Annotated in this window: 37 protein-coding genes (2 of these 37 only partly in view); 6 read left to right on the top strand and 31 right to left on the bottom strand. The window is 45.5% G+C overall.

All coding sequences use genetic code 11. From position 1 onward, the window contains the following. Positions 1–112 carry the 5' portion of an ABC transporter permease gene (locus tag NYE58_RS26875; protein WP_081386549.1) on the bottom strand. Its footprint begins 869 nt before the window's first position, so the window shows 112 of its 981 coding nt (coding positions 1–112); it begins with the start codon at positions 110–112; its stop codon lies beyond the left edge, outside the window. A gap of 263 nt (positions 113–375) precedes the next feature. On the opposite strand from NYE58_RS26875, the gene NYE58_RS26880 reads away from it, so the two are divergent. Continuing rightward, positions 376–2,658 carry a helix-turn-helix domain-containing protein gene (locus tag NYE58_RS26880; RefSeq protein WP_341003466.1) on the top strand — a complete coding sequence of 761 codons (2,283 nt, stop codon included), beginning with the start codon at positions 376–378 and terminating at the stop codon, positions 2,656–2,658. 77 nt (positions 2,659–2,735) lie between these two features. Here the strand turns inward: NYE58_RS26880 and NYE58_RS26885 are convergent, their stop codons facing one another. From NYE58_RS26885 to NYE58_RS26905, 5 genes are all read right to left on the bottom strand, one after another. Continuing rightward, positions 2,736–4,739 (bottom strand): beta-galactosidase, encoded by a 2,004-nt coding sequence (locus NYE58_RS26885; protein ID WP_341003467.1) that lies wholly within the window; start codon positions 4,737–4,739, stop codon positions 2,736–2,738. Between the two features lie 26 nt (positions 4,740–4,765). Continuing rightward, complete coding sequence (locus NYE58_RS26890; protein ID WP_341003469.1) at positions 4,766–6,190, bottom strand: family 43 glycosylhydrolase; 1,425 nt, start codon at positions 6,188–6,190, stop codon at positions 4,766–4,768. Positions 6,191–6,276: 86 nt separating this feature from the next. Continuing rightward, the gene (locus tag NYE58_RS26895) at positions 6,277–7,950 is read right to left on the bottom strand and encodes a hypothetical protein (RefSeq protein ID WP_341003470.1); all 1,674 of its coding nucleotides are present in this window, start codon (positions 7,948–7,950) and stop codon (positions 6,277–6,279) included. Between the two features lie 41 nt (positions 7,951–7,991). Then, on the bottom strand, positions 7,992–8,861 hold the full coding sequence (locus NYE58_RS26900) for a carbohydrate ABC transporter permease (RefSeq protein WP_081383383.1): 870 nt from the start codon (positions 8,859–8,861) through the stop codon (positions 7,992–7,994). Between the two features lie 42 nt (positions 8,862–8,903). Further along, positions 8,904–9,860, bottom strand: coding sequence for an ABC transporter permease (locus NYE58_RS26905; RefSeq protein WP_081382600.1), 957 nt, complete (start codon positions 9,858–9,860; stop codon positions 8,904–8,906). A gap of 228 nt (positions 9,861–10,088) precedes the next feature. Here NYE58_RS26905 and NYE58_RS26910 point away from each other — a divergent pair, with 228 nt between their 5' ends. From NYE58_RS26910 to NYE58_RS26920, 3 genes are all read left to right on the top strand, one after another. Continuing rightward, positions 10,089–11,819: a sensor histidine kinase gene (locus NYE58_RS26910; RefSeq protein WP_076302658.1), complete on the top strand. Its 1,731-nt coding sequence runs from the start codon at positions 10,089–10,091 to the stop codon at positions 11,817–11,819. Continuing rightward, the gene (locus NYE58_RS26915) at positions 11,800–13,155 is read left to right on the top strand and encodes a response regulator transcription factor (protein WP_341003471.1); all 1,356 of its coding nucleotides are present in this window, start codon (positions 11,800–11,802) and stop codon (positions 13,153–13,155) included. Before NYE58_RS26910 ends, NYE58_RS26915 begins: the two co-directional genes overlap by 20 nt. Positions 13,156–13,230: 75 nt before the next feature. Beyond that, on the top strand, positions 13,231–14,109 hold the full coding sequence (locus NYE58_RS26920; protein WP_076130289.1) for a helix-turn-helix transcriptional regulator: 879 nt from the start codon (positions 13,231–13,233) through the stop codon (positions 14,107–14,109). A gap of 1,280 nt (positions 14,110–15,389) precedes the next feature. Here NYE58_RS26920 and NYE58_RS26925 read toward each other — a convergent pair. Both NYE58_RS26925 and NYE58_RS26930 read right to left on the bottom strand, forming a co-directional pair. Further along, positions 15,390–17,579: an alpha-galactosidase gene (locus tag NYE58_RS26925; RefSeq protein WP_076194794.1), complete on the bottom strand. Its 2,190-nt coding sequence runs from the start codon at positions 17,577–17,579 to the stop codon at positions 15,390–15,392. A 235-nt stretch (positions 17,580–17,814) separates the two neighbouring features. Further along, positions 17,815–18,069, bottom strand: coding sequence for a glycoside hydrolase family 2 protein (locus NYE58_RS26930; RefSeq protein ID WP_256719114.1), 255 nt, complete (start codon positions 18,067–18,069; stop codon positions 17,815–17,817). An 89-nt stretch (positions 18,070–18,158) separates the two neighbouring features. On the opposite strand from NYE58_RS26930, the gene NYE58_RS26935 reads away from it, so the two are divergent. Next, positions 18,159–19,001 carry a hypothetical protein gene (locus NYE58_RS26935; protein ID WP_076278197.1) on the top strand — a complete coding sequence of 281 codons (843 nt, stop codon included), beginning with the start codon at positions 18,159–18,161 and terminating at the stop codon, positions 18,999–19,001. A gap of 105 nt (positions 19,002–19,106) precedes the next feature. Here NYE58_RS26935 and NYE58_RS26940 read toward each other — a convergent pair whose 3' ends face one another. The 16 genes from NYE58_RS26940 to uxuA all read right to left on the bottom strand — a co-directional run bounded on the left by NYE58_RS26940 (position 19,107) and on the right by uxuA (position 48,867). Continuing rightward, positions 19,107–19,334, bottom strand: a complete 228-nt coding sequence (locus NYE58_RS26940; protein WP_341003472.1) for a hypothetical protein — start codon at positions 19,332–19,334, stop codon at positions 19,107–19,109. A 457-nt stretch (positions 19,335–19,791) separates the two neighbouring features. Next, complete coding sequence (locus tag NYE58_RS26945; protein ID WP_341003473.1) at positions 19,792–20,154, bottom strand: hypothetical protein; 363 nt, start codon at positions 20,152–20,154, stop codon at positions 19,792–19,794. After that, positions 20,151–20,369, bottom strand: coding sequence for a hypothetical protein (locus NYE58_RS26950; protein ID WP_341003474.1), 219 nt, complete (start codon positions 20,367–20,369; stop codon positions 20,151–20,153). Before NYE58_RS26950 ends, NYE58_RS26945 begins: the two co-directional genes overlap by 4 nt. 334 nt (positions 20,370–20,703) lie before the next feature. Beyond that, on the bottom strand, positions 20,704–22,749 hold the full coding sequence (locus tag NYE58_RS26955) for a carbohydrate-binding protein (protein WP_341003475.1): 2,046 nt from the start codon (positions 22,747–22,749) through the stop codon (positions 20,704–20,706). A 200-nt stretch (positions 22,750–22,949) separates the two neighbouring features. After that, a complete protein-coding gene (locus NYE58_RS26960; RefSeq protein WP_076276793.1) occupies positions 22,950–23,933 on the bottom strand; it encodes a glycoside hydrolase family 43 protein in 984 nt (327 codons plus the stop codon). A 46-nt stretch (positions 23,934–23,979) separates the two neighbouring features. Then, complete coding sequence (locus NYE58_RS26965) at positions 23,980–25,539, bottom strand: glycoside hydrolase family 43 protein (RefSeq protein ID WP_076219247.1); 1,560 nt, start codon at positions 25,537–25,539, stop codon at positions 23,980–23,982. A 30-nt stretch (positions 25,540–25,569) separates the two neighbouring features. Then, on the bottom strand, positions 25,570–26,409 hold the full coding sequence (locus tag NYE58_RS26970) for a carbohydrate ABC transporter permease (RefSeq protein ID WP_076128910.1): 840 nt from the start codon (positions 26,407–26,409) through the stop codon (positions 25,570–25,572). Then, a complete protein-coding gene (locus NYE58_RS26975) occupies positions 26,402–27,346 on the bottom strand; it encodes a carbohydrate ABC transporter permease (RefSeq protein WP_076128908.1) in 945 nt (314 codons plus the stop codon). The genes NYE58_RS26970 and NYE58_RS26975 overlap by 8 nt, the downstream gene beginning before the upstream one ends. Positions 27,347–27,510: 164 nt before the next feature. After that, positions 27,511–28,782, bottom strand: a complete 1,272-nt coding sequence (locus tag NYE58_RS26980) for a response regulator (protein WP_076219246.1) — start codon at positions 28,780–28,782, stop codon at positions 27,511–27,513. Further along, positions 28,775–30,577, bottom strand: coding sequence for a cache domain-containing sensor histidine kinase (locus NYE58_RS26985; RefSeq protein WP_076219245.1), 1,803 nt, complete (start codon positions 30,575–30,577; stop codon positions 28,775–28,777). The genes NYE58_RS26980 and NYE58_RS26985 overlap by 8 nt, the downstream gene beginning before the upstream one ends. 154 nt (positions 30,578–30,731) lie before the next feature. Further along, positions 30,732–37,469 (bottom strand): pectinesterase family protein, encoded by a 6,738-nt coding sequence (locus tag NYE58_RS26990; protein ID WP_341003476.1) that lies wholly within the window; start codon positions 37,467–37,469, stop codon positions 30,732–30,734. A 38-nt stretch (positions 37,470–37,507) separates the two neighbouring features. Then, positions 37,508–39,265, bottom strand: a complete 1,758-nt coding sequence (locus NYE58_RS26995) for an S-layer homology domain-containing protein (RefSeq protein ID WP_341003477.1) — start codon at positions 39,263–39,265, stop codon at positions 37,508–37,510. Positions 39,266–39,346: 81 nt separating this feature from the next. Then, a complete protein-coding gene (locus NYE58_RS27000) occupies positions 39,347–44,428 on the bottom strand; it encodes a pectinesterase family protein (protein WP_341003478.1) in 5,082 nt (1,693 codons plus the stop codon). A 150-nt stretch (positions 44,429–44,578) separates the two neighbouring features. Continuing rightward, positions 44,579–45,958: an ABC transporter substrate-binding protein gene (locus NYE58_RS27005; RefSeq protein WP_076128897.1), complete on the bottom strand. Its 1,380-nt coding sequence runs from the start codon at positions 45,956–45,958 to the stop codon at positions 44,579–44,581. A 221-nt stretch (positions 45,959–46,179) separates the two neighbouring features. Further along, positions 46,180–47,790: a mannitol dehydrogenase family protein gene (locus NYE58_RS27010; protein WP_076276788.1), complete on the bottom strand. Its 1,611-nt coding sequence runs from the start codon at positions 47,788–47,790 to the stop codon at positions 46,180–46,182. Then, positions 47,791–48,867, bottom strand: coding sequence for a mannonate dehydratase (gene uxuA / locus NYE58_RS27015; RefSeq protein WP_076128893.1), 1,077 nt, complete (start codon positions 48,865–48,867; stop codon positions 47,791–47,793). It abuts the gene before it with no gap. 219 nt (positions 48,868–49,086) lie between these two features. Between uxuA and NYE58_RS27020 the strand changes: the two genes are divergently transcribed. Next, on the top strand, positions 49,087–49,740 hold the full coding sequence (locus NYE58_RS27020; RefSeq protein ID WP_076128891.1) for a GntR family transcriptional regulator: 654 nt from the start codon (positions 49,087–49,089) through the stop codon (positions 49,738–49,740). 103 nt (positions 49,741–49,843) lie between these two features. Here NYE58_RS27020 and NYE58_RS27025 read toward each other — a convergent pair whose 3' ends face one another. The 7 genes from NYE58_RS27025 to NYE58_RS27055 form a co-directional block, all read right to left on the bottom strand. Then, positions 49,844–50,548, bottom strand: a complete 705-nt coding sequence (locus NYE58_RS27025) for a glycosyltransferase family 2 protein (RefSeq protein WP_076220313.1) — start codon at positions 50,546–50,548, stop codon at positions 49,844–49,846. Between the two features lie 22 nt (positions 50,549–50,570). Continuing rightward, on the bottom strand, positions 50,571–51,623 hold the full coding sequence (locus NYE58_RS27030; protein ID WP_341003481.1) for an MMPL family transporter: 1,053 nt from the start codon (positions 51,621–51,623) through the stop codon (positions 50,571–50,573). After that, on the bottom strand, positions 51,616–52,794 hold the full coding sequence (locus tag NYE58_RS27035; protein ID WP_341003483.1) for an MMPL family transporter: 1,179 nt from the start codon (positions 52,792–52,794) through the stop codon (positions 51,616–51,618). Before NYE58_RS27035 ends, NYE58_RS27030 begins: the two co-directional genes overlap by 8 nt. A 163-nt stretch (positions 52,795–52,957) precedes the next feature. Continuing rightward, a complete protein-coding gene (locus NYE58_RS27040; RefSeq protein ID WP_076218827.1) occupies positions 52,958–53,611 on the bottom strand; it encodes a response regulator in 654 nt (217 codons plus the stop codon). Beyond that, the gene (locus NYE58_RS27045; protein WP_076218828.1) at positions 53,608–54,804 is read right to left on the bottom strand and encodes a sensor histidine kinase; all 1,197 of its coding nucleotides are present in this window, start codon (positions 54,802–54,804) and stop codon (positions 53,608–53,610) included. Before NYE58_RS27045 ends, NYE58_RS27040 begins: the two co-directional genes overlap by 4 nt. Positions 54,805–55,033: 229 nt before the next feature. Continuing rightward, positions 55,034–56,494 carry a glycoside hydrolase family 1 protein gene (locus tag NYE58_RS27050; RefSeq protein WP_076218829.1) on the bottom strand — a complete coding sequence of 487 codons (1,461 nt, stop codon included), beginning with the start codon at positions 56,492–56,494 and terminating at the stop codon, positions 55,034–55,036. An 18-nt stretch (positions 56,495–56,512) separates the two neighbouring features. Continuing rightward, positions 56,513–57,671 carry the 3' portion of a PTS sugar transporter subunit IIC gene (locus NYE58_RS27055; RefSeq protein WP_076128887.1) on the bottom strand. The gene runs 140 nt beyond the window's last position, so the window shows 1,159 of its 1,299 coding nt (coding positions 141–1,299); its start codon lies beyond the right edge, outside the window; it ends in the stop codon at positions 56,513–56,515.

Genomic DNA, 57,671 nt, shown 5'->3' on the forward strand with positions numbered 1-57,671 from the left:
CCTTGTTTTTATTCCAAGTTCGAAGGATTCCCGCTTTGTGGCGTTGAGGTCGTTGGGGTCGCCGGTGCACTTTCTTTCGCATTTTGTCCTGCACTACGCTAGCTTGAGCCATATGCATGTCTCCTCTTCTTAAAATGATCATAAATCATATAGATGTCAGATTACTTCCCCCTTTTTCCTGGGATTTGTCTCCGAATTATAGCTGCATTTCTTTGGAAAGCGCTATCTACATGTTATATAACATTTCGCCTTAACTGCGGATTTCCATAGAATAGCGTACAAATCAGCAAAATTGCATATTGTTGGTGTTAGCTTTTTGCCGCTATGATAGAATTAATCCAATTCATTTACGGGTGCATCCAAAGGGGGATACATATGAAGGGATCCGTTACAGGCAAATTTGCGCTGAATGCCCTGTTCGTTAAGCTGATGCTAAGCTTCCTCAGTGTCATCTTGATTTTGGCATCATTTAATCTGTTCTCCCATCTTTATTTAAGCGGCAAAATCTATAAGGAGATGATCCGGCAAAATGAGCTAGGCCTCGCACAAACGGTCGAAGGCTACGAAAATCATTTCCGGTTGACTCAGAACATGATTCTTGCCCTCACCCAATCCGATTCATGGACTGCCAATCTGGGCATTCTAAGCCACCTCAAAGAGAACCGACGATATGATATCCCGGCAGAAGTGATATCGGATCTCTCAACGCTGTATGCTAATCCTTTTCTGCATATCGAAAATTTCATTCTTTATTTTAAAAAGGAAAATTATGTACTGGAGAGGGAGGGCCTAAGCAGCGCCGCAGATATGTTCGGTAAATACTACTTCAGTGCAGAATACCCTCCGGAGTACTGGAGCCGGCAAACGATGGACAATCAATTTTTAAAAGTCATGCCCGCCGTAACCTTTACCGAGAAAACCATACATTCCACCCGTACGCTCGGAAGGTTAATGCCAGTGCTGGTCAAAGCGATTCCTTATGAGGAAGTGTACGGCATTGTCATGCTGAATCCGCAGCTGATGCAGGCCGCTTACGGAGATGCCGGCAATACCCCGTTCTATATCCTGGATGCGCAGAAGAATCTATTGTTCTCTACATCAGAGGGTAAACTGCAAACAAGCCAGCTTCCGGAAAGTGGCAATGCCCATGAGCGGGTCGGAGACCAATATTACTTCTATGAAAAAGGTAAACAGACTGGATTCACCTATATCCGAGTGACCCAGGTGGCGGCTATTGCTGCGGAAATGCGGGGGATGCAGCTATTGCTGGCTGTATTACTCTCTGCCGCAGTACTGATCAGTGTTCTCTCATCCCTAATCTTCAGCCATCGGCTTAACCAACCGCTCCAGCGCCTGATTGCCGCCTTGGACCGTAAGGCAGGCAGCCGGCCTGAAAAATTGAGCAGTGTGAAGGAATTCGCCATTATCGGCGACCGCCTGAGCTCCATTTTGGAGAGTAACCGCTTCATCCAGACCGATCTTGATCATAAGAACTCACTGGTGCGCCAATATGCCTATACTCATAAAGTGAAAAATATCCCGCTGAGTAAAAGCCTCGCGGAGCTTGAAGATGTAAGGCAATCCGAACAGCCCTATGCCTCCATTCTGTTCAAGGTCAGCTTCAAAACCTTACCGGACGAATTGGAGAAACACACACTGATGTTATGGAAGCTGGTTCAAAACTTGATCACTGGTGGTGAAAGCGAAATCGTCGCACTCCAGCCGGAACATGATCAGCTCATGCTGCTCCTGTTCAATCCCGGACCGCAGAGCAGTTTTCTGCAGGCTCTTGATACCCTTAAGGAGCTGCTGGATTCGGAGACATCCTTATATCTGACTATTGCTGTAAGTCCGGTATATTCAGGCGAAACCTCATTTACCGATGCCTACAATAATCTATCGATGTTGTTAAATGAGCGTAGATTGAACGGGGAAACACAAATTATCGTAGAACCTAGAGCCTCATCCGCCAAATCCTTTCATTTAAAGGTGACACACGGAGAGGAGCTGCACAATCTGCTGCAGTCTGCCAATGAGGAGGCTGTATTCGCTTGGTTGGATCGTCAGCTGGAGCAGCTGCAGCACAAGGACGCGGCGGCGGCGGATTTTCGGGCATTTGCCTTGGGAGCAGCGGAACAGACGAGCAAAACGGTGACGAGGCTGAATCTGCCCCAAGCGGAGCGTCTCTTACCACCCCCACTAGAGCCATTTAACGCTTTCCACTCAATGGATCAATACAAGGAATGGCTGCGTGATCTGGTTCGTCCTGTGCTCGTGGTCATCAGTAGCCGCTCGGAGTCGCGCGACCCCATTATCAGCTTTGTGCTGGATTACTTAGACAAACATTACGGCGAGGACATCAACCTCAACCTAGTAGCAGACAAGTTAAATTTAACTCCAGGTTACCTGTCCAGCATTTTTAAAGAGAAAACAAACATCAACTTCAGTGAATATCTGAACAATCTGCGGATTGAGCGGGCCAAAGAGCTGCTAATGAATCTGGAACTGCGGATTCAGGATATCGCGCTTCAGGTCGGTTATCAGAACGTAAATTCCTTCATCCGTATGTTCAAACGTTGTGCTGGAATAACTCCGGGCGAATACCGCAAGCGCTATTCCCGTGATGATTCACTCCCCTCCTCCGGCCTTGGCTTGTAAAGAGGCTACATTGCAGAGGAGAGGACAAAAAAGGCCCCCCCATTGGCTGGGGGCCTTTTTGTTGTAAAGATTTGCAATCAGAATCCCGTTTTCGGAATCTCCATTGGCACAATATTATAGGGCGCTGTCATACCCGTCCGCACCTGATACATCTGGTCATGGGCCTTTCTCGCTGCTTGCACGAAAGGTTCATATGGACGGTTGCAGACATCCACTACACCGATTTGATAGTTTTCTCCGTCATAACGTCCGAGCACAGGCTGATCATTCCATTGAAAATAATGAACTCCGATGAGCTGCGGGATGGCTGCCCCCTGCTCCACATAATAACGGTAAGCCTCACCGCGCTCCTTCTGGGTTGCCACCGCACGGATCCCATAAGCCAACATGCCGCCTTCAGCCGCACCAAAATGATATTCCCCAATCATGACTGGTTTGTTCAGTCGTCCGCTGATCTGGGCGATCTGTTCCTTGTCAGGACTGAACTGATAGCAGTTCATAGAGAATACATCAAACCATTCGCAGCCCTCCAGCACCTCATCACTGCCAACCCAGGCATAACGCATTCCCAAATTCAGATGATTCGGATCAGTCTGCTTGCAAAGACGGGCTGGCACTTCTACATACCGTCGAATCATGATCCGGTTAAACTGGTTATAATCCACTTCTCGGGCAGAAGTGAGATTATCCCCGGTTACATTCACATTCAATACATCGTATAAATCCTCGAATTCTTCAAAAACGCTATCCCACGCCATGTTTAATCGTTCCACTGTTTTGTACTTTTCTGCAAGCCAGCGAATGAATTCCTTCTTACTGGCATAACGGACCGGAGATTTCAGCATCTGCCCGGTCAAATTCAACCCATCCACGAATGCCCAATGCGGCTCATTACGCATGAAATAACCGACCATTCTCTGCTCTTCCCTTAATGGAAGAAGCTGCTCCGCAAAGCTCCCGGCATTCCGCTCATACTCCGGGCTAAACACATCCGGGAAATCCCGGAAAATAGTCTGCTCCGTCATAGGAAAGTCCACTAGAGGATAAACATACGGAAGCTGGGATTCGTTGATAAATCTATCATTAGACCAGTTACCGATGGTGTTGAATCCCCATTGTTGTAAGCGAAAATCCGTCATAGCCACCCAGTTAGAGCGCCACTCCGCCCCAAAAGCAGTGATCAGATTAGCAATCTCGAAGCTGAATTCCTCGCCATCCTGTGACCAAGCTTCTTGATAGAGTCCTTCCCGCTCCGGCAATGAGGGTATCAAGTGTTCCATGCCAGTTACATGCATAGAACAAGCTGGACCCACACAGTCCATCCCCGTACTGAACAGGGCATAACCCTCTGGATCAACGAACCACCAGCGGCTGCCGTCAAACTCCGTGCGGAAATATCCAGTTGCCGCGAATCTCAGCGCCTTCCAACCTCCGTACCTGCTGAGGTCACCTCCATTGTGATCAGCATGTTCCGCAAGTTTCCGCTCTGTGCGCAGCCGATCCGTCATCGCTTCTGCATCAACCGTTTTCCCTGGCCAATCCCTTCCCTTTAATTGGCCCAGATCATCTATATATGGTTGCTGTTCATACTCAAAGACGGGCTCAGTTAGACTTAGAGCCAAGCCACTAATTTGCACAGCTCTACTTGTTGTTGAAGGGAGAGTAGCGATAGAGAATCGGGTGATATGCTTGCGATCGATGCCTGCATCTCCCCTCAGTACTGTCTGCATCACACCCGGATAACGGGGAAGGAACAGCTTCTCACCATTTAAATGAATCAAGGGTAAACAAATTTCCGTGCGCACACCAGGTAAAATTCCTACATGATAAGTAATGACCTTATGATCCCGATCATAAAAACTGAATAACAGCACCAGAACGTCATGGCTTTCATGGTAAACCTTTGCATTAACGAAACCATAATCGCACCAAGCGGCGGATTCCAGATGCCCTGGCTGAAGCTCAAATCCACCACCTTCTGGTGTAGTGATGAACTGAAACGTCTCAGAGGAAGTCGCAGTAAGTTGTGTATGGGGGTCACTTTTAAACCATTCCATAGGGAAGGAGACAGATAAACTCATCGGTATACCTCTTTTCTCAAAACTGTTTACCTTACTGAAATCAGTTGAAAAAGCTGCGGGTCTGCACCTAGACGGGGATCATGGCAGCGTGTGGATTCAAGGAACACACAACCCCAGCCCCCACGCTGTTCTCCTGCTACGGTAAGAACTCTTCCGTCATTGCTCCCAATAGTCAGTGAACCTGCTTCTGTCTCTGTAAGCAACCATATAAACTGATCTTCGTTGTCACGAATAGGCTCCAGCAGCAAGGAATTCAACGGGCCAATAGATAAGGCCTTTTCACTGTTTCGAATTCTCGCCCTACCCTTCTCCCCGTATTCAACCGTCCATCTCTGCTGCTGATCTTCATACGAAAGCGTCCGGACTTCGACGTTCAGGGTCTCCTCATGTTCAATGGATTGATTTCCCGCCGCCAGATAAAGCCCCATTCCTAAGCTTTTCAATCTGAACAGACCACTACCAGAGCCGCATTCCACAGCTACGATTCCCTTCCTTAGGTCAATCACCGTTCGCTCTGCCCAGTCAAGCTTCATTTCCCGGTCAGATGGAAAGCTGAGCGGCAGAAATACATAGGAAGAGGCATAATAATCCGCAGGGTCCCAGCGATCACCAACATACAGGTAAGAGCACTGGTCATTGTCTGTTCCTACAATAGGAACTATAAAAGCAGGCTGGCTGTCGTATGTAGTGATGTCGCCCAAAGTCAGCAAGGGTGACCAACGACCAAATAATTCCTCAGACCAGGCATAGGTTCCTTGGTTAGGCAACCAGCCCGTACAGGCGGACGAGATGAGGAAGTATACACCCTGACGTTTCATTAATGCAGGTGCTTCACGCGCTTGTCCGGGCCACAAGGTCTTGACCTGTTCTTCTATGCTGAGGTAATCAGGTGACAGACGATACATAATAAGATCAGCATTTTCCCTTGCCGCGGAGATAAAATAAGCCGTTCCATCGTCATCCTGGAACAAGGTGCAGTCCCGAGACATGTTACCTATCGGATTAAAGCTGCCCCGGTAAACATAATCCCCATCTACCGTCCCGCAATCAGCGATCGCGCAGCGCGCATCAGAGTAGTCGCGTCCATTTTCCCAATGCATCCACATAACAAATCTCCCTGTAAGTTTGTTGTAGAGTACTTTTGGGCGCTCAATTATCGCACCCGTTGGGCGACCCTCCCTGTCCAAGGGTTCAAGCTCTAATGTGGTGCGATGATAAATCGGCTGTACCGGTGAATCGAGTGTGAGCACATCATTGCGCCATTCCCAATTCACTAGATCCACAGATCGGTAGCAGCTCACTCTCCGCCGATCCATCCGGTTCTCACCAAACCAGTAATAATATCCATCCGTATAGAGCATATGTCCACCATGTGCATGTACAGGATTTCCGCTCATATCCAGAAGTGGAGCGCTATTTAGTAGGGTGACTATACTCGCATTTTCGTCCATGATTAACCTCCAGAGGATCAGATTTTTAGACAAAAAAGCAGGTCCGGCCAAGGATGACCTTAACTGAACCTGCTGTTCTTGCGAACTTATTTCAATCCCATCTGAGACATCACATCCACCTTGCTAGCATTGTTATACCATTCGTTGATTTCTTCGGAAATTTTCGTACCGCCTTTGTCATGCCATTGCTTCACGAAGTCATCGTACGCAGTTAGCGGCTCTTTACTGTAAATAATTTTGGTGAAGGTTTCCTTTTCCATCGTATTCAGTTGCTCCCAGGTTGTCTGCATGGTCTTGGTAGGTGGACCGTTAAATGCATTTGGAAGCAGTGACTCTCTATTCTCATAGGAAATCACATATCCCTCTTTGGCTGTTTCATCATTTGATGCCGATCTGATCAAGACCCCATTCTCAGCTTGTGCACCTTTGGAAAGATCATAAAAAGATTTACCTGGGCCATCCACACTTGGTGTATTTTTGGTAAAAGCCATTTTCCCTACACCTTGAGCGGCATCCAAAGGCGTATTGAATTTTTTGGAATCGAATACCACTTCATCGCCAACGATGTCATAATCATATCCCTGAGCATAACCATATTTGAAATCTCCGGTACCAAATGCTGCATCGTAAAGCTTGTCATAATACAAGAAGAAAGCTTCCATATTGTTAAAGTCTTTATTAAACATAAAGACACCATCGTTCTGTTGACCGGATTGGTAGGTTCGATCCCCACTTATACCATTAATTGTTGGGTAAGCTTTGATTTTAGCCCCTTTTACGTTAGTTTCCACATCTTTAACACTGCCGTACAGCCAAGGACGGCCAATAATAATCCCTGCTTTACCTTCAGTGAAATCCGCCAGTGCATCCCATGCACCCTGTGTAGCCAGCTCCTTATTTAAATACCCTTTGGAGTACCAATCGCGAAGTTTAGCTAACGCATCCTTTGTCCCATCAGCGACGGAACCGTAAGTAAGTTTACCATTGTCGTTATACCATTGGCCGGGGAGACTCTTCCCTGTATAAGCACTAAAAATCATTACAGAGTCGCTTACCCAGCCCGTGTTGTAAGAATCTTTTCCCGAGAAATCAAATCCATAAGTATCATTTTTTCCGTTACCGTCCGGATCATCATTCGTAAAAGCAGCGATTACCTGTTCAAATTCATCTATATTTGTTGGCGCTTTTAAATTTAATTTATCTAACCAATCTTGACGGATAAGCATGACCTCACCTTCAGTGAGATTGGGCGAGATCGCCATCCCATAAACCTTGCCGTCCTGGATAACCGGGTTGAACGTTGTTGGATATTGTTTATATATTTCTTTCAGACGCTCAGGCATATATTTGTTAATGTCCTCCGCAATATCTTTTACAAGTCCAGATTGAATCAGATCATTTTCTAATGAGGTATCATACACTGGCAAAACATCCGGAAGCTTCTCGGAACCAGTGAGCGCTAAACGAAGTTTCGTATTATATTGGGAGGCATCACCGCCCAAAAGAGTAGTTTGGATGTTAATCCCTAGATTCTCGACACCCCAGCGGGTCAACACATTATCATTTAAGCTCTCCCCGTTGATATATTTACCGGCATTCTCATCTTGTTGCTTGGCGATGTTGATAGTAATAGGAGGATCGTATTTGCCGTCTTTGAGAACCGCTTCTGCCGCAGTAGATTCTTTACCGTTTGAGCCGCAGCCCGATAGCAATCCTGCCATCAATACAGTAGTCGTTATTAAGGCCCCTGTTTTTTTCATCAATAAGCTCCTTTGAATTAAAGTTTTATATGTTGGTCACGTTATTCTTTTACAGCACCCAGAACGATGCCTTTGACAAAATACTTCTGTAGAAAAGGGTACACAAGGATAATGGGCAGTGTGCTAATAAAAATTTGCGCAGCTTTGATACTCTGTTCTGACAACGCGGCTGCTTCTGATTGACTAAGTGCCATACTCTGCGCTGATCCTTGCACCACTACAGTCTGTAAGAATGAAGCTAACGGATAGTCCGTTGTATTCGACATATACAAAATCCCATCAAACCATGCATTCCAGCTCCCCACCATGATAAACAATCCAACGGTTGCAAGACCGGGAAGGGAAAGCGGAAGATAGATTTTCCGGAAAATGACGAAGAACGAAGCCCCATCGATAAATGCCGCCTCTTCAAGCGCCTTAGGGATTGTTTTAAAGAAATTCATAATCAGAATCAAATTATAAGCTCCGAAGGCACCGGGAAGCACGAGCGACCAGATCGTGTCCTTGAGCCCAAGTTTCGTAACCAATATATAAGAAGGAATCAATCCACCGGAAAACAACATCGTGAATATAAAAATCCACATTAAAGCATTACGCCCACGGAAATCTTTGGACAAGGCATACCCCGCCGTTGTAATAATAAACATACTGATTAACGTCCCCAGTACCGTCCGGACCACTGAGATTCTCATGGAGCCTGTAAAATTCGTGTTTTTAAAAGTTTTCACATAGGCTTCGATATTAAAGTCCACCGGCCAAAAGGATACCAAATTCCCATTTACCGCCGTCTTACTACTAAATGATTGTGCTAGTAAATGAAGCATAGGCAATAAACACGATAAGGCTACTAGAATCAGGAGGATATGATTGAAAATCGAAAATATCCTATATCCCTTGGATTTATAATACACTCCCATTCCTCCTAACAGTTTTGTAAGCTTAACAACTTCGGCTTAAAATATTTTATAGTTAGCTACCTTGTAAGCAATTCGATAGGAAATTACGATTAATATGAAGCTGATGCCGGATTTAAACAATCCAACAGCGGTACCAAAACCGTATTGGCCATTCAATAACGATGACCGGTAAACATAAGTATCGATGATATCTCCCGTACTATATACGAGTGGATTGTATAAGTTAAAGATTTGGTCAAATCCTGCATCCAGGATATTTCCAAGGCTTAACGTTGCAATTACGATGATCATCGGCATCATACTCGGTAAGGTAACATGGCGTATTTGTTGGCGGCGTGAAGCGCCGTCGATCTCAGCTGCCTCATAATAAGAAGGGTCGATCCCTGTAATCACCGCTAAGTAGACAATCATGCCAAATCCGAAGTTTTTCCATAAATCACTGATGATGATCGTCGGTCTGAACAGCGTAGGATCGCCCAAAAAGAAAATCGGTTTCAGTCCGAGGAAATTCGTAAGAAAATGATTTATGCCCCCATCCAGACCTAAGATATCAATCATGATTCCGGCAACGGTTACCCAAGAGAGGAAATGCGGTAAATAGACCAAGGTTTGAATACTCTTTTTAATCCCCATGTTTCTAATCTCGCTTAGCAGAATCGCCATAAAGATAGGAACAATAATTCCGACTATAATTTTGATTACAGCAATAATGAGGGTGTTGATAATGGATTGTGTTGCCTCTTTATATTGGAAGATTCTTGCGAAGTTATCCCAACCAATCCAAGTTGAACCTGTAATTCCAAGCCAGGGCTTGTAATCCTGAAAGGCCATCACTAATCCGACCATAGGACCGTAGGCAAAAATTAGAACGAATACCAAAGCTGGGATACATAAAACATACAATGGCCAATTTTTTTTGATTTCCTTTTTCCAAGGATTCTTTCTGCTTTTTTTAACGTTGGCTTTCTCACTCCATTTGAGCTGGGTATTCATTATCTGTGCTATTGTGCTTACCCCCTTTTACATTCTTGGCTGCTAATTTCTTTCTGGTTTAATGTTAACAAAAGCGCTTTCATTCGAAAATGTCTCAAATTAAATATCATAACCACTCGCTAAACATCTTTATAAACGCTTTCATTTTGCGAGAGCTCTTCTCTTTTTCTTTTGGAATATATAGCTTATGATGAATTCACACGAGTCCTAGCGACAGGAGTAATGCTTATGATTAAAAAAGTAAATATGAAACGATTTATATATTTTTTCGTTTTTTTCCTTTTACTTACCTTAAGTTTGTTTTTCGTAATGAACTCCCTAGGTTCCAAAACCATTCAAGAGAGCTTGGTTAACTCCTCCAAAAATCAGCTAGCCTATACGGAAAGCATTCTGGATGGCATCATCTCTGAGGCAAGTTTGTATGGCATCCAATATACAGCCGACACCTCCGTACGTTTCTATCAAAGCAAAATACAAGAGATGAACAATTACGATGCCCAGATGAAAAAAAACGATATCTATGACCGCATATCAGCACCACTTCTCTCCAGTCAGGCGATTGAATCTATCGGTATCTACTGGAAATCGGACGGCACTTTTATTTTTACGGGTCATGATTCGCTTGCCAAACAGCCCTTTCAGAAGGTCACGCAGCGAGGATGGCAGATTGTTAATAACAATTTGTATTATTTTTCAATCTACCCTTATATTCATGAACCTAAGAATCCTGCCAATATTCAGTACATCGTGGGCGTTAAGCTGAAAAAGGAGTATTTAACAAGTCTTTTAGAAAAAGCAGTGAGTGGCGGCGAGAGCTCCAATGCCTTTTTACTTGTGAACAAGAGTTTAATGATTAGCAATAAAGCGGTGGATATTCGAATCGAGGAAAAAGCCAAGGAGACGATAACACCCAATGCACATGAAATTTTAAAGTTTGACTATCATATCAACGATGATGATTATTATGTTTTATCAAAGTATATTGAGCCGATTGATACGTATCTTGTTACCTATACGCGAATGAGTGATTTTTTGAATCCGCTTAACCGGAATAAACAGGTGTTTTTTGTCAGCATCTTAATGATCTTGATCATTGGCCTTATCGTGATTTTTATGTTCTATCGAAACTATTATCGCAATGTATATCTGCTCGACAAGAAATTCTACCAAGTGGAACAAGGGAATTACAGCACCAGAATTAGTGAGAACCCGGACAATCAATTTTATAGTCTATTTAAAAGCTTTAACCACATGGTCGCCAAAATACAGGCCTTATTCGCTTCATTAAAAATAGAAACCGAGCTGCGCAGAAACGCCGAAGTGAAACAGCTACAGGCTCAGATCAATCCACATTTTCTTTACAATAATCTGTTTTTCATTATGGCTGTGGCAAAAACTTCACCGGAAGCCGTAATGCAGATGAGCAAGCATTTAGCAGAGTACTATCGTTATTTAACAAAAATGAATTCAGATAATGTTACGTTGGCTTCTGAATTGCAGCTTGCCGATCATTTTTTATCCATCATGTCACTTTCCAAAAAAATAAATTATGAAATCAACCTGCCTCCTGAACTGGGAGAGCATCTGATTATGCCACTGATTATCCAGCCTATGGTCGAGAACGCAATCCAGCATGGGATTGAAGAACAGCAAGGGGCTTATCGCGTTACTATAGATGTAAAAGAACTTGATACTGGAGCGTTAATTATTGTAGCCGATGACGGTAAGGGGCTATCTAATGAGGAAATACACCAGCTAATGGCCAGACTTGAGAATGAATCCCCCCCTGAAGGATCAAGAGGAATTGGTCTTTGGAACATTCATCATCGCCTCAAAAATGCGTATGGTGAATTAAGCGGACTGCGGTTCTTCATCAATGACTGGGGTGGTTTATCCGTGCTGGCATTCATAGATTTCTCGCTGGATGAAGGAGGACAATATGCGATTATTGATAGTTGATGACGGGCATTACATCGTTGAATATTTAAAACACCTGCTGGATTGGAGCAAATTTGGAATTGAGCATATTGAGACGACAACAAATTCGATTGAAGCCAAGGAGCTATTGAATCAGAATCATATAGATATCCTTATTACAGATATTCGTATGCCCGAGGTATCCGGCATTGATTTACTGCATCATGTTCATGAGAAAAAGCTCAATACCAAGGTAATTTTCCTTTCCGGTTATTCTCAATTTGATTATGCACAGCAAGCCATCCGTCTGGGCGCTTTGGATTATTTACTCAAGCCGGTAGATAAAGAGGATATGGAAAAAGCCATGCGTCAAGTTATTAAGAATATCGCTGAGAAACCCCCAAAAACCCCAGTGGCAGAGAAAAAGATAGATGGGCTAGGTTACTTGCTTTCTGTTATTAGCGGACCTTCCCCACTACGTTATGATCACAGCACACTCGATACTGCTTTACGGAATGAGCACTTTTGCTTTTTTCACGTCTCAGGGGCTAGAGGGAAAGATGAAATGATGTTAAAAGATCATAATGGTGGACGGGACTTTATTTGGATCACTCCATCAGCCATTACTGGAATTATTCCAGAATCCAATACCGAAACTGTGGCAAGCAGCGTCGATTCCATTTCTTTTTCCGAGCCGTTTGAATTTTCTCAAAAGCATGCTGTTCGGCATATTTTTTATCATTTCTTTTTTAATGAAAATATTGGGGCCAGTGACTTTACTATGCTGAGTGCCTCTAGTGCTCTCCCTAAATTAGAGCTTGGAGAATGGGAACAAACCAGAAAAAACATTTTAAAAAACTTTGCCAAGCTCACTGTCAAAAAACAAAAGCTCCTCTACCTGCTCGAATTCATTAATTTGCTGTATTCCACAACCGATAAAATCCAATCAGCTGAGGTCGCAGACTGGATTTTCAATCAATTATCAGAGCCAAATACGGCTCTTCAATCCATCTTGCAGAGCCTCACCCAATTAGATAGAAGCGCTAAATTTTCCAATCAAAACATTGTTCATACCATTCAAGCCTATATCTCCAATCATATTAGTGATTGCTTGAGCCTGGAGGACTTAGGGAAAATTGTTCACCTACATCCTGTTTACCTGTCCAAATTTTATAAGCAGGAGACGGGTGAAAATTTATCGAGCTACATTTCTTCTAAACGCTTGGAAAAGGCCTCCAAGTTATTAATCGATTCCAACTTACATGTGCTCGATATTTCACATCTAGTCGGCTACAAAAAGCCACAATATTTCATTAAGCTATTCAAAGATCAGTATGGAATTACGCCTTATCAATATCGAAGACAGCAGATTAAATGAAACAAAAATTGAACAGATCAACAAAAAAGTTTACACTTTGAATGAAGTAACGAACCACGGAAAGGAAACCTGCTAATGTTGCGCTCCTCCTACACCATTCGCTCGGAAGAACAAGCTTCTATGCTTCTGTTTGATTCTATTGGCTGGGAACAAGCCGAGACTCCGGCATATTCATTCAACGGCCAGAACCGGACGGAGAGAAGTTGTGTTATTTTTCAGTACACCTTATCTGGAGAGGGTAGAATTGAAATAGACGGGGTTGTTCACCCATTAACGAAGGGCAAAGCTTTCCTAGTGACTGTCCCCAGTATACACAGATATTATTATCCGGAGGAAGGTACAGAGCCCTGGGAATTCATTTGGCTGAATGTACGAGGACCTCTAGCTATTTCACTCTGGAACCAGCTGATCGCACATGGCGGTCCCATTATAGAACTCCCTCAGGAATCGGTTCCGATGGATTTATTGTGGAGTATGTTCAAGGACATCCAGGTTGATGAAGAAAGAGATTTGCATTTTCTAACGGGGAAAGCCTTTCAGTGGATATTGTCCATGGAGAAATACCTCAAGAAACCGAGTTTGTTAACCACCTATATAAAAAATGACAAACTCCATGCCGCTATACAATTCATGAAAAATGATCTGCACAACAATAACCTTAGCTTAGACGATGTCGCCGCACATGTTGGAATTTCCAAACATCATCTTTGCAGGCTATTTCAAAAAAACATCAATCTCTCGCCTTTTGAGTATTTAAGAAGGAGACGGATCGAGCTGGCAGCATCTATGCTGAAAACAACAGATCAGACGATCTACCAGATCGCTGTGGACACCGGATTTGACAATGCCAGCTATTTCGGCAAAGTCTTTCGTTCCTACTTTGGAGTTAGCCCCTCCACTTACCGCGAGCAGGACCTAGAGTTCCTGTCCAAACATGTGTTTTTTGAAAATTGATGTTGCTAGGCATATCTATTCGGCTTCGATAGAGCTGAGTGGCAGGCGTGGCAGGCGTGGCAGGCGTGACAGGCGTGGCAGGCGTGACAGGCGTGGCATGCGTGGCAGGCGTGGCATGCGTGGGGTGCTAATTCGGGGCCGGTGGATGCAAGTAGTAACCATTCAGATCTGGTGGTGCCAACTCACAACCACCCTCCCCCGCTTTCGGACCCCAATGGCACTATTTGCCAATTTTTCGCCTTTTGAGCACAGTTTCGGACTCCAGTGCAGCTATTCCTTCGAAAGAGGTGCATATTTGGTACTTTTAGAGTCAATAGCGACTATGCGGTCCGATAAAACTCCAAATGTGTGAAAAGACTGCGGTTAGCGGCATTTGAGTCCGATAGCACTGTGTTGGATGGGTGAGCAACTTGCATGTCGTACTAATTCGCGTCCAGCAGCCCACGGCTAAGGAAGCAACTTGCTAAACACCCTAATTCGCGTACAGCAGCACCGAGTGATAACCATCCCCCGCCGCTTTCGGACCCCAATGACGCTATTTGCCAATTTTCCGTCTTTTGAGTACAGTTTCGGACTCCAGTGCAGCTATTCCTTCGAAAGAGGTGCATATTAGGTACTTTTCGAGCCAATAGCGACTATACAGTCCGATAAAACTCTAAATGTGTGAAAAGACTGCGATTAGCGGCATTTGAGTCCTATAGCACTGTGTTGGATGGGTAAGCAACTTGCAAGGCGTACTAATTCGCGTCCAGCAGCCCCCGCCTAGGTAAACATCCTGCTAAACACCTTAATTCGCATACGAAAGCACCGTGTCACCCCTCTACCGCCGCTTTCGGACCCCAATGACGCTATTTGCCAATTTTCCGCCTTTTGAGCACAGTTTCAGACTCCAGTGCAGCTATTCCTTCGAAAGAGGTGCATATTAGGTACTTTTCGAGCCAATAGCGACTATGCGGTCCGATAAAACTCCAAATGTGTGAAAAGACTGCGGTTAGCGGCATTTGAGTCCGATAGCACCGTGTTGGCTGGGGAAGCAACTTGCATGGTGCCAATTTGAGCCCGCCGACTTCGAGTTATAAACACTCAACTCCAGTGGCGTCAAGCTACTTGCAAGGCGCACTAATTCGCGTACGGCAGCACTTGGCTAGCAAAGCATCTTGCTAAACACCCCATCCAATAACAGCTTCGGGCGCGCAGCTAGTCACAAAAGAACTCAAAAAAGGAGAAAAAAAGGAAGGTGCCCAGCAGCCAATGGCTTTTGGGACCCCCTCCTTTTTTGATTAAACTTCTCTAAGCACGAAAAGTAGGCTTCTGAAATCGCCCTCGAGCTGTGGAAGCGTGAGTCCGAAGTGCATCAGTTCATCCCCTCTGTATACTCCGCCGTTAAACTCAAGCTTATACGATTTCGCAGGGTCGAGTCCTTTCAGACGCAATCTGCGCAACGGTGGATTAGGCCCGGCCAGAACTTGGAAGTAGGTGGCGAAGGCTTCTTTTTTATCAGCGGAAACAAACATCCATGCCGTCTCGTTTCCTTCAAAAGGACTAAGCAGTCGATAGAAATCACCGTACTGAATCAGCATTCTCAGTTCCTTGTACTCCGAAACCTGCTTGCGGATATCCTCGCGCTCAGCTTCAGTAAGCTTGGTCAAATCCAGCTCGTAGCCGAAATTACCCGACATCGCGACATGACCACGTGTCTCCAAAGGTGTAATACGATGTACCTGATGGTTAGGAACAGCCGACACATGGGCACCCATTGAACTCGCAGGATACACCATACTTGTTCCGTATTGGATCTTCAATCTTTCCACTGCATCCGTATCATCGCTAGTCCAGGTCTGTGGCATATAATACAGCATTCCCGGGTCAAATCGTCCGCCACCGCCGGAGCAGCTTTCGAACAAAATATGAGGGAAACGGGAAACGATACGTTCCAGCACATCATAAAGTCCAAGGATATAACGGTGTGCCGTTTCACGTTGACGTTCGGCTGGAAGAAGCGCTGATCCAATCTCCGTCATATTCCGGTTCATATCCCATTTCACATAAGTAATCGGAGCGGATGATAATACCGAGCTAACTGACTCGACGATATAATCACATACATCCTTACGGGATAAATCCAGCACTAGCTGCTGGCGGGCTAATGAACTTTTATGCCCAGGTACATGGAGACACCAGTCTGGATGTTCACGGTAAAGATCACTTTCAGGCGATACCATTTCTGGCTCGAACCATAATCCGAATTCCATGCCCATTGCCGTGATATCTTCGCCTAGCTTTCCAAGACCTTCAGGCAGCTTGCGACGATCCTCTACCCAATCTCCCAGGGAGCTGTCGTCGTTATCACGTTTGCCGAACCAGCCGTCATCCAGCACGAACAGCTCTAGGCCTAGCTCTTTGCCCGCTTTAGCAATTTCTTTGATTTTATCCGCGTTAAAATTAAAATAAGTCGCTTCCCAGTTGTTAATCAGAATAGGACGCTTGCTATCGCGGAATTCACCTCTGCATAACCGGGTCCGATACAGACGGTGATAGGTTCTCGATAATCCGCCAAGCCCTTCACTGGATCTTACCAATACGGCTTCTGGAGCCTGAAAGGATTCGCCCGGTTCAAGCAGCCACTGAAAATTGAAAGGTTGAATACCGATCCCAACTCTGGATATTCCGTATTGATCCACTTCTGCTTGGGCGAGGAAACTCCCGCTATACACAAGGCTGAATCCATAAACTTCGCCATGGTCCTCTGTCGCATCTTTTGCAAGCAAGGCCATAAAAGGATTCTGCTGATGGCTACTGGAGCCGCGTTTGCTGTCAATCCGTTGGATGCCAGGAACGAGGGGTCTTTTGTGAATATGGCGTTCTCTAGTCCAAGTACCGGATAATTGCAGCATGTCATAGTCAGAATCATGGAAGTCAACATTCGCGCTTAATACTCTTTTCAAAACCAGATTGTCCTTACCCAGATTCTCAATCCGCACGGAACGTGTTATAACATCCTGATCGTTAAATACGGTATAGCTCAAGGCAGCGATCAATCCTGTTTTATCATCTTGCAGTATAATTTCCAAGGTCTCTGCTTCTTCATCACTTTCAACATAAGTAGCAGGCAGACCTTTGAGTGCAGGTTTTCCTTTATTAATGGTGTAGCTCTTATAACGGAAATCCGTTACGGTCGTGCCATCTACTAGGTGAACCTCCAGTGCCGGTTCGCGGAAATCCCCGTTTCCATAGGAAGGGAATTCGCTTGGCAAGGTGTCGAGGGAGATATTTTTATCCTCCTGCAAATAAGTTGGACTAAAAGAGCAACGTTCCACCAAATTCAACGGGTGTTGAAATTCTCTCCCTGCCAATTGTGGGCCCCAGTAGACATGCGCTGGAATAACACCTTTGATCATTTCAATAATATAGCTGGATTTCTCTGACTGTAAATGAAACACCTTGCGGTTGTCGTCATAATAAATACCCATAATATGTTTGCACTCTCCTTAAGGTAGCTCAATAGAACGTTTATTGTTTGTAGTTAATGCTTCTTCGAAGTCTATTTTAGAGTGAAATGGAAGGGTATACAATCTTAATATCTATACCTATTATAGTAAAATATTGATCTATCTATACACAGGATCTAAACCACTAGAATATATATCATCAAACTGTCATTTGGAGATTGGTAGCCTAAGATATAGTAGGAAAATAACCTTTTGCTTAAATATCAAAGACGGAACGTACAGTAAGCTGGGCACGCAGTTCCTCAGCCGTAGCTGGTTTGTCGAGATCTTTTTTGGCAACCGTAACGATTCTTGAAATGCCAGCTGACAGGTCGAAATAGTTATCACTGAAGATCGCATCTCTTTCCTTGAAATCAAGTCCAACGAAACGGGCATATGCTTTTGACTTCACAGTATTTTGAAAATTATTAATAAAGACCCTTTTGATCTTATGTAACGTGATGGAAATCACATGATTTAATGTAAAATAAATGAATAATTTAGAAATGAAATACAATTATCTTAATCGATGCATGATATGCTCTAGAAAGGGAGATAGGATTGAAGTTGGATTTGGAAGGGTTGAATGTGGATTCCTTGATTCAGATGCTTAAGGCATCATTTTCATTTGAGAATTGGGATGCCATGATTGAAATTGCAGATAAGCTTCACGAACAAATTTCCATCATATATGAAAACAATAGTAACCTCATAAGAGGTACTAAACTGAAGCGGAGTATCCCCTATTATTTTGGATATAGCTCATGCGCAAAAGGTATAGCACTACAAAAGTCCGGTAAGTATGACGAGGCAAAACTATGTATTCAGAAGTATGCTGACCTGGGCTGGATAATAGGTTTAGATGAAGAGGGTATTTATGAAGTCGAATATTACCGCAATATTGCAAAAGCCAATTCATACGTTATCGATCTGCTGGAAGGCAAAATGGGAGTGCTACATAAATACGTTGAGTTTATTAGAAAAAGTGATGATGAAGAATTATTGCCGGGACTCATTACAATCTTAGAATCTTCGATAATACATGATTATTCCGTTGATTGGATTCTGAAGGAATTCAAAATCAATGTTGATGACATAGGAGAACATGAGACTATTGTAAATATCAGATACCATGAGGATTACATTTATTTGCTGGCGATGTATTACTATAAACAAGAGAATATGTACGATACAATCAACACTATTCTAGAAATCTTGTTATTAAGCATCAAGCTAGACGATGATACAGGCTTCAAAAAATCAGCAGCGCTCTTTGAACTCCTTAGAGACCACGCCGATCAATCACAACTCAAAGTGCATCACAACATCATGAAAACAATAATCGAAAAAGAGTTTACCAGGTCCTTCAGCTCGCGAATCGAGTTCAGTAAAATACACAGTTAAGCATCACGGAGGTCGTCGTTGATTGGAATATAAAGTTGATTATTAAAAAGGAGCGGTTCTCCGGTTAATGGAGGAATCACTCCTTTAGGGTGTATTGGTCCCGGTTCAGTCCGCTCCGCTCGATCCGATGCATTCTGGGGATTTATCCTTATCCCATTCATTTCGCCAAATTCGCCCCATCTGGTGACATCCGCTCCATCCGCAACATTCTAGGGCATTTATGCCTCTTTTTTCGCCACTTCCGCTCGATCCGCCACTTTCTACGGGATTTATCCCGCTCATTTCTCCACATCCGCCCGATCCGCCACATTCTACGGGATTTATACCGTTCATTTCCCCGCATCCGCCCGATCAGCTGCATTCTGCGGGATTTATCCCGCTAATTTCCCCGCATCCGCCCGATCCGCTGCATTCTGCGGGATTTATCCCGCTCATTTCTCCATATTCGCCCGATCAGCTGCATTCTGCGGGATTTATCCCGTTCATTTTGCCACATCCGCCCGATCCGCTACATTCTGCGGGACTTATACCGTTCATTTCCCCCGCATCCGCCCGATCCGCCACATTCTACGGGACTTATACCGTTCATTTCCCCCGCATCCGCCCGATCAGCTGCATTCTGCGGGATTTATACCGTTCATTTCCCCGCATCCGCCCGATCGACTGCATTCTACGGGATTTATACCGTTCATTTTGCCACATCCGCTCGATCCGCTACATTCTGCGGGATTTATACCGTTCATTTCGCCACATTCGCTCGATCAGCTGCATTCTGCGGGATTTATCCCGCTCATTTCTCCGCGTTTTGCTCGATCCGCCACATTCTAAGGCATTTTTGCCTCTCTTTTCGCCACTTCCGCCCGATCAGCTGCATTCTGCGGGATTTATACCGTTCATTTCCCCGCATCCGCCCGATCGACTGCATTCTACGGGATTTATACCGTTCATTTTGCCACATCCGCCCGATCCGCTGCATTCTGCGGGATTTATCCCGCTCATTTCCCCGCATCCGCCCGATCAGCTGCATTCTGCGGGATTTATACCGCTCATTTCTCCGTATTCGCCCGATCAGCTGCATTCTGCGGGATTTATACCGTTCATTTCCCCCGCATCCGCCCGATCGACTGCATTCTACGGGATTTATACCGCTCATTTCTCCGCGTTTTGCTCGATCCGCCACATTCTACGGGATTTATACCGTTCATTTCCCCGCATCCGCCCGATCAGCTGCATTCTGCGGGATTTATACCGTTCATTTCCCCGCATCCGCCCGATCCGCTGCATTCTGCGGGATTTATACCGTTCATTTCCCCGCATCCGCTCGATCCGCAACATTCTGCGGGATTTATCCTGTTCATTTCGCCACATTCGCTCGATCCGCTACATTCTACGGGATTTATCCCGCTCATTTCTCCGTATCCGCCCGATCAGCTGCATTCTGCGGGATTTATACCGTTCATTTCCCCGCGTTTTGCTCCATCCGCCACATTCTAAGGCATTTATGCCTCTCTTTTCGCCACTTCCACTCCATCCACCTCATTCTAAGACATTTTCGCCTCTCTTTTCACCACTTCCGCTCGATTCGCCATATTCTACGGTACAACTCCCGCTCCCTTTTCGCCGCTTCTGCTCCAGCCGAGGTCTATCTGCCCGCCCCAGCATAAAGTTTTTTCACTCCCCCTCAGAACCTCGCTTAATAAAATCACTTAATAAACCTGAACCCATTAAGATTCAATAAATATCCGCTAGAACCGGTAAATTTTAGATATACATTATGCGTGCCGGTGGCGCCGCTGATTGCACATGTTTTAGTCACCCAGGTCTGCCAGCCGCCTGTTCCCGCTACCGGACAAGTTCCAACCAGAGTTCCAGTTGAGCTGTCCAGTCTAATTTCGATAGTTCCTCCCGATGTACCGCTCGCTACTCTTGCTTCGAAACTTGTGGGTCCGACGCTTCCAAAGTTAACATTATTAAACGCGATATAATCGCCATTCTCTATATAGCCGACATTCTGACCGCCTTCGGAACTCGCTTCATTTTTCACACCAGACATGCTGGTATAACGTTCTGCTTCGATCGTCGAATAGGCATCATAATAATTTGTTTTTAACCACTCCGCAGTGTTCCAAGAAACTTTTGAGACCCCGGCATATTGATTTACTGTGGAGACAACGCCAGATAGAGGAACTGTTTTATAAGCATAAGGCAATTGCTCGTTATACCCATAAGTGAATGTAAAAGGTGTAGATGGCGGGTTTGATTTACTCATATTTTCAATTCCGACTATTGATGATGACCAAGCCCACTGGCCAATGGTTGCTTTGTTATTCCAATTCATTCCGTTAGTAAAGGCATTAACACCATTATTATCCCAGCTGCTGCCTGTATAGGTTGTTCCGCTACTAGTTGTTACTGTAGAATTTACAATTAAACTATGGTTCATCGCATCCTTAAACAATACGTCAAAAGGTGCATTCATATTAGCAGTATCATCCCCTTGAAGCTCCGCACCAATCAGCGGTTCATTAAAAGCATTATAGACATTGGTGTCCCCCGCTATAGAAGCTCCATTTCTGGCGTTCATTCCACGCGATAATTTATCATGGCCATATTTGGAGATTGCAGTAACGCTGTCGAGTACATTCTGATGTGTAGAGTTATCAAAAGAATTATTAAATAGATGCCCGACTCCTTGACGAATCATTGGCAGACGCGACCCAACATTTGTATAACGATTGTATGCTAAAGTTAAGCGAAGTCTTTGATTTCCATCTTTAATTTCCACACCGTTAGAACCCACATAATTCGTATAATCCTTGTCACCCGATCCTACCAAATGAACTTTGGAGTGATAGGCGGCATAAGCCATAATTTGATTTTTTGTAGCCCCTTCGTTACGCATTTTATAGTAAAGGCTGGTGGAGGAGTTCAGTGATCCTGTTGCATATTTTTGCTCCATATATTCAATTGACTTATAAATAGAGCTACTAGTCGCTGGATTTTGAGCTGCCGCTAGACCAAATTCGTTCCAAGAATAAGTTACATTCGTTGAACCATTTTCCATATCAATCATTCCATCCGCGGCTATCGAAAACTTACAGTGGTCTACCCATACATTGTTTGCGCCATTTACCTTGATAAAAGTCCAGCCTACCTCTTTGTGCTCACCTGTATCATCCCATTGCCACATTTCATCAAAATTGAGATTTCTAATGACAATATCATTCACTGAGCTCTGCAATTTTAATTCTGCGTGTTTAATAGTTTTACCTGAAGCTGAAAAAATCGTTAATCCATCAATATTGGCTATGCTTAATTTGGATACACCGGAGGTTATTAAGAGTGGGTTCGTGAATCCGTTTGATGGATCAGGATATTTTGTAACAAAGCTATATTTTGAAATTTCAGTAGAATTTAGTGCTAATTCAGTCCACCCTAAGTTTAGATTATCTGTAACTTCAATAACTTTTACAGCACCACTGCCTGCATCCAAGATTGCTTGTAAAAACTCTCGGCCACTGCTGACCGTTCGATAATATGAGGTACCTGCATAACTGCTTCTATCTTTTACACCTAATGATGCAAAACCAGGAACTGATAAAAAACTGCTGTCATAACCCTGCTCAACCTTAGACGCGTTAGGAATTGTATTTACCGCTGCCGCCTCTGCTTTGCCTGCTAGATTAGAACAAGTTAAAGTCACCAATAAACTTCCCAGCATTAAACTACGTAGCACTTTTTTAATCATTTGATCCGATCCCTCCTACTTATTTTAGTGAAACGACCCTACCTGAATGATCACCCCCTTTAATGAAAGCGCATCCAATTATGATATAAAAAGATCCCCTCCGATTGACTGTGATTAGACTCATCTACCATGAGGTCTGTTTCCACTGCCTACCAGAGGGGAATCCTACAAAACCATTCCTTGTTGCCATGCAATTCTATCTATACTAAATTTGGATCGATCATTCGCAGCGTTCCGTCCGCATTATACTTTAATTCAGTAACCTTCACACAGCGCTTATGGCTCACACCGTCCGACAAAGAACTATCATGATAAAATAGGTACCATTTGTCCCGAAAGTTCACGATGGAATGATGCGTTGTCCATCCGATCACCGGGGTCAGAAGTGTGCCTTGAAACGTAAATGGTCCCAGCGGATTGTCTCCAATGGCGTAGACGATTTTATGTGTGTTCCCTGTAGAATAACTGAGGTAGTATTTCCCCTCGTATTTATGCATCCAAGGACCTTCAAAAAATCTTCGTTCTTCATCGCCTGCCAGAATAGGACGTCCTTCAGTATCAATGATGGAGATTTCCATTAATTTGTCCTGAAAGGACAACATATCCTTGCTTAGCTTTGCCACGCGAGGTCCCAATGCAGGTTCGTGTGGAGCCGGCCCTGTGCCATCAGGCATGTAGGTATCCGTACTCCACTTCTCCAGCTGCCCCCCGCGAAGCCCTCCTAAGATCAGATAAACCTCGTCGTCATCGTCGTTGAATACGGCCGGATCAATGCTGAAGCTTCCCTCCATGTAATCCGCCTCCGGCGTAAAAGGTCCCGCCGGTGAATCCGCTGTCGCCACACCAATCCGAAACACCCCGCTGAGATCCCGCGCCGGAAAATAAAGATAATATTTGCCGTTTCGGAAGCCAGCGTCTGGAGCCCACATTTGCTTGGATACCCACGGGACATCCTTCATATGGAGTATTTCACCATCGTCTACGAATTCTGCTGACCTATCATCCATAGTTAGAACATGGTAATCCTCCATAGCATAATGATCTCCATCTAAGTTGTTGGGAACGCTGATTTCAAGATCGTGAGACACATAAATATATAGTTTATCCTCAAAAACATGAGCCGACGGATCAGCAGTGTAAATATGTTTTACCAGAGGCTCATTTCGCTTCGAAACATTCAGCATAAGCTTCTCCTTTGTTTTGGGGTTATTCGGTTACTTGGTTATTCACTTACTTGGTGATTCGGAACCAATCGATATCAAGATATCCTCCATTGCCGGAACCTACGGCAAATAGACCTGTCTTAGCTCCCACCCAATGTCCTTCTATAGCTTGAAATGACTCTACAGGTACGGAAGTGAAGTCTGTACCCTCCAAGCTGTAGCCGAAATGGCAAGTCGCATCCTCTAATACCTCGACCCGCAAGAAGAGACTATCCGTGTCTATCAAAGGATATGACCACATTTCTGTCTCTCCCGTATCATCTCCTTGCATAAGCGATAGGGCTAGCGTCCCCTTCAGTTCTTGATCCTCTAATCTTCGTACCACCAAGCAACAATAACGATAACCAAAAATCATCAAACCTCCGGACTCCCCTATTCCCAAGCCCGAAGGGTCAACCTTGCAGGCTGCTGTAAACGAAAGTGCTGGGAATTTCTGCAGCAAGAGCTGCGGACTATGGTATAGCCCTTTGTTGTCTACGGGTTTATGTTCAGCATTTAACCGAAGATAGCTCTCTCTTGCCTCGAGACTATACCAAGACGATTTGGGGTTAGACTGCCACTGCCACTGCAATCCAAGCGTTGAAGACTCGAAATCGTCAGAAGTTGCAGGCACTGACACTGCGTATGCCTTCCCGACCTCAGGCTTTCGGTAACGTATCACTGGCACTCCAGCTCCATCGCTTGCTTGAAGCTCTCCCATCAAAGGCCAGTCATCTACCCAACTGACCGGCTGCAAATGAACGACCCGGCCATAAGGTCCTTTATCCTGGAAATGGATAAACCACGATTCGCCCGAATCCAGCTCCACTAGTCCGCCTTGATGCGGGCCGTTTACTGAGGTCTGCCCTTGTTGCAGAACGATTCGGTCCTCGTAAGGGCCCCAGATGTTTCGGGAACGGAACACTGTCTGCCATCCGGTTGCCACGCCCCCTGCCGGAGCAAGGATATAATAATATCCGTTGCGCTGGTATAACTTTGGTCCTTCCAGAGTCGGATGATTTTCGGTTCCATCATAGATAATCCGGCCTTCGTCCAGCAGCCCTTTACCGTCAGCGGACATTCGGCACAGCCGCAGCTTGTGCTTAATGCCGCTGCGGCTCTTCGCATAGGCATGAATCAAATACGCCTGTCCGTCCTCGTCCCAGAAGGGACAAGCATCAATTAAGCCTTTGCCTGCCTGAACCAGATGCAGTGGCGTCCATTCTCCGGCAGGGTCCACCGCCGAAGTCATCATGATGCCGACATCTGGATCGCCATAGAAGACCCAGAACTTCCCGCCATGGAATCTTAGGCTAGGTGCCCAAATGCCATTGCCATGCTGCGGACGGTCATACCCCTCCAAGTTCATCTCCAGCACAGCATGATTGATGATTGCCCAATTGACTAAGTCCTTCGAATGCAGGATCGGCAATCCGGGAATGTGCCCGAAGCTAGAAGCGGTCATATAAAAGTCATCACCGACGCGAATTACGTCCGGGTCCGAATAGTCCGCATGCAGGATTGGATTGATATAAGTTCCGTCTCCCTGATCTGAAACCCAAGGCTCTGCGTATTCTCCAAGATTCATGTAGTAATCCTCCCCATGTCCTTTTCCTTTTTATCCTTTGACCGAACCGCCTGTCAGACCTTGAATCAGATAACGCTGAATAAACATAAAGAGCACAATAGGCGGTATCAATCCAATAATGCTGCCTGCCGCGAGCGATCCATACTCTACACTGTACTGGCCGATCAAATACTTCAGTCCGATTGGGATCGTAAATTTGGACGCATCTGTCAGGAATGAGAAAGCAACCAAGAACTCATTCCAGCAGCCGATAAAGGCGAACAGCGCAGTCGCTACGATCCCCGGCAGAATCACTGGCGTAATGATCGTGAACAAGACCCGGAATCTTCCTGCTCCGTCGACCATAGCCGCTTCGTCAATTTCCTTCGGAATACCAGATACAAACCCTTGCATCAACAGCGAGTTGAACGCAACCTGTGAAACGATATAGAACAATATGATCGCAAAAGGCGTATTCATAATCCCCATGCTCTTAAAAATCAGGAACAGCGGGATGACGAATAAGATTACCGGAAGCATCTGAGTGCCCAGCATCATAAGCATAAAAGCATTTTTTCCAACAAATTTAAATCTGCTCAAAGCATAGCCGTTAAAAATCGACAGCAATGTAATAAAGATCACCGACACCGTACAGATGAAAAGACTGTTTACAAAAAATCTCGAAAAATTGTTGACACTCCACACCTTTATGAAATTATCAAACGTAATTGGATGCGGAAGGTAACGAATCGTGGAGCTGATAATATCATTCTCATGCTTAAGGGAAGTTGAGATGTCCCAAAGAAAAGGCAGCAGGACAAACAACAACGTAACAGTCATAGGAATATAGAACAAACACAAAGTGGTTAAAAAACGTTTAAGCTTACTCATTTTGGCCACCTCTGCTTAATTTCATATAGACGACCACAAAAATCATTAGAACAGCGAAGGAAAGGACCCCCATAGCCGAACTATAGCCATAATTCCCGTTCAAAATTGCCGTCTGGAACATATAAATCGGGAGAGTGGTTGTCATATTCATTGGACCGCCGTTTGTCATCGTGAAGATCATATCGATAGAGTTGAACTCCCAGATGGCTCTTAGCATCGTAGTGAAAATAATACTTTCCTTAAGATAAGGCAGGGTAATGGAAAATAACTTTCTTGCCTTTCCGCAACCGTCGACTTCGCAGGACTCGTAGACTTCTTTCGGAATAGACTGCAAGGAAGCAAGCAGCGCGACTGCGAAGAACGGAATCCCTCTCCACAACTCGGCCAGTACAACCGAACCGAATACGGTATGGGTGTTCGACAGCCAAGCGATATTCTCGTGAATAATCCCTAACCTCTTCAAAAGATCGTTAATGACTCCGATATGCTGGTTGTACATGAGCGACCACAGCATTGTCGTAAGAACGCCTGATACCGCCCAAGGAATAAGCACGAGCGAACGTATAACGCCTCTAAACCGGAAGGCCTGATTAAGCAGCAGGGCCACACCTAAGCCGAACACGAGCTGAAGAACGACTTCAATAACCACCCACTTGATGGTTATCCATAGAGAGCTTGGGAACAGATCGTCATGGAATAAAATCTGCTTAAAGTTACTCCACCCGGCAAAACCGTCATCCATCGGCCGAGTCAAGTCATAGTTCTGAAAGCTTAGTTGGAAGACTTGTAAAATAGGGTAGAACATAATGACCGCCATGAGAACGACAGTCGGGATGATCAGAACGTAAGGAAATATCCTGTCGCTGCCGATCATCTTGTTTTTTCTCTTGGACGTTCCCGTCACTTGTCCTGTTGCTAATTGTTGTTTCACCTTCATGAAATAATCACCTCAATAAGAATAATAGGCTATGCATGAAGCTAGCTAAATAATATATCTTGCAAAGTTTGTTTGTTTTTTTGAAAATAAAAAATAGCAGCAAAAAAACAACCTCATCCCAATCATTGACTGGAATAAGGCTGTTTGTGAACGCTTTCCAACTATTACGAGCTATGCTGCTGTCTATACTCCATCGGGGTAAACCCTGTATGCCGCTTGAACAAAACACTAAAATACTGGGTATTCACATACCCAATTTTCTCAGCAACCTCATATACCTTTAAATCGGTATGCACAAGCAGTTCAGTAGCTTTATCTATTCGCACTTGGACAATATACTCACAAAAATTAACATCCGTATACTTTTTAAACAAAGTACTGACGTACGATGGTGTAATGTGGACCGTCTCCGCTACTTCTTTTAAGTCCAGATTCTCATTCTGATAATGATTTGCGATATAATCCATAATTGTGCGAAGAATAGCTTGATGCGAATTGCTTGAATATTTGACCTGATCATAGAAAATAATCGATTGATCCATCCGGACATCCTTCATCTGTGTCGCAATCAATGCTTCCTCGTAGGAGACGCCAATATGTTTAAACCCTTCACCAATACTGCCTATACCGATCTTGGCGTGAACTTTGAGATATTGCTCAATCATCACTGTTAAGCGGCGGGCAATAAGCTCGGTATCCTGCTTCAGCTTCTCCGCACCCTCGTTTCGGTAGTTGAACAACAGATTGATCCGGTGGTTATATTGAATCGCATACACCTGAACCCCGTCGCAAATTGCAGATTCTAGCACCTCATTGCAAAGGTTTTTGAGAGTGAACAATAATAGCTCCAGATCGACGGGTTTATTGGGTTTAAGAAACCTTCCGACACCATCCAAGCTCAGAACAGCCATCACGAACACCGAGCCGCAAAACGTTAAATCGAGCAGCTTCGCCTCCCTATCAATCGCTTCCTCATTCCCCGACCCAGAGATCAACTCGCTAAAAAATTGGTTCACGATAAGACCATGGCTTTTTATATCCTTCTCACGTTTTCTCCGCTCTTCCTCCAGTGCGTCAGACGCATTCATGATTGTCCGCAGGATTTTATCGTTATCTTCATACTTTAATATGTAATCAAACGCTTGAAGCTGTAGCGCCTCCTTAGCATAAGAAAAATCATCATACCCCGTTAAGAAGACAATCTTCAAATCTAAGCCATTCTCCTTCACTTGGGCGGCAAGCTTCAGTCCATCCATAAAAGGCATGCGAATATCCGAGAGCAGTAGATCCGGCTTCTCCCTTTGGATAAGTTCCCAAGCTTCCTTCCCGTCCACTGCAACTCCTGCCACCTGAATGTTTCCCTGATCCCAATGAATATTCCTGCGAAGCCCTTCCCTAATCCATTCATCATCGTCTGCAATGACCAGCTTATGCACGATTCGTCACCTCATTTTTCGTATATGGAATCCTTACAGTCACTATGGTATAAACCCCCTCTTCACTATCCAGCCGAATCCCGAACCCGTAGCCGAATTGCAGCGCCAGCCGTCGGTGAACATTACGCAGCCCGAATGTCACTGGAGCCTCTTGAACATTCTGCGCTTGAATAGAAGTATTCATCTCCTGTACCTTCTCTACATCCATCCCTGCACCATCGTCGAAGACTTCAATTATTGCTGCATCCCCGCTTGGCCTTCCTGTTATTCTGATGATCCCTTTTCCCTTCTTGTTTTTGATGCCATGATAGATGGCGTTCTCGACAATAGGCTGCAAGGTCAGTTTCATGATAGGAAGATGCATAATGCTCTCTTCAACTTGAATCTCAAATTCAAAATCTTTCTGGTAACGGATATTTTGAATTTGCAAGTAGCTTTGAACATGCTCAATCTCTTCTCTAAGCGTTATGACCTCCCGCCCTCTGCTAATGCCGATCCGAAAAAAGTGGGCCAGCGCACTAACCATTGTCGATGCCTTTTCCTTCTCACCCAAATCAATCATATGTTTGATAGATCCGAGAGTGTTGTATAGAAAATGTGGTTGAATTTGCGACTGCAATGCTAATAACTCCATTTGCCGCTTCTGTTCCTGTTCATCCTTAACTTGCTCCAGCAATTGGCGAACCGAATCGACCAAATTCTCCAATCCACTGGCTAATACACCAATTTCATTTTGCTCTTTCAGCTGAAAGTTAACATTTAGGTTCCCTTGTCTAAAACTCTTCACTTGTTTGGACAAATAACGGATGGGATTCGTCAGGCTGCTCGCAAAATAGGTTGCCATGATAATAAAAACTACGAGAATAACAGCTACGATTGTAAGCGTTATCGATTTAATCTGGCTTGCCTTGGCTAAGATATCGCTTTCAGGAACGATGGCGGCGAGCTTCCACCCGTTCAGCGATAACGTTGTAAAGTGAATCATCATACGTTGGTCCGACTTGCTGGCCGCCCTTAAATCTCCCTGGTGATTTGCGTTATTACGGATATCGTTCACGATCTCATCGCCGATAGCGTACTCTTTGGATAACGGCTTGGAATACATCACCCCATCTGGACTGATCAGAGCCAGCGAGCCATTGGGACTAATATTGACATTCTGTAAAATGTCGAGCAGATAGGATTCCTTCATATTAATCAGAGCCATGCCACTGACCTCGGAATCAAGATTTCCGATAATTTTAAATACGCTTACAACATTACGTTTCGTGACAGTAGTAAACACTTGATCCTCATGCGTATTCAACCAGTAATAACTGCTTTCTGCATCCTTTTGGTTATATCGGGCCAGCCATTCATTAAGATTCACACCGACATGCCGGGGAATAAAGTCCTTCTGTATGTTGAAGGTCCGGCCATTATTAAACGTGACAAAAATTGAATCGATGACTTGCAAATGATTCCGGTAGGCTTCCTCGAACTGTTTATGAAGATCGATGATATCATCGTAGCGATGTTCTCCTTCGTCTTGTCCATTATCTAATAAAATATATTGAAAAGCCGAATTGTTCTCGATTGACACTAGCTGTTCGAAGATCGTATAAAGCTTGTCGTTAAGAAAAAAGCCCGTTTGCTCGGTCGTATCGCTTAGCAAATAATAAGCGTTTTGTTCGAGCTGCTTAACGGCAGTGAAATAGGAAAAAAAACCGGTAAGCGCAACGGATGACACAAGAATAGGCAAAAAATAAATAAGCAGCTTAATTTTGATTGGGCTTCTAGAAAGATACGAGAACATGTATTTCCCCCAAATGAATTCGTTTCGGATTCTCCTCTTATAATAACTCCTAGCTCGAAGAGATGGGTTTGTTTTTTATCAAACCTTGTTTGTTTTTATTCAATTTCTCAAAAAAAGAAGACGAGCCCCTGATTGGGACTCGTCTGTGGCTACTTTATGGATGTAGAATAAGCTGGGCTAACGCCGCAAGATCCACAATATCCAAAAGACCATCTTTATTCAGATCATAAATCTGATATCGGATCCAATCCGTATGTGCGGAGCTTATACCGTAATGAGCGGACAGAATAGCCAAATCACCGATACTTGCTGGATTGGCCGAGCTCAAGAAAGTTGCCAGCGCCGCATCCAGATCAATGATTGCCTGCTCCACAGAAACCTTAGTTACGTTCGGATTATTCACGACCTGCATAGCTTTACCGATTGCATTATTAAGCTCATTCACTACCGTCTTCGTATATTGCCCCCATTTACTGCCAATAGTGGCGTAATCGGATGTTGCTTGTGCTATAGCAATCTTTAATGCCAGAGCCGATTTGTCCGAGGCGCCGTCTAACCCATCCATAGCCAACTGCAAGTTCGAGGCAGCTGCATTCACCTGATTCTGTGTAGCTTGCGATCCAGCAAGAATCACTTTCGCAGAGGTTAGATAGGTTTGCAAGATTAACCAAGTGGATGGATTGTATTGATCTGCCGTAAGGCTCTTCGCTACATCAACCCTGCTGGCCAGGACCGTTTTGTCTATCATGATCTTCATGCCATAGATCGTATTAGATAGCTTTGATACCGTTTCGCTCCCATCGGCAATCAAAACGGGGTGCAAATGAAGATAGGCCGTCGTATCGCCGGCATAGTTCAGGTTTGATGAATGCCAGAGCATTTTGAGCATGTCTCCGCTTGGAAGGATACCAGCTCCAGTGCTTGCGAGCTTGATTGTGATTTTTCCATTCACCTCATCCTTATCGACGGATTCCACTCCCCATTCATCCGCTAAGCATTCTACCGAATCGTAAAGAATTAGGTCCGGGTCATATTCAAACGTCAACTCTTGACCATAAACAGCAGTGCTGACACTTTCTGTAACGTAATCATTATTTAAGCCATAAACCAAACCAAATTGTTGGCCGGCAAACGTTGTTCCTTCTCCCATAACCGTAGCATAGGGAAGACTTAAGGAGGGAGCATTTACAATCGCGCTGACCTCGTTAGAGTTATCGCTCTCACCTCCAACATTAACTGCCGTAATCACATAATAATAATTACCAGCAGTAAGATCGGCATTGTCCAAATAAGTGCTGTCCGTGACATTGGAGGCAATGGTTACATACCCCTCTGAGCTATTTACGCTTCGCTTCACTGCATAATAATCAGCTCCGGCAACCTCATCCCAGCGTAGCAAGATTTCGGCCCTGCCCGTAGTTGCACTTACGTTTGCGGGTGCTTTAGGAATCTGAATGGAACCCGGATTAGAGACCGTAATAACTGAAGGACTTATGCCTGAATCCAAGTGAAACGGTATCCCCGCCTGCGAAAAATCCGTATCCTGCAATAGGATATTACTAGCGAATCCCTTCAAATGGATAAAGGTGCTTGTGCCAGGCGGACAAAGAACGTCATTCAATAAAATATCGGCTGCATTGTTCATGGTATAGAGGGTTCCGTTCGCCGGAACGATCTGAACATGATTGAATTGAATATCAGCCGTATTACTGGACACGAATCCAGTTTGAGTCGACATTTTTACATTGGTCAACTCCACATTACGCAGAGGCACATTGGCCAGTGCATCGATGGACACTGCTTCCGAAGCTCCGTCCACCGTAACGTTACGAATGTGGATATTTTTAACCTCTGGAACCCGGTTATCGACTCCCAGCTGTGCATTATCCACTGCTTCGCTGTGCCCCGTATAGAAATCATTAATGGATAATGCCGTATAACCAATATTCTGCATATGGAGACCATCGATATAGATATTCTCAATAGGACCACCACCACCAACAAAGCTTTTAATATTGATCCCATTATCCGTTCCGATATATTGATTGTTGCGAACCGCAAGGTTATGAATGCCTCCGGATGTGTTACTTCCGATAGACAATCCGCCATGGCCACGAAAAACAATGTTGTCGGCAATTACGACTTCGGACAAAGCGTTTGTCGGACTCGGGTCATAGCTGGCCTTCATCCCGATTCCATCATCTCCGGCATTCACCGTGTTGTGATATAAAACAACATTCTGCGAAGAAGTGACATCAAGACCGTCTCCGTTCTGGTACCAAGCGTCGTTATTGACCGTTGAATTACGGATCACCAGATTCCGAATCTTCGTAAAGCTAGTCGCAAATTGTGGTGAATTCATAAAGGTAGGTCCATCGACTAACACATTGCTGCTATTATAGATGTCGACCATGATAGGACGATATACCCCAACAGCTTGTTGAGACGGATACCAAACACTGCCGTTATCGGTCAACACTCCGCCCAAGGACAACAGATAATTCCACTGCGTGGTTGTGACCTTGCCCTTCTTCACATAACGCCAATATTGCCCATTGCCATCGATAACACCTTTTCCTGTGATCGCGATGTTGCTGAGCCCCGATGCCGCCAGCATCGGTTGATATTTTGCATTCACCAAATTGAAGTCATCATAGTCGGGACTAAATTGAATGAGTGCACCAGCCTCTACATGCAGATCAATATTACTTGCCATTTGGATACTTCCTGTCAGCCATACACCAGCAGGTACGACGACACGCCCTCCACCTGCCAGTGTAGCCGCCTCAATTGCCTTTGCGAATGCCGCCGTATTTTTGGTTATACCATCTCCAACAGCGCCATAATCTTCAATATTAAAATCTACGTTTGGAAATGTTGGAAGCGTAATCGCTGGCATATCGAATGGCAGATCTTTTTGATACGTTTGCAAGTCATCCCCGCCCGTTACAACCCCCACGGAATCCGCGGATTTGACGCTAACCTTCGCAGTCGCCTTTACATCGGTGCCCGTTACAGTTCCCTGCACAGTGAAGTTCCCCACAGATGCATACTTAGCTGGATCGATTGAACTCCACACGACAGCCAATGCTTTCTCCGATCCATCCGTAAATTGAACGGGAACGATGCTTGGCAAAAATGGAGCTACCCCCTCAAGGCTATAAAGCTCCAGTGTCGGTATGTTCGATAGGGTCTGTCCCGGCAGCATGGTGGAATTCACAACTTCTATGGCTAACAGAATTTTAGTACCGGAAGCGAAAGTGAAAGTTAGTGTATTTTTTCCAATCGGCAACTGAGACAAGAAGACATCACGAAGAGTATAAATACTTCCATTGGCAGTGTAATCGGTCCCCTTATTCAGTGCATGGGTTCCGAGCATAATTCCCGTCATTGTGTCTCCCGAACGTTTAACGGATACAGACAGATCCGCTTGATTCACATGATTACGATCAAATTTCACCGGAGCTGAAGACAAAGATACTTCAGTTGAATAGACGCTCTCTCCATTGGCATTCACAGCAGTTACTACATAATAAAAAGGAGCTCCTGTGTTCACAACCATATCCGAATATTGAACCTTATCTTTCACTCCCTCCGTCAAGCGGAGCCAATTCAAGTTGTAGCTCCCCGTTACGGAATAAAGGCGTAAAGTTTGATTCCCAGCGGGAAGATTGACATTCACACTGACCGTTGTCCAGCTCTGCCAATCACCGGTTTGCGGAATATCTACGGTGCTCAGCACGCTGCCATTCCCACTCTTTAATTGAAGCTGTTTACCGCTGTCCGGAGCAGAGACGCGCAGATCCAAGGTGTAGAATCCACCCGCAGGAACCTGTATCGCGTAATCCATCCAATCTCCCGGATCGATATAACTGACATTTAGACCTCCGCCTTCATCACTCGTATTCTGAGTTTTGACACCGTACATCGCTGTCCAATCCTCACCTTGGATCGTTGCCAGCGGGGAAGTGGATGACGGAATCAGATCGGATGCAATCGGCAAGTAAGGACCACCCGCTTCGCTTCCGCGATAGACACGATAAGAACTTGCTCCTTCAACCGTGTTCCACGACAGAGCTACGGGAGAATCGCCTAATGTCGCATCAACACCGCTCGGGAAAGTCACACTCAGTCCGGTTGGAGAAGCAGGCTGCTGTTCATTCTGTTCATGCCCAGGAAGCGTGCCGAACAGCGTAGGATCCCACCCATCCGCTCCTTTCAGCACATTCTGAACGGTGTATTGATTGGCTTCGTCAGATGTCAATTGGCTCGACCAGCGATAGCGGCCCTTCGCATTGGCACCTGGTCCCGAAGAGTTGTATTCACCATACCGCGCCGTCGATTCGTTAGAAGGATTTCCCCAATTATCCCAACCTACTGCTTTGATATGCGCATCCATCCAGGTATTAATGTACTTCACGTTGGCGTTAGCTCTCCAAGGTCTACCCAGATCTAGCGAACCGTTAGTAGCAGCCAGCTTAGTGCCGATATCCCATTCCGGTCTCCAAGGATCATGAGTCACCGATTCCTTCAAAGAAGAAGTACCGCGGGTCAATCGCGAGTTCATGAAAACATAGCCAAACTCAGCTTTCTCATCCGTAGAGGCTGCCGTCATATGACCGCCAAAGCCACCAACGAACTTAATCTCCGAATCGTAGAAATAAGCCGCAGCATTCCCAAAGATCCAGTCGACGTCCCCTTCAATTATGCATCGGTTAAAGTACTGTCGCCCGCCGTTTGCATACAAGGTATCTTGGAACCCTGCCAGATAAACGTTCGTAAAAATTGCTCTGTCGCCCGTTACGTTAAGTGCGACTGCGGGACCTACATTTCCCCTCTCAAACGAAGTATTGCGAATCGTCATATTTTCTGCCGTAAAGTCGCTGGCAGAAACTAACAACGTGTGGCTGTTTCCAGTACCTATTCCGGAATTAGCATAATCGTCATAGGTCAAAATCGTTCCGTCTCTGCTTTCACCAACTAAACTAACTAATGGCTTAGAATTCGGAACGGCTACCTTTTCATGATAGATACCGTCTTGGATATAGATCACCCGCCGGGTCGAATTCCCAGTTGGAATCGAATTCAGAGCATCCGTAACGGTCGTATAATCTCCCGTTCCATCCTTCGCAACTACAATTACTTTAGCTGGAGTGGCGATTTGGATCAGGCTGTCTGCTCCCGAGCCCCTCGCATTAACAGCAGATACAACATAATAATAGGTCAGACCGTTTGTTATGCTGTTGTCCAGATAGTTTGTTTGGGTTACGCTAGCGATCGTTGTAAAGGGTCCCGCCAACGAAGCCGCCCGTTTAACGAGGTATGAATCAGCCTCAGCAACCTCGGTCCACTGCAAGTTAACCTTGCTAACTCCCGCTTGTGCTGTTACTTCATTCGGCGAAGAAGGTACCCCCTGCTGGAAATGAACCGGAGATACGCGTGCTTGATCGGAATTCATACTTTCCGTCTGAGCGCTTAAGGCAGATACAACATAATAATAATTCGTTCCGTTGTGTACGGTGCTATCAGTAAATTCCGGAGCGGTCAGGTTGCTAGCCACGACCGAATACGTTCTCCCCGATATTACACTTCGCTTCACTGAGTACGAGGAGGCTCCCGGCACAGGGTTCCATGTTATATCCACGCGGGCATTACCAGGAACAGCAATCAATCCAGCTGGTTTCGCTAAAGGGGCAACTGGAGAAATCTTAGCGGAGACCGAATTTTCGCTTAAGCCACCCGCATTTTGAGCTTGAACGGTGTATTCATATACCGTTCCGTCAGTCAATCCGGCGTCGTTATATTGGGTTGCCGTCAAATCCGACGCGATGACCGAATACTTAGTCCCTCCGTCATCCCTTCTGAGCAAATGGTATTGCTCCGCACCTTCGACAGACTCCCATTTCAGGGTCACTTGGCTGTCCCTTGCTATTCCCGTCAACCCTGTCGGAGCAGCTGGTATGTCGGGTAGCAGAATTGGCGTGATGGCTACTTCCATGGAATTTGGGCTTTCGCCGGAATCGGTTACTGCACTGACGACATAATAATAGGTTTTATCGTTCATCAATTTGCTATCTACATACCGGTTGGAATCCATGTTCTTAATCAGCTCGTAGGGCCCGCCAGTTGTTTCACTACGCTTCACATTATACGAAATCGCTCCGGTAACCGCCGGCCAATTAAGCATCGCTTGTGTATCACCAGCCTTGCCGGTTACTCCTGTCGGGGTCGAGGCTGATAATACATCAGTGAACATCATCCAGTTAATATTGAAGTTGCCGGTATTCGTCGTGATGCGCAGGGTTTGCGGACCCGCACTCAGATTTGCCGACACACTTACGGTCGTCCATTTTTGCCAACCGGTCGTATTTGGCACATAAACCGCTGCCAGAACAGTTCCTCTGCTATCTTGCAATTGAAGCTCCTTATCTGAATACTTCGTAGCAAGACGAAAATCTACGGTGTAGATTCCTGCGGAAGCCACATTTACCTTGTATTCCAGCCAATCTCCGGCTTCAATATTGCCCACATCTAAACCGGCTCCAGTATCCGTGGTTGCCTCGTTCTGAACCCCTTGCATGCTGTCCCAGTTCTCGGCTTCAAGCTTGCCCGGAATCGGCTTGCCATTCTTCGCCCAATACGCCACCGCAATTGAAGGTTTCAGCCCTTCCTCCGAGGTGTGTGCTTGTATACACTGATATTCCAGATCATTATAGATGACCCAATCGTTGATCGTATAAGTGGTATTCGCCTGCCAGCTGGCAGCAGCGGCCGCAGCGGTTCGCGGAGAATAACCATATAAAAGACTCATTATCATCGCCACGATTATGGCTATAGCCGTTACTTTTCGGCTTATGGTGTCTTCTTGCCCCCAGGGTGCGGTCCTGTTCATATCTTCTTCCTCCTTAGAATAGAAGTGCACGAATACTATCAGAGGTTATATATGTTGTACATTAACACAGCTGCTTCCGCTCGTGTCGTCGTAGACTTAGGCTCGATTTGGCGGCCATTCCCGTGAATCAAACCCGCTTTCACTAGACTTGCGACAGATTCAGACGCATAGGAAGAAATCTTCGCAACATCGCTGAACGGTTGAAGCACGGATGTATCTCCACCTGTAACCTGTTGACCTGACGCCTTCAAGACTCTGGCGGTTAGGACCATCATGTCCTCACGGGTGATTGGCTCAAGCGGTTTGAACAAGTTGTCTCCTGAGCCTTCCGCAATGCCAAGTGCCCGAGCAATGCCAACGGCCTCGTAATAATAAGCTTGGGATGGGACGTCCGCGAAGGTATCTCCAGCTTTTCCGCTCAGTTCTAGCGTCCTAACGAGCAATACCAAAAAGTCGGCTCTAGTAACAGCTTGAGATGGGCGGAATTCTGTATCGGACACACCACTAATAATTCCCTTGGAAGCCATAACCTCGATCGGATTTTTAGCCCAAGCCACAGACTCAAGATCCTTAAAGGATTTATTCGTATAACCAATTGCATACATGCTGAAATGTGTAGTCTTAAAGTTGACGCGACCGGACTTCGCATCATATCTACCACTAGGAACCGAAGTAAGTTTCCCTTGACTGTCTACATACCACACAACGATATGCTCTGGATTAAGCAGCTCTTGTGCAGTAGGAACGTAGGGGATGCTGACTGTGACCGGAGCTTGGCGATTATCCCAGGTTATGGTCTTGCCACCCGACGTTAAAGTTAATTGTATGACGGGATGGTTGCCGATTTGGTTTTGCACGGACGGCTGCAAGGATTTAGGATCAACACTTGTGATATGAAGACTTATTTGTTCATTGGAGGTAACCCCAGCTTGCAGCATATTATCAGGGAGAGTGAGGTTAGCCAGTGGTGTTACAATTTCAATTTCCGCCTTTTTGACATCATTGGATATAGCCGAAGTTGGAATCGTCTGAACGTACTCTTTTGCCCCGGGCTTCGACTCGACTTCAATGATTACTTTTTTTACTCCTTTGTCGTTGGCGGTAGTTTGGTTAAGAGCTTTCTGCAGTGATTCTAGATCCACGGTTGATTGAACCGATTGTGCAGCTGCGTCATAACGAATCACCGGTTTGATCGTAGAACCGTTGACATTACTCGGAGTTGTAGGCTGGATCGAACTGCCGTTTCCTCCCGCTCCGTTATTACTATTGTTGCTGTTGTTTCCATTGTTACCGTTATTGCCGTTGTTTCCGTTGTTGTCATCGATACTAACAATATGCGCGATCGCCGATGCATCAGGGGTGTAGTTAACCGCAGCCAGCTGCGAATCTACTAACTTCACACGGGATAGAACGATTTTGACATCGCCACTCTCAAGCGCTTTGAAAGTAACTGTGGCCAGTTTCAGATCTCCGTTCTTGCCAGATTTCTCCTCAAGCTCTGTATGCGCTAGCCGCACGCCGTTATTCGTCAATAGGGCGTCAATGTTGAAGCCGCCCTCGCCTGCTGTGTAACTCACGAACTCCAGCTTTGAGCGATCATAGGTCAGATTCAACTCGTACGCGTACAAATCCGTCATTAGGTTCGCTGCAATCTCAACAGTAAAGGTACTGTTGAGGGTAGGACTTTCTTTTGATAACACAGTTTGGAAGTTGGGTTCACTACTAGCCTGCGTTACCACAGGTCTCGCTAGAAAAAAGACAAGGAGCATAAGCATCGCGATTCTGAGTTTAGCCATTTCGATTCATCCACCCTTTCAATAGCAAGATAGGAGAGAGCGCCGCTGCCGTTAAGTCAGCGCCCTCCAGATTTAGCAAACTTAATTTGAAGTGATTTTACGGGCCATTCCAGCCAGATCGACGATGTCGATCTGCTGGTCTTTATTCAGATCATACCTACTTACCTCACTCCAACCGTTATCACTTGAAGTGATGCCATATTTGGAGCTCAGAAGAAGAAGATCATCCATGCTGGCCTCGAGATTCATCGCTGTAGCGAGCTTTTGAAGTGCAGTAGACAAATCTTGAGCCGCTAGATTCACTTCCTCTTGTGTAGCATCGCTGTCGTTTAAGACAACGGTTGCGTTCGCAATGGCATCCTTAAAGATAGCAATAGCTGACTGCGAATATTGCCCCCAAAGTGTACCCATCGATGCCGACGCCAAAGTGCTGGCGGCTTCGTGAAGGATAGACTGGAGTGCTGTTCTAATGACATCTCCCGAACCTGTATCAGTCACAGTAATGTTAACCTGATAAGCAGTGCCTTCCACAGAAGATTCATTACCTTCGCCATCGCTCATAATAATGCGGGTCGCTTCTAATGAAGCAACCGTCGCTTCCGTTACATCTTTTGCAGTGAAGTGAAGTTGAAGAATTCTCGGCAAATCGCCGCTCATGCCAACCCCTGGGGTTGTGCTTGCCATGAGAATCCGTGTTTGTCCCTCATTATCAAAGGAATCGATGACACGAATTCCATCCAGCAAGGATTCCGCTGCCACGAACTGAATTTGCTCAGGATCGTAGTTCAGCGTCAAATCCAAGCCATATACATCACTTGTAACACGAGACATGCCATATACGACTTCAAAGGACTGCCCCTTCTCCACAGAGCCCGGTCCGGTTAAAAAACTTCCCGATCGAACAGTAACTTTGGCTTCGGCCTTTAACTCCGTGCCATAGACAGCGCCCGTAACTGTAAATCGCCCTTCTACCGCATATAACTCAGGGTTGATAGCTTCCCAAACGACAGGCACTTGCTTCACTGTTTCATCTGCATAAACAGCGCCTACAACTGTTGGCAAAATAGGAGCCACACCTACTGGTGTCTCAACATGAACTGGCAGAAGCGATTCGATTGGATTGTCGGAAGCGAGCTGGGTAGGATCCCAATCCTCTCTCCCGTTGATCGCACTCGTTGCGCTGAAAATACTGTGCAATGTATACGCTTCGGCTTCCGTGTCCGTTAATTGATGGGTCCAGTTCATTCTAGCCTGCGGATTTGCTCCCGGACCAAAGCTTTGATATTCACCGTAATATGCGGTTGCTTCGTTTTTTGAATTGCCGAAGTTGTTCCAGCCACTTGGAGCAATGTGATCTCCCATATAGCTGTTCAGATATACAGTCTTCGCATATGGACGCCATGGTCTTCCCAAATCAACAGCGGATATAGACGAAAGCAACGCTTCGCCGGTCACTTTGCTGTTCAGGAATACATAGCCATACTCCTGTCCCTCAGGAGTGGAAGCTGCCGTCACATGCCCAGCCAATCTGGAATGAATCTCGCTGTTATCAAAAACAGCAATACCCGGACCAAAGATAAAGTCTACCGAACCCGAGATGAAACAATCCTTGAAGTAGGAACGATAGGATTGAATGGTTGCATTATTGGCATAGTTGTTAGGATCCGCGTTATCGGTCAGATTGCGGGTTAACAGTGTATCCTGATAACCGATGATGTTGCAATTTTCGAAAAAAGCTTTATCCGCATATACGTCGACGGCAACGGATTGACCTGCTCCGGAGCCCGAGGAATTAATGACCGTTAGATCCTTGGCATAGAAATCATGGCCTTTAATCATGAGCGTATAATCCGTATAAGTGCCCAAACCTAACGAGGTACCATCCGGGGCCGTTTTTTTCGGATTATCATCGTAGGTGAGAATCGTTCCATCCTTGCTCTCACCCATTAAAGAGATGTAAGGCTTGGTATCTGGAATAAGAACTTTCTCATAATACAAACCGTTTTTCACAAAAATAATGATGCGATTGCGGTTCTGGTCCGGGACTGCATCGACAGCAGCTTGGATACTTTTATAATCCCCGCTTCCATCTGCGGCAACGACGATAACCTTCGCGTCTGGAGCGATATCAGACAGAACATATACATGCGCAGTAACCGGTAGGTCCGACCCTTGTACCGTACCCATAACCTTGAACCCGTCAATATTTGTATCCGCATACAAGTCTGGAGAGATGGGTTCCCAGGACACTGGCAGAGATTTGGTCATTTGATCATTGAAGATCGCCGTTACGTGATCTGGCAAACTCGGTGCGATGCCCTTCGCAGTTGTCGCGATGACAGGCCGATAACCGGTCATGCCAGCCGAAACCACTTCCACTTGAATTTCAGCTCTTGCTGAATATCCCGTTACTGTACCCTGTAAAGTGAATGCTCCTATCTGCTGATATTCAGACGCCGGAACTAAATCCCAGATTACCGGAGCATAACTTACCGCTCCATCCTCTCTCAAAATCGGCATCTGATTCGGCAGATTAGGCTTCGTGCCTAATGCGGTCGTTACCTGTAAGGACTTATAGCCAACAACTGTTTCTTGTCCTGTTATGGTGATTGGCATCAATCCGATAATCGCTGTTCCGTCATTCATCGTCGCTGCGACGATGACTTTACCATTGCTATTAGCGGTCAGTACTCCATTATCGTCGATAGTAGCCACATCTGTAGGGGTCAGATCACTATTATAGACAGCCCATGTAACCTGCGAAGTTTCTCCCGTAGTTTTGGTGGCACTAAAGGTTAAACGCCCTCCTTTATCGGAGATTGAATTCGTCGAACCTGAGTGTGTTAGCTGGATTCCATAACCGCTGGTAGCTTCCTCAGAAGCACTAATGTACAGATTATCCAAGTAAACTTGAGATGCCACTGTCGTATTATTATTAGGCCCTATGGATTTGAAGGTGCTAATATCCGCCATCGCCAGGGTTGAATCATAGAATGGCTGTTTGCTTAACACCTTCGTTCCGTTGTAATAAACATCCACAAGCTTGTTTGGAAAATCTACCACAGTCTTGACTGTAAACCACTTATCAAGCGGGATCGCAGGAATGATGATAGGAGATGTTTTTCCGTTGATGACATAACTTAATGCTCCCGAATTCTCAGTGTTTAACCAGACGGCTACTTTACCATTCGATCCGAGCAGCTGAAATACCCGATTATTCGAGGTAGGTTTGTTCGCATAAGTACCGTTCGGCACACCGTTCGTTAAGTTGGGAGGGGCCGGGAACTTCATATGCACTTCTGCCGATAAGGTTCCCGTCTGCGAACCAAAACCACGGGATACACTTACATAACCGCTATCCTGGTCATTAAGGAAAATACTGTTCGGATTCAAATCTCCGTCCGCCGCAATAGTGATCAGACCCGGGGCATAGCTCGAAGCACTCCAATATCCGCCCGGCGTATCCCCGGCTTTATATTCAGTGAAATCCTCGTGAACCGGGAAGGCTTTATCAGTTACGACCACACCATCCTGAACGATATTCGCACTGTTCGTAGCGCTAATTCCTTTGGGCAAGCTGCTATTGGTGAAAAAGATATTCTCCGTGTAGGCTAATTGAGCTTTAGCAAAAGCACAATTAATGAACTGCAAATTCTTCAAAGCGTTATCAGCTGTTGAAGTGGAGGCTGCCCCTGTCAACGAAATAATGTTATCCGTTCCAGAGATATCGTTGTTCCGCAGGTTGGTAAACCGGAAATTACTCATGTCCGGTGGGTAAATATCAGGAACAGGAAGCTTGTCATAGTTGGAATTCAGATCAATCTTGTTGATAAGCGAATCCCTCACTTGAATGTTCCGAATGTAGCCGCCCCGGGATGTGCTTGTTTTGATCTTAAAGCCCGGTGCCACAGTGTTCGACTTGACGTCGAGGGGAATCAGATTGCAGTCTTCCACGTAGATGTCGCTTATTCCGCCAGACATCTCGCTTCCGATAACGACCCCGCCGTGTCCACCACTAAAGGTATCTCCGCGATAATAAATAAATCTGGAGGGTCTGCCGATATCCCGGCCTTCTTGATTGATCCCGGATTTAATTGCACTGCCGTCGTCCCCGGTTTGAAAGGTAGAATTCAAAATGTAAACGCTCTCGGAAGAATTCGGATTAAAGCCGTCTCCATTATGTTGCGTGGTGTTAATATCGAGGTTATAGGCGGTGATGTCTTTGCTGTATACAGGTACTACGGTCCACATCATTCCATTGCGGATTTTCAATCCATCGATATAGACATTGTGTGCGTTATTAAAAGATAGCAGATGTCCACCACCGTAGGTTGTTCCAACTTCAACCTTGTCGTTATCGTATTCCTCACGCAGCTTCAAGCCGCTCTCCTCGTCACCAATTGTTCCGGGTCCAAGGAATGTAATATCAGTTACACTATAATCATCGTACTTGTCATGATCCATAACTCCGGCGTTAAATAAACTTTGATAAGCCTCGGGTTCCTCAATACTGTGTCTGGCCGTTACGAACGGCAAGAAGTCAGCCTTGTGTGAACTAGGCATCACTTGAGCCCCTGCATCTACAAATACAGTCATATTGCTGTGCAGGAACAATCCGCCAGTCACATACTTCCCGGGTGGAAAGTATAAAGTGTCTCCTGGAGTAACTGCGTCAATCGCGGTTTGAATTGCCACGGTATCCAATGTGTTGCCATCTCCGGATGCTCCATAATCCTTAACATTAAACCTGATGCCCGTCTTTTTAGTTGTGATTTGGACCGTATTGCTATCTAAAGATTCGTTGCCAGATGTATCCTGGGCTCGTACCGTGTAGGTATATGTCCTCTCTGGAGTTAATCCTAAAAACTTATAGTAAGTTTTGTCCGTCGAACCAACCCGGGTTCCATCACTGTCATAAATATTGTACTTAGTAATGTTGGAATAAAATAGAGGTTTCTCCCATGCTAACACTACGGTTGTATCCGTATTAGAGGCAGGTGCCATTCGTAAATCCGTCGGGGAGTAAATATTAGCCGATAAGGAATCATTAATGTTCGCAGCGGCATAAGCCGTGTTGGTTTCTCCGGCAAAGGCGATTTCAGGTACGATCGGGATGAGCAATAAAGCGCATAATGCAATAAGGACACTCTTAATTCTTTTCATAACTTACCTCCTGTTCATTTGCAGGTGATGAAAACGCTGTCAATTAGTGGCATTAATCATTAGGGAGTTGTCATTCAAAAGACAGGCGGCCCAAGTATCATCAAGAGCCCGCCTGCTGAGATTATTTATTGTTCGGGGATATTAACTGTTTTATTTCGAAGAGTCAAAACTTGCTTTTTCTTTTTCAAGCTGCTTTGCCCATTCATCCAATAGTTCTTTGGCACTCATCTTTTTGGCCATTACCTTCTGGATCATAGGCTCCATATTCGTCTGAACCTTGTTATAGCCCGGCAGATAAACGGGATTATCGGTAAACTTCGTGTCCGGTGAGCTCATCAGGTCTGCGCCCGTCTTCACGTAAGGCACGTTTACAATCCAATCAGCATCCAATGCATCAAGATAAGTCGGAATTTCGCCATAGAGCTCTCCGTACTCACTATCATTGTGCGTTACGAAATACGTCATGAATTCCCATGCTGCTTCCTTATTCTCGGAGTTCTTTGTCATCATCATCACCGATGGTGTAACGCCGGGGTGAACGCGATAGCCTTTGGCACCCATAGGGAATGGAACAGCTGTAAACTTGGTTAAATCGTCATTGAATGCTTTACTGTGAGCGCTTGCGGAACCAAGGTTATGGAAAATCATACCTACCTTGCCGGACTGGAACGAAGCAGCCAATTCCGTCCAACCTTTGTTCAAGTCATCTTCAGGTGTATTGACATTATAACCGCTCAAGTATTTCTCCAGAAACTCTACATTCAGTGGATCGTTGATCGTGGCTTTGCCTTCTGGCGTGAAATAGTTCGTAATTCCCGAGTATGAGTACATAAGATATTCCAGCGAGGTAGCACTTCCGGCTCCACCCCGTATAGAGTATCCGTAACGATCCTTGGACTTGTCAGTCAACTTCTGTGCGTTGTCAAAGAATTGATCCCATGTGTCCGGATTCGGTAGATTTGATTCCTTCAGCCAATCCGAACGAATCCATTCCATCCAAGGCAGAACGCCATAAGGCAATCCATATAACTTCTTGTCAACCGGATCCGCTGCTCTCATTGAGGTAACCGAACCCGTTGTGATCTTGTCCTTTCCTTCCCAGCTATCGAAATAAGAATCGATTGGCTCAAGCACATCGCGTGCAATAAAGTCGGACGTAAAGTTATTGATCAGGTCCGGCCCTTGTCCAGCAGCAATAGCGACATTCAGCTTTTGTATATAACCGTTCAAATCTCCAGGCACGCCCAAGTATTCGATTTTAATATTCGGATGCTCAGCCATGAACTCCTTCGTAACTTTTTGCCAGAATACATCACGGTCCGGCGTAGTAGCCGCAGCCCAGAACGTAAGCGTTGTCTTCTTGCCGGAATCTTTCGTTTCAGTACCACTGTCGCTAGTCGAGCTGCTTGGCTGGGGACTGGCATTCGACGAGTTGTTGTTATTGTTACTGCTTCCGCAACCACTTAACACGCCTCCAGCCAACATGACCGAAGCCATGACAAGTGCCCAGCTTTTTTTTCTTTTGAACATGGTGTTGAACCCCCTCAAAATTCGTCGCTCAGTTGACGAACACCGGTTATTCGTCATGTGTTTAGTTTAACTTTCGTCCTTCTCATTTTACATAAGATTCTTTTCACACTTTGTTTGGATTTTTTAAAATCATACAAAAAAAAGCCCCGATTGATTGCCTCGGGACTTTTTTCGCTTTATTTTCTTCTATATTAATTCAAATCTACTTAACTGCCTAGCCTTCACTTTAAATAGTGCTCTAATGTTCTCCGTACCGCTCCTGGGCCTGCCATCATTTCCTGGAACATAATCTCAATCTTATCACCTAGACCAATCTCGTACAACGGAACCCCAAAAAGTCGCTCATCTTCAAGAATGGGGCGCACACTTGCGGTTTGGTCTCCAAGCGAAACTCCCTGCAGGTAACCTTGCAGTGTTTCTAGTAACGGATCTGAACTCAATGTGAAGACCTCTCCAGCATCATTCACTCCAAGTAAGTAACGACACCACACAGCGATAGCCAGTGGAATCGCCGTTAGCTGCGCTGGATCGAGCTCCTCCCGTCGAATATAGGATTTAATAGTTTCACCGAACCGTATACCCACCTTCTGCGAAGTATCTGTAGCAATCCGCTGCGGAGTATCGGGGATAAATGGATTGGCAAAACGCTCCGTAAGGACTTCGTCCAGGAACTGCTTTGGACTGAGAATCCCCGGGTCCACTACGACGGGCAGGCCTTCTTTGTAACCGATTATCTCCACAAACCTCCGCAAAGTATCGTCCTTCATCTCATCCGCGATCAAGGTGTAGCCAAGCAGACAACCGGAAACAGCAAGCGCCGTATGCAGCGGATTAAGGCAGGTCGTTACTTTCATCGTCTCCACCTTGTTGACTGTCTCCCGGTCCGTAAGAATAATTCCGGCTTCCTCTAGTGGTGGGCGTCCGTTCGTAAAGTTATCCTCCACTACAAGATATTCGCTGATCTCAGCATTTACGAAAGGAGCGGTATATGTGTTTTTGGAGGTAATGATCACATCCATATCACCAATTCCCTGTTCCAGAAGCGCTGCCTGTACACTCTCCGAAGGACGTGGTGTGATTTTATCGATCATGGACAATGGAAAGGTTATTACTCGTTCATCTTCCAGATAACGCACGAAGTCTTCTATAACAAGTCCTCTTTGGGCCCATTCCTTAGCGATGGACACAACACCGTTCTTCAGCTTGTCGCCATTGTGTGAGCAGTTGTCCATGCTGACAAAGGTCATCGGATATTGGCCTTTCAGATATCTTCGATAAGCAAGCGAAGCTACAATGCTCATGACATGAACAGGATGCTCCGGTCCGCTCTCAATATCCTTTTCCACAATGCCAAAATATTTATCGTACGGATCCGTCAACGAGTAACCCTTCTCCGTGATGGTGAAACTAGCCATTTGCAGGCTGGGATTCTCGAACACCTCGATCAATCGACGGTACTCCGCTTCGCGGTTTTTGTCCGCTGCGATTCCCTCCACAATACTACTGACTACTCTTTTGTGGAAATCACCACGAGCATTCATCAGTACTAAAAGGGTCAGATTGTCGTAGGGCTTGTAGACTTTATCAATCATTTCGAAATCAAAGGTTTCCACCGCAATAATACCTGTATCCGACTTTCTGCTATCCAGCAGCTTCTGATGAGCATTTGCCACGAATCCTCTGAAAATATTACCTGCACCGAAATGAATCCATTCCGGTTTAAGCTGTGTATTGTTTGCTACCTGCTCATAGTCGAACTGTGGAAGCTCCACACCAGCAGCTTTCCAAGCTGCTTTTTCCCCTTGGATACTGCTTCTGGTCAGATGCAGCATTTATTTTGCCTCCTTGACATTATCCAAGCTATCCCAAACACCAAGCAAATACATGATGCCCATAGCTCTATCATACAAGCCATAACCCGGTCGGCAGTTCTTCTCTTCCCCCCACAGATGCCGCCCGTGATCCGGACGTACATAACCAATGTATCCGTTCTCATGATAGGCTTTGACCACCTCGGCCACATCAACACTTCCGTCACGCCCACGGTGCGACACCTCAATGAAATCACCGTTCTCAAATACCTTCACATTGCGGATATGGGCAAAATGAATACGATCATGGAACTCGCGGATCATCGCTGGCAGATCGTTATCCGGATTCGTGCCGAGTGACCCTGTGCAGAACGTCAAACCGTTGTACGGGCTGTCCACTAAATCCAAGAAGCGGCGGATCATATCCCGATTGCGGATAATACGCGGCAGTCCAAAGATCGGCCAAGCCGGATCATCCGGATGGATAGCCATCTTGATGTCCACTTCCTCGCATACTGGAATAATGCGTTCCAGGAAATACTGGAGGTTGTCGAACAGTTTATCTTCCGTCACATCCGCATAAGCCGCAAACAGCTCATCCAGCTTTGCCAGCCGCTCCGGCTCCCAGCCCGGCATTGTGAACTTTCCAGCTCCCTTCAGAATCCGGTCCACCATCTCACGCGGATTATCGGTAATGGCAGCCTTTTCATAAAAGAGAGCATTCGAGCCATCAGGCAACTCTTTATACAGCTCTGTGCGGGTCCAATCGAAAACAGGCATAAAATTATAGCAGATCACCTTAACGCCAACCTTGGCGAGTTTACGAATAGTGTCGATATAAATATCGATATATTTATCACGGGTCGGCAAGCCGATTTTGATATCATCATGAACGTTGACGCTTTCTACTACAGCCGTGCTGAAACCCTTGCTGGTGATTTGGTCCGCCACTTCTTGGATCCGTTCCATTTCCCACACTTCTCCGGCTACTTTCTCATGCAAAGACCAGACAATCCCCATAACACCCGGAATCTGCCGAATATGATCCAGCGTGATATTGTCATTGCCCTCGCCATACCATCTCCACGTCATGTTCATTGATAAACCCTCCTGTGAATTCGTTTTCAACTATCTTGTATACAAGATTTACTTGATCATAGAATAAGAACAATTCTTTGTCAATCACAATTTGATCAGGAATTTTATCCTGAAATCAAGGAATATCCACCCTATTTTCATCCCAATGATTTTAATGAACGAACTTATCATGTATACTAGTACTGTATCTGTCATTAACAATTGAAAGCAGGAACAGAAATGTCAATTAAAGCTGAAATTCTAAACACACTGAAGCAAGAAATCCTCACGCTGGCGTTAAAGCCAGGCACCATTCTGAGTGAAACAGCCTTGTCTGAGCGGTTTCAGATTTCACGTACGCCGTTGCGTGATGTTCTCAAACAGCTTGCACTGGAATCTTATACCGATATCTATCCGAAAAAAGGTAATATTGTCTCCTTTATTGATCTTGAATCTGTTGAACAAATCACATACTTGCGTTGCACACTGGAAAAGGAGATCCTCAAGGATCTTTCTGCACAGCTTTTACTACCAGGAGTGCACGAGCTTAAAGAAATTCTTAAGAAACAGAAAGAGGTCATCGGGCAGGAGAATGCTGTAGATTCTTTCCTTAATTTAGACGACGAGTTTCACCGGGCCTTGTACAGGCTTGCTGGACGTGAGTATCTGTGGACTCTGATCCAGCAGTCGAATGTACATTATCTCAGGTACCGCAGACTGCACATGCTTAAGACCGACAAGCTGGAAGAAATCTGGAACGAACACCAATCCATTCTTGAGCTTATGGTGCAAAAAGAAACCGCCAAAATCGGCCCGCTAATCCACCACCATCTCCGGGAAGATATTCATTCACTGGATTTTCAGGAGAATTTCTCGGAATATTTAAAGAAATAGTCAGCTAAAAGGCAGCTTACTGCCTTAAAACAAACAAAGAGACATCGTATGGAATTCTCCGTGATGTCTCTTGTTCAATTTACATAACGTTCTCTAAATCCAATTATCTCTTAATCCGATACAGAATGACTCTCTTTTTGAGCCAGCCAATCAATATGGCATCCATGAAACCCATACCGCCACGATTGATTTCCCCATATTTAGAGTTTCCGTGTTTCCTCGCTTGATGGGTTACCGTAACTTCAATAACTGAAAAGCCGTTCATCTTAGCCACCGTGGGCAAAAAGCGGTGCATTCCATTATATAAATAGAAACTGTCAGCTACCTCCCTTTTGAAGAGCTTCATAGGACAGCCTATATCATAAATTGAACCTCCAATAATCCAATTACGGATTTTTTTCGCGAAACCTGAAGAAACTTTCTTAAACCACGTATCTTTATGATCTGCCCATTTTCCATTTACAAAATCTCTTTTCTTGATGAAAGGCATTAATCTAAAGATGTTCCGTGGATCTGTCTGTAGCGCTGCATCCATAAGGGCGATCAGTTCGCCCTGGGAATTTTTTATCCCCGCCCAAATGGCTGCCGTTTGCCCGTAGTTTTTTTCAAAATGAATGACCTTTACCGCTTGATCCATCTGTGCGATTTCATTTAACAGCACGGCACTACGATCCCTACTTCCATCATTCACCAGTACGATTTCGTAATGCTCAATTCTCCCTCTTAATGCTTCAGTAATACTTAAGTAAAGATCGTATATATTTTCCTCTTCATTAAAAATAGGTACGACCACGGAAAGGTGAGTCATCGAGCAACACCTCACTATCCACTTATTTTAGGAGTTCAGTAGAGAGGTTGGTTTTAGGATCCCTCACTAGTCTTAATTGTTTTTTCTCAACCGCCTTCATCACTTCCTCACCTTCTACATCCAGGTTAGGAAGCAAGCGATCGAGCCACTTCGGCAAATACCACGCTGATTTTCCCAGCAAAGTCATTACACCGGGAACGATGAGCATCCGGACAACAAAAGCATCGAACAAAACCCCAAAGAGAAGTGCAAAGCTCATCACCCTGATGTTCGGATCTTCTGCCAGCATGAATCCCGTGAAAACAGAGATCATGATCAGTCCTGCAGCTGTAACTACCCCGCCGCTGTGATGAATACCGGCCAGAACGGACTTTTTGGCATCCCCACTTTTCTTAAATTCTTCCCGCATTCTACTGACGAGGAAAACTTCGTAGTCCATGGCAAGTCCGAACAAAATGCCGACGACCATGATTGGGAGAAAATTGAGTATGGGAGCTTGCCCATTAAAATGGAACACATTTTGCAAATGTCCATCCTGTATGACGAAGGTAATGAAACCTAATGTAGCCCCCAAAGAAAGAATAAATCCCAGGACCGCTTTGATGGGAACCAGGATGGACCGGAATACCATCACTAGAAGAACAAAAGCCAAGCCGACGATGATGATACAGAATTCAGGCAGCGCCTCGTTCAGCTTCTGAGAGATATCGATATTTACGGCTGTGCTCCCGGTTACTTTCAGTTTCACATGATTTTGACTCTCGATTTCTGCTGCTTGACTGCGAATTTGTTTAACCAGATCTACCGTTTTATTATCTGCAGGACCGGTAGCCGGAATCACATGAATCAAAGAAATCTTTCCGGAAGGACCAGGAACAGCAGGAGCAATCGTACCAATGTTAGGATAGGTTCTAAGTTGTTCCAGCGCCCCAGACAGATTGGCTGCAGCATCTTGTCCACCATCAGTTTCGGCTAGGATAACGAGCGGACTATGATACCCCACACCGTATGCCTCTGTCATCAGATCGTATGCCCGCCGCTCAGTTAATTCCGGCGATTTTTGCGCATCATCCATGGTGCCTGTCTCCATGTTGAAGAAAGGTATTGCAATAGTGCCCAGCAATGCTACACCAAGGATCACAGCCAACCATGGGCGCCCGGTAACAAACCCCCCCCCATAAATTACCTCGAGTCTCGTTCTTTTTGTTGCGGGTTGAACCTTTGGAACTTTTTTTCGATTTGGCTTTGATCAAGCCTCCCATCGCTTCGAGGATAGCAGGAACCATAAAAATAGCGATGAGAACAGCCACGAAAATGCAAAGCGCAGCGGCTAAACCCATTGCGGTAAGAAAAGGAATACCAATCACCGACATTCCCGCAAGACCGATAATAACCGTTATGCCTGCAAAGACAACCGCACTCCCTGCCGTGCCGTTCGCAATCGCAATTGCTTCTTTTCTTTCATAACCTTCGGCAAGCTGTTGCCGATATCTTGAGATAATAAACAACGCGTAATCGATCCCCACTGCCAAACCAATCATGCTGGCCAGAGATAGAGCAAAAGAAGGGGTGTCGAAGAAATTCGAGCCGATGATGATCAACATCACGCCGGTACCAAGACCAATGACTGCCGTAAGAATCGGTAAGATCCCCGTCAGAACAGATCCAAAAGCAACGGTGAGAACAAGAAGCGCAATGAGCACCCCTATCCCTTCTGTAACGCCGCCGATCTCCATTTTCACATAACCAGAGCCAGTTAATTCAGCTTGTAAGCCGGCATCACGCAAAATACCTGCCACATCAAGCACACGTTCCTTTGATGTTTCTGTAACATCACTACCTGGAGTATTGTATGAGATGGTGGCATAGCCAATTTTGCCATCTGCACTTACCGAATGATTGTCATAAGGACTTACTACTGCTGTGACCGCCGGATCCTTAGCCACTTCCTCTAACTGTGCACCAATTAATTGCTTAGTTGTGTCTGAGGATAAGGTTTCATCCGTTAGTGATTTCATCACCAACTGAATTTTGCCGCTGTTATCCACAATGGAGGGAAATTCCTGATACATCTGTTCCATCGTTTTTATGGACTCCAGTCCAGGGATAGTAGTTCCCTCATGAAGCTTAGGCCCCATCGAAAGAGCTACGATTGCCGAGATCAGCAGGATGGCAATGCTTCCTAGAATGACTTTAACGCGGTTGCTCGCCGACCAGAACCCAAGCCGGTACAATAATTTGGCCATTTCAGTATCGTCTCCTCTATACTAATGTTTTTCTCTATGCCTTTATCTTATAGAAGAGAAGTCTTGCTAACATCGTCCAAAGGGGCGGACACGCACTGCCCTTTCGGGCAGCCCATTAGTCCGCAAAAAAAACATGCGAAAGATTTCTTTCGCATGTTCAAAATTACATATGTAAAATCCCCCGTTCCAAAGCGGCCGCCACTGCCTGCGATCGCGAATCTACCCCTAGCTTGTTGTAAACATTCGTCAGATGAGCTTTTACAGTACGTTCTGAGATTCCCAAATCAAAGGCGATTTCTTTACTTTTGAAGCCCTGCGCTACACTTTGCAGAATTTGAGTTTCTTTATCGGATAACAAGGATACTTCTTTATGAATCGGAGCCGAAGCCTTCTGCTGCTCGCGAGCAGAAATCACTCTCTCCATGATTTCTGCTGAGAGCAAGGTTTCTCCTCTTATCGCCGATTCAATATTCCTGAACAAATTTTCCCGGTTCGTATCCTTTAATAAGTAACCTCTCGCACCCAAGGCCAGTCCATTAATCATTAATTCATCTTCGTTGTAAGTCGTCAAAATAATAACTGGAACGGAGTTGTTCTTCTCCCTCAATACCTTCATGGCTTCCAGTCCGCTCATGACCGGCATATTCAAATCCATCAGGATCACATCCGGTCGCACTTCATCTATAAGGGTTATAGCTTCCTGCCCGTTTACCGCTTCTCCAACAATTTGAAACTGTTCATCCGTCTCCAGGATCAGCTTCAAGCCTTCCCGAACAACAAAATGATCATCTACGATCAGAATTTTCACTTGCGTCATGTAGGGTCTCCCTCACTAAATGATGTCTCAACCTGAATGCTTGTTCCAGCTGAACTGCTGCGCACCTTCAATTCTCCTCCAATCAGCCTTACCCGCTCCTGAATCCCGAGTAAACCGTAGTGTCCGGCATCCTTGCCGATGGCGTCTGTGTTAAATCCCAAACCATTGTCTCTGATTTCTATAAAAAGCCGCTCATTTTGATCGGACAGGGTAATCCACACCTTGTCAGCCCGGGCATGACGGGCGATATTGGTCAGACCTTCTTTTATAATGTGTAAACTATGTTCCATCATTACTCTAGACAACCGTCTGGTAAGCTTAAAATCCATGGTTACAACGATACCTGTAGCTTCACCGAAATGCTGTGTTTCATAATCGACCGCTTCCCTAAAATCAATCTCTGAAGCTGATTTCGCCCGCAAATTGTCAATTGCTCTACGAGCTTCGGCTAAGGTTGTGCGAGCCTGCTTCATAGACTGTCTGACAATTTCTTGAGAACGCTCTGTGTTACCCTTGGTCATATGAGCATCCGCGGCTTCGAGCTGCATAATTAATCCAGCCACTCCCTGCGCCAACGTATCATGCAGATCCCGAGCCATTCGTTGGCGTTCATTAGCCAGTGTCAGCTCCTCTACCTTTTTATGGGCCTCTTTTAGATCATGCAAAAAATTCTGAATTCTGAGACGCTCGCGAACCTGTTGAAAAAACAATAATGTATACGCTAAAACGATCACAAGCATCAGAACAAATAATGGCATAAATACGATCAATTCATCGGTATCGCCCACAGTAAGCGATGAATCAAAAAACAAAATTATACTAATAAGGGCAACGAAGACGATTCTTTTTATCCGAAATGAAAAACCAAGGCTTTGGGCAATCAGGACCGGAAGCAATCCCATCAACACTGCTTGGTACCCCTGCGGCATCAAAATCGCACAAAGATAAATTAAAATTGCTTGTGCCGAAAAATAAAACCAAAATTGCTTATTAGTGATTCGATAGGAGTTCCAGTGCAGCAAAATATGGACCGTGAATAAGCCTGTAAATATAGAACTGGATAATATTTGAGGGTCCTTAAGAAACTGCAGCAACATAGTTCCAATATATACAATGGATACCCAAATCAAAAGCGGCAATCTGGACGCAAACAATTCATCGATGAACAATAGTCCGGCTTTTCTTTCTTTCACTTGGCTGACCCTCCTTCTCCTCTATTATAAAGATTTAACCTACATGTTGGTAATGTACGAAAGTACATGTACGTTTGGGCAATCGAGATCGCCTTGTCTGTAATGCCTTCCCGGATAAAACTTCGTTATAAGAAGAAGCACACACGATCTCTATTCCCTATTAAAAAAACAAAAAAACCTTGATTTCTCAAGGTTTTCGTAAAAAATGGACAAGAACTATAACCCCGCACTAATAGCTTAAATCTGCACCGTTAGAGGTTATGACCTTTTTGTACCAGTAAAAGCTGTCCTTACGCAGACGCAGCAGCGTTCCATTGCCTGCATCATCCTGATCAACATAAATGAAGCCGTACCGCTTGCGCATCTCTGAGGTGGAAGCCGAGATCAGATCAATACAGCCCCAGCTGGTGTAGCCCATCAGCTCCACGCCATCGGCAATGGCTTCCGCCATCTGCTCAATATGCTGTGCCAGATACTCTATCCGGTAGGGATCACGGATCGTGCCATCCAGTTCGAGCACATCTGCAGCACCCAGACCATTCTCTACTACGAACAAAGGAAGCTGGTAGCGGTCATGCATCTCCTTGAGCACAAACCGCAGCCCCTTTGGATCGATCTGCCAGCCCCAATCGGAAGTTTTCAGGAAGGGATTCTTCAGCCCTGTGGACAGGTTACCTTCCGTGGTGGCCGTGATACTCTCATCTACACTGACTACTGAGGACATGTAATAACTAAAGGAAAGAAAATCCACAAGATTGTCCCGCAGCAAAGCTTCGTCTCCCGGCAACATGGTTATTGTCACTCCATGCTGCTCCAAATGCCGGCGGATATAAGAAGGATAATAGCCTCTAACCTGAACATCGGAGCAGAACATTGCCATTTGGTTCTCAGCTTGTGCTTTCAGCACATCACCGGGATGACAGGAATATGGGTAGAGCAGCTTGCGGGCCAGCATGCAGCCGATCTGGAACTGCGGATTGATCTCCCGGCCCCGCTTAATCGCAAGCGCACTGGCTACGAACTGGTGATGCAAAGCCTGAAAAGCAATCTGCTTCTCATTTGACTTGCCATCCAGAATAATCCCTGCGCCCAGAAACGGCGCTTTGAGTGTACAGTTGATTTCGTTGAAAGTCAGCCAATACTTCACCTTATCCCGGTAACGGGTGAACACAGTCTCCGCATAACGGACGAACAGCTCCACCAGTTCTCTGGATTCCCAGCCGTTGTATTTGGTGACTAGGTGCACCGGCATTTCATAATGGGAAATGGTGACCAGCGGCTCGATATTATATTTGCGCAACTCATCAAAAACATCGTCGTAGAAACGCAGTCCTGCCTCGTTAGGTACCTGCTCATCGCCATTCGGATAAATACGAGGCCAGGAGATGGACATACGGAATACCTTAAAACCCATCTCAGCGAACAAGGCGATATCTTCTTTGTAGCGGTGGTAGAAATCAATCCCTCTGCGTTTGGGGTAATTCCCCAGATTATCATCCTGTACGGCCTCTTCTAGCTGTGGACCGGACATGGACAATAGCTGTTCCAGGCTCTGCCGTTCCTTAGGAGGACAATATTTGACTACGTCAGCAGTGGACAAACCCTTGCCGCCCTCATTATACGCGCCTTCGACCTGATTGGCGGCTACCGCACCGCCCCACAGGAAGTTTTCCGGAAATGGATAAGTCATCGGTTGAGCCTCCTTTTATTAATGGGTGGCAGCGGTTGCTGCCGCTTTAGCTTCAGCCTGCTGCTCTTGCTCCAGCGCTTCGGCATCGGCTTTTTTGAAGAATGGATAGTAGATCATGAAGCTTGCGCCAATCATAACCAGCTGGAACGCACTTACGCGCCAGCCCCCGTTCATCCAGCCATTGACCAGCACCGGAATGCCCAGCGGTACCTGAATCCCATGCAGCACAGGAAGGATACCCAGCGTCGTCAGAAGAATCGCCAGACCACTACTCACCAGCGGAGTCAGGATAAATGGAATCATAAACCGAACATTCAGCACCAATGGCATCCCGAAAATCACCGGCTCATTGACACCGATCAGACTTGGGATAATTGCCAGTTTACCAAGTGTCTTATAACGTGTAGATTTGGCAAACAGCATCGCAATAATGAGACCTAACGTTGCCCCTGCACCACCGATCAGTACATAAACCGGGAAGAACGGCGAACCAATGATATGCGTACCTTCCACACCTCTTTGGTAAGCGTCCAGATTCTCAAGTCCCAAAGCCACCCAAATCGGGCCGACAACGGAATAGACTACCAAGGTGCCGTGAACTCCAAAGAACCACAGCAGGTGAATTACGAAGATGCAGATCAGCATCGCCCACCAGGTACCCCCCAGACTAGTCAGTGGCAGTTGGATGATCGAGAAGACAAACTCGTGCATATTGCCATATTTCGTTGCGGCGAAAATCGCCGTCAGCACTAGCATCAGAACCGCTACGATAAAACCAGGCGTAAGCGCGGCAAAAGATTTCTCGACCGTGGGCGGAACACCCTTCGGCATTTTGATATAGAATTTCTTTTCCAATACAAAGGTATAGATCTTACCTACCAGCAGTGCCAGGATGATTGCCACAAACAATCCCTTGGCGCCTAACCAGGAGTAACCAAATGCTTTGGTCACGCCATCATCCAGTAGTCCTTTTGGTGTAACTAGCAAGAAACTCATCAGTGCCAAAATCCCTGCCGAAAAACCTTGCTGCTTATGTTGGGTAGCGAAATTGTAAGCGATGGAGAACACCGCGTAGAGTGCGATCAAATCAGTGGTTACGGTTGCCGGAATCGAAGTATAAGTTTTGAGTCCAGTGCTTTCCAGGAAATTCTGATAAGGATCAAGCTTGAGTGCATTA

It is taken from the genome of Paenibacillus sp. FSL L8-0708, from assembly GCF_038009325.1.
Classification (GTDB): Bacteria; Bacillota; Bacilli; order Paenibacillales; family Paenibacillaceae; genus Paenibacillus_AQ; species Paenibacillus_AQ odorifer.

What these genes read in the sequence shown, in the direction of transcription:
- NYE58_RS26880 (WP_341003466.1), top strand. Translation starts at nt 376, where the DNA reads ATGAAGGGATCCGTTACAGGCAAATTTGCGCTGAATGCCCTGTTCGTT.
- NYE58_RS26885 (WP_341003467.1), bottom strand. Translation starts at nt 4,739, where the DNA reads ATGAGTTTATCTGTCTCCTTCCCTATGGAATGGTTTAAAAGTGACCCC.
- NYE58_RS26890 (WP_341003469.1), bottom strand. Translation starts at nt 6,190, where the DNA reads ATGGACGAAAATGCGAGTATAGTCACCCTACTAAATAGCGCTCCACTT.
- NYE58_RS26895 (WP_341003470.1), bottom strand. Translation starts at nt 7,950, where the DNA reads ATGAAAAAAACAGGGGCCTTAATAACGACTACTGTATTGATGGCAGGA.
- NYE58_RS26905 (WP_081382600.1), bottom strand. Translation starts at nt 9,860, where the DNA reads ATGAATACCCAGCTCAAATGGAGTGAGAAAGCCAACGTTAAAAAAAGC.
- NYE58_RS26910 (WP_076302658.1), top strand. Translation starts at nt 10,089, where the DNA reads ATGATTAAAAAAGTAAATATGAAACGATTTATATATTTTTTCGTTTTT.
- NYE58_RS26915 (WP_341003471.1), top strand. Translation starts at nt 11,800, where the DNA reads ATGCGATTATTGATAGTTGATGACGGGCATTACATCGTTGAATATTTA.
- NYE58_RS26920 (WP_076130289.1), top strand. Translation starts at nt 13,231, where the DNA reads ATGTTGCGCTCCTCCTACACCATTCGCTCGGAAGAACAAGCTTCTATG.
- NYE58_RS26925 (WP_076194794.1), bottom strand. Translation starts at nt 17,579, where the DNA reads ATGGGTATTTATTATGACGACAACCGCAAGGTGTTTCATTTACAGTCA.
- NYE58_RS26940 (WP_341003472.1), bottom strand. Translation starts at nt 19,334, where the DNA reads ATGAACGGTATAAATCCCGTAGAATGTGGCGGATCGGGCGGATGTGGA.
- NYE58_RS26945 (WP_341003473.1), bottom strand. Translation starts at nt 20,154, where the DNA reads ATGAGCGGTATAAATCCCGTAGAATGCAGTCGATCGGGCGGATGCGGG.
- NYE58_RS26950 (WP_341003474.1), bottom strand. Translation starts at nt 20,369, where the DNA reads ATGTGGCGAAATGAACAGGATAAATCCCGCAGAATGTTGCGGATCGAG.
- NYE58_RS26955 (WP_341003475.1), bottom strand. Translation starts at nt 22,749, where the DNA reads ATGATTAAAAAAGTGCTACGTAGTTTAATGCTGGGAAGTTTATTGGTG.
- NYE58_RS26960 (WP_076276793.1), bottom strand. Translation starts at nt 23,933, where the DNA reads ATGCTGAATGTTTCGAAGCGAAATGAGCCTCTGGTAAAACATATTTAC.
- NYE58_RS26965 (WP_076219247.1), bottom strand. Translation starts at nt 25,539, where the DNA reads ATGAATCTTGGAGAATACGCAGAGCCTTGGGTTTCAGATCAGGGAGAC.
- NYE58_RS26970 (WP_076128910.1), bottom strand. Translation starts at nt 26,409, where the DNA reads ATGAGTAAGCTTAAACGTTTTTTAACCACTTTGTGTTTGTTCTATATT.
- NYE58_RS26975 (WP_076128908.1), bottom strand. Translation starts at nt 27,346, where the DNA reads ATGAAGGTGAAACAACAATTAGCAACAGGACAAGTGACGGGAACGTCC.
- NYE58_RS26985 (WP_076219245.1), bottom strand. Translation starts at nt 30,577, where the DNA reads ATGTTCTCGTATCTTTCTAGAAGCCCAATCAAAATTAAGCTGCTTATT.
- NYE58_RS26990 (WP_341003476.1), bottom strand. Translation starts at nt 37,469, where the DNA reads ATGAACAGGACCGCACCCTGGGGGCAAGAAGACACCATAAGCCGAAAA.
- NYE58_RS26995 (WP_341003477.1), bottom strand. Translation starts at nt 39,265, where the DNA reads ATGGCTAAACTCAGAATCGCGATGCTTATGCTCCTTGTCTTTTTTCTA.
- NYE58_RS27000 (WP_341003478.1), bottom strand. Translation starts at nt 44,428, where the DNA reads ATGAAAAGAATTAAGAGTGTCCTTATTGCATTATGCGCTTTATTGCTC.
- NYE58_RS27005 (WP_076128897.1), bottom strand. Translation starts at nt 45,958, where the DNA reads ATGTTCAAAAGAAAAAAAAGCTGGGCACTTGTCATGGCTTCGGTCATG.
- NYE58_RS27010 (WP_076276788.1), bottom strand. Translation starts at nt 47,790, where the DNA reads ATGCTGCATCTGACCAGAAGCAGTATCCAAGGGGAAAAAGCAGCTTGG.
- uxuA (WP_076128893.1), bottom strand. Translation starts at nt 48,867, where the DNA reads ATGAACATGACGTGGAGATGGTATGGCGAGGGCAATGACAATATCACG.
- NYE58_RS27020 (WP_076128891.1), top strand. Translation starts at nt 49,087, where the DNA reads ATGTCAATTAAAGCTGAAATTCTAAACACACTGAAGCAAGAAATCCTC.
- NYE58_RS27025 (WP_076220313.1), bottom strand. Translation starts at nt 50,548, where the DNA reads ATGACTCACCTTTCCGTGGTCGTACCTATTTTTAATGAAGAGGAAAAT.
- NYE58_RS27030 (WP_341003481.1), bottom strand. Translation starts at nt 51,623, where the DNA reads ATGGATGATGCGCAAAAATCGCCGGAATTAACTGAGCGGCGGGCATAC.
- NYE58_RS27035 (WP_341003483.1), bottom strand. Translation starts at nt 52,794, where the DNA reads ATGGCCAAATTATTGTACCGGCTTGGGTTCTGGTCGGCGAGCAACCGC.
- NYE58_RS27040 (WP_076218827.1), bottom strand. Translation starts at nt 53,611, where the DNA reads ATGACGCAAGTGAAAATTCTGATCGTAGATGATCATTTTGTTGTTCGG.
- NYE58_RS27050 (WP_076218829.1), bottom strand. Translation starts at nt 56,494, where the DNA reads ATGACTTATCCATTTCCGGAAAACTTCCTGTGGGGCGGTGCGGTAGCC.